The 57671-nt window shown below is 52.9% G+C and carries 56 protein-coding genes and 2 tRNA genes (2 of these 58 running past the window's edge); 28 read left to right on the top strand and 30 right to left on the bottom strand.

From position 1 onward, the window contains the following. Positions 1-1317: the final stretch of a bifunctional acetaldehyde-CoA/alcohol dehydrogenase gene (adhE, locus tag ACRDCA_RS18575; protein WP_438690847.1), read on the top strand. 1359 nt of this gene lie to the left of the window's left edge; only the last 1317 of its 2676 coding nucleotides appear in the window; the start codon falls outside the window, past its left edge; its stop codon occupies positions 1315-1317. Positions 1318-1480: 163 nt separating this feature from the next. Here adhE and ACRDCA_RS18570 read toward each other — a convergent pair whose 3' ends face one another. Next, positions 1481-2065, bottom strand: a complete 585-nt coding sequence (locus ACRDCA_RS18570) for a thymidine kinase (protein ID WP_438690846.1) — start codon at positions 2063-2065, stop codon at positions 1481-1483. Between the two features lie 873 nt (positions 2066-2938). Here ACRDCA_RS18570 and hns point away from each other — a divergent pair. Continuing rightward, on the top strand, positions 2939-3346 hold the full coding sequence (gene hns / locus ACRDCA_RS18565) for a histone-like nucleoid-structuring protein H-NS (protein WP_024486694.1): 408 nt from the start codon (positions 2939-2941) through the stop codon (positions 3344-3346). A gap of 168 nt (positions 3347-3514) precedes the next feature. On the opposite strand, the gene ACRDCA_RS18560 is transcribed toward hns, so the two are convergent. The 4 genes from ACRDCA_RS18560 to rssA form a co-directional block, all read right to left on the bottom strand. After that, positions 3515-4525, bottom strand: coding sequence for an NAD-dependent epimerase (locus tag ACRDCA_RS18560; protein WP_438690845.1), 1011 nt, complete (start codon positions 4523-4525; stop codon positions 3515-3517). A gap of 9 nt (positions 4526-4534) precedes the next feature. Continuing rightward, positions 4535-5878: a UDP-glucose dehydrogenase family protein gene (locus tag ACRDCA_RS18555; protein ID WP_438690844.1), complete on the bottom strand. Its 1344-nt coding sequence runs from the start codon at positions 5876-5878 to the stop codon at positions 4535-4537. A 378-nt stretch (positions 5879-6256) separates the two neighbouring features. Further along, a complete protein-coding gene (gene rssB, locus ACRDCA_RS18550; RefSeq protein WP_438690843.1) occupies positions 6257-7270 on the bottom strand; it encodes a two-component system response regulator RssB in 1014 nt (337 codons plus the stop codon). Positions 7271-7375: 105 nt separating this feature from the next. Further along, on the bottom strand, positions 7376-8278 hold the full coding sequence (gene rssA / locus ACRDCA_RS18545) for a patatin-like phospholipase RssA (protein ID WP_438690842.1): 903 nt from the start codon (positions 8276-8278) through the stop codon (positions 7376-7378). A 145-nt stretch (positions 8279-8423) separates the two neighbouring features. Here rssA and ACRDCA_RS18540 point away from each other — a divergent pair, with 145 nt between their 5' ends. The 7 genes from ACRDCA_RS18540 (at position 8424) to ACRDCA_RS18510 (ending at position 12692) form a co-directional block, all read left to right on the top strand. Further along, positions 8424-8882: a YchJ family protein gene (locus tag ACRDCA_RS18540; protein ID WP_438690841.1), complete on the top strand. Its 459-nt coding sequence runs from the start codon at positions 8424-8426 to the stop codon at positions 8880-8882. A gap of 37 nt (positions 8883-8919) precedes the next feature. Beyond that, complete coding sequence (gene purU / locus ACRDCA_RS18535) at positions 8920-9768, top strand: formyltetrahydrofolate deformylase (protein WP_438690840.1); 849 nt, start codon at positions 8920-8922, stop codon at positions 9766-9768. A 202-nt stretch (positions 9769-9970) separates the two neighbouring features. Further along, positions 9971-10055 (top strand) — tRNA-Tyr (locus ACRDCA_RS18530). Between the two features lie 233 nt (positions 10056-10288). Continuing rightward, positions 10289-10373: transfer RNA gene (locus ACRDCA_RS18525), tRNA-Tyr, on the top strand. Positions 10374-10738: 365 nt separating this feature from the next. After that, entirely contained in the window at positions 10739-11311 is a 573-nt protein-coding gene (locus ACRDCA_RS18520) for a TIGR00730 family Rossman fold protein (protein ID WP_438690839.1), read from the top strand. Between the two features lie 103 nt (positions 11312-11414). Beyond that, positions 11415-12218, top strand: coding sequence for an exodeoxyribonuclease III (xthA, locus tag ACRDCA_RS18515; protein ID WP_438690838.1), 804 nt, complete (start codon positions 11415-11417; stop codon positions 12216-12218). 45 nt (positions 12219-12263) lie between these two features. After that, positions 12264-12692, top strand: a complete 429-nt coding sequence (locus ACRDCA_RS18510; protein ID WP_438690837.1) for a pyrimidine (deoxy)nucleoside triphosphate diphosphatase — start codon at positions 12264-12266, stop codon at positions 12690-12692. 89 nt (positions 12693-12781) lie between these two features. Here the strand turns inward: ACRDCA_RS18510 and ACRDCA_RS18505 are convergent, their stop codons facing one another. The 5 genes from ACRDCA_RS18505 to ACRDCA_RS18485 form a co-directional block, all read right to left on the bottom strand. Next, positions 12782-13060, bottom strand: coding sequence for a DUF1496 domain-containing protein (locus ACRDCA_RS18505; protein WP_438690836.1), 279 nt, complete (start codon positions 13058-13060; stop codon positions 12782-12784). Next, entirely contained in the window at positions 13057-14982 is a 1926-nt protein-coding gene (locus ACRDCA_RS18500) for a DNA topoisomerase III (RefSeq protein ID WP_438690835.1), read from the bottom strand. The genes ACRDCA_RS18505 and ACRDCA_RS18500 overlap by 4 nt, the downstream gene beginning before the upstream one ends. After that, the gene (gene mnmH / locus ACRDCA_RS18495) at positions 14982-16100 is read right to left on the bottom strand and encodes a tRNA 2-selenouridine(34) synthase MnmH (RefSeq protein ID WP_438690834.1); all 1119 of its coding nucleotides are present in this window, start codon (positions 16098-16100) and stop codon (positions 14982-14984) included. The genes ACRDCA_RS18500 and mnmH overlap by 1 nt, the downstream gene beginning before the upstream one ends. Beyond that, positions 16100-17143: a selenide, water dikinase SelD gene (gene selD / locus ACRDCA_RS18490; protein WP_438690833.1), complete on the bottom strand. Its 1044-nt coding sequence runs from the start codon at positions 17141-17143 to the stop codon at positions 16100-16102. Before selD ends, mnmH begins: the two co-directional genes overlap by 1 nt. Before the next feature lie 172 nt (positions 17144-17315). Beyond that, positions 17316-17867 (bottom strand): NAD(P)H nitroreductase, encoded by a 552-nt coding sequence (locus tag ACRDCA_RS18485; RefSeq protein WP_438690832.1) that lies wholly within the window; start codon positions 17865-17867, stop codon positions 17316-17318. A gap of 193 nt (positions 17868-18060) precedes the next feature. Here ACRDCA_RS18485 and sppA point away from each other — a divergent pair, with 193 nt between their 5' ends. From sppA to ACRDCA_RS18465, 4 genes are all read left to right on the top strand, one after another. Beyond that, a complete protein-coding gene (sppA, locus tag ACRDCA_RS18480; RefSeq protein ID WP_438690831.1) occupies positions 18061-19914 on the top strand; it encodes a signal peptide peptidase SppA in 1854 nt (617 codons plus the stop codon). Positions 19915-20005: 91 nt separating this feature from the next. Further along, the gene (gene ansA, locus ACRDCA_RS18475) at positions 20006-21022 is read left to right on the top strand and encodes an asparaginase (protein WP_438690830.1); all 1017 of its coding nucleotides are present in this window, start codon (positions 20006-20008) and stop codon (positions 21020-21022) included. A gap of 18 nt (positions 21023-21040) precedes the next feature. Beyond that, on the top strand, positions 21041-21673 hold the full coding sequence (gene pncA, locus ACRDCA_RS18470; protein ID WP_438690829.1) for a bifunctional nicotinamidase/pyrazinamidase: 633 nt from the start codon (positions 21041-21043) through the stop codon (positions 21671-21673). A gap of 232 nt (positions 21674-21905) precedes the next feature. Then, positions 21906-23186 (top strand): glycoside hydrolase family 18 protein, encoded by a 1281-nt coding sequence (locus ACRDCA_RS18465; RefSeq protein ID WP_438690828.1) that lies wholly within the window; start codon positions 21906-21908, stop codon positions 23184-23186. A 41-nt stretch (positions 23187-23227) separates the two neighbouring features. Here ACRDCA_RS18465 and ACRDCA_RS18460 read toward each other — a convergent pair whose 3' ends face one another. Together ACRDCA_RS18460 and msrB are read right to left on the bottom strand one after the other, a co-directional pair. Beyond that, on the bottom strand, positions 23228-23500 hold the full coding sequence (locus ACRDCA_RS18460) for a YeaC family protein (RefSeq protein WP_021181206.1): 273 nt from the start codon (positions 23498-23500) through the stop codon (positions 23228-23230). A 64-nt stretch (positions 23501-23564) separates the two neighbouring features. Next, positions 23565-23978: a peptide-methionine (R)-S-oxide reductase MsrB gene (gene msrB / locus ACRDCA_RS18455; RefSeq protein ID WP_438690827.1), complete on the bottom strand. Its 414-nt coding sequence runs from the start codon at positions 23976-23978 to the stop codon at positions 23565-23567. A gap of 347 nt (positions 23979-24325) precedes the next feature. Here msrB and gapA point away from each other — a divergent pair, with 347 nt between their 5' ends. Then, positions 24326-25321 carry a glyceraldehyde-3-phosphate dehydrogenase gene (gene gapA, locus ACRDCA_RS18450; protein ID WP_029987603.1) on the top strand — a complete coding sequence of 332 codons (996 nt, stop codon included), beginning with the start codon at positions 24326-24328 and terminating at the stop codon, positions 25319-25321. A 284-nt stretch (positions 25322-25605) separates the two neighbouring features. Then, on the top strand, positions 25606-26481 hold the full coding sequence (locus tag ACRDCA_RS18445; protein WP_438690826.1) for a D-hexose-6-phosphate mutarotase: 876 nt from the start codon (positions 25606-25608) through the stop codon (positions 26479-26481). A gap of 258 nt (positions 26482-26739) precedes the next feature. Here the strand turns inward: ACRDCA_RS18445 and ACRDCA_RS18440 are convergent, their stop codons facing one another. Continuing rightward, a complete protein-coding gene (locus tag ACRDCA_RS18440; RefSeq protein ID WP_438690825.1) occupies positions 26740-27504 on the bottom strand; it encodes a MipA/OmpV family protein in 765 nt (254 codons plus the stop codon). Positions 27505-27938: 434 nt separating this feature from the next. Between ACRDCA_RS18440 and yeaG the strand changes: the two genes are divergently transcribed. Continuing rightward, positions 27939-29873, top strand: a complete 1935-nt coding sequence (gene yeaG / locus ACRDCA_RS18435) for a protein kinase YeaG (RefSeq protein ID WP_411752425.1) — start codon at positions 27939-27941, stop codon at positions 29871-29873. Between the two features lie 118 nt (positions 29874-29991). After that, complete coding sequence (locus ACRDCA_RS18430) at positions 29992-31260, top strand: YeaH/YhbH family protein (protein WP_438690824.1); 1269 nt, start codon at positions 29992-29994, stop codon at positions 31258-31260. A gap of 77 nt (positions 31261-31337) precedes the next feature. Here ACRDCA_RS18430 and lysC read toward each other — a convergent pair whose 3' ends face one another. The 7 genes from lysC to cspE all read right to left on the bottom strand — a co-directional run bounded on the left by lysC (position 31338) and on the right by cspE (position 34956). Then, positions 31338-31571 (bottom strand): Rz1-like lysis system protein LysC, encoded by a 234-nt coding sequence (lysC, locus tag ACRDCA_RS18425; protein ID WP_438691011.1) that lies wholly within the window; start codon positions 31569-31571, stop codon positions 31338-31340. Then, positions 31474-31908 (bottom strand): hypothetical protein, encoded by a 435-nt coding sequence (locus ACRDCA_RS18420; RefSeq protein WP_438691016.1) that lies wholly within the window; start codon positions 31906-31908, stop codon positions 31474-31476. The genes lysC and ACRDCA_RS18420 overlap by 98 nt, the downstream gene beginning before the upstream one ends. A gap of 247 nt (positions 31909-32155) precedes the next feature. Beyond that, on the bottom strand, positions 32156-32407 hold the full coding sequence (locus ACRDCA_RS18415) for a hypothetical protein (protein ID WP_025121024.1): 252 nt from the start codon (positions 32405-32407) through the stop codon (positions 32156-32158). Between the two features lie 88 nt (positions 32408-32495). After that, positions 32496-33158: an anti-sigma factor gene (locus tag ACRDCA_RS18410; RefSeq protein ID WP_438690823.1), complete on the bottom strand. Its 663-nt coding sequence runs from the start codon at positions 33156-33158 to the stop codon at positions 32496-32498. After that, positions 33155-33709 (bottom strand): RNA polymerase sigma factor, encoded by a 555-nt coding sequence (locus ACRDCA_RS18405; protein WP_438690822.1) that lies wholly within the window; start codon positions 33707-33709, stop codon positions 33155-33157. Before ACRDCA_RS18405 ends, ACRDCA_RS18410 begins: the two co-directional genes overlap by 4 nt. Positions 33710-33773: 64 nt before the next feature. Next, positions 33774-34334: a fasciclin domain-containing protein gene (locus ACRDCA_RS18400; RefSeq protein ID WP_025121027.1), complete on the bottom strand. Its 561-nt coding sequence runs from the start codon at positions 34332-34334 to the stop codon at positions 33774-33776. 409 nt (positions 34335-34743) lie between these two features. Beyond that, positions 34744-34956 (bottom strand): transcription antiterminator/RNA stability regulator CspE, encoded by a 213-nt coding sequence (gene cspE, locus ACRDCA_RS18395; protein WP_025121028.1) that lies wholly within the window; start codon positions 34954-34956, stop codon positions 34744-34746. A gap of 359 nt (positions 34957-35315) precedes the next feature. Here cspE and ACRDCA_RS18390 point away from each other — a divergent pair, with 359 nt between their 5' ends. After that, complete coding sequence (locus ACRDCA_RS18390; RefSeq protein ID WP_438690821.1) at positions 35316-35492, top strand: GhoT/OrtT family toxin; 177 nt, start codon at positions 35316-35318, stop codon at positions 35490-35492. A gap of 45 nt (positions 35493-35537) precedes the next feature. On the opposite strand, the gene ACRDCA_RS18385 is transcribed toward ACRDCA_RS18390, so the two are convergent. Then, complete coding sequence (locus ACRDCA_RS18385) at positions 35538-37655, bottom strand: TonB-dependent siderophore receptor (RefSeq protein ID WP_438690820.1); 2118 nt, start codon at positions 37653-37655, stop codon at positions 35538-35540. 530 nt (positions 37656-38185) lie between these two features. On the opposite strand from ACRDCA_RS18385, the gene ACRDCA_RS18380 reads away from it, so the two are divergent. Then, positions 38186-38746 (top strand): 3'-5' exonuclease, encoded by a 561-nt coding sequence (locus ACRDCA_RS18380; RefSeq protein ID WP_438690819.1) that lies wholly within the window; start codon positions 38186-38188, stop codon positions 38744-38746. A 122-nt stretch (positions 38747-38868) separates the two neighbouring features. Further along, on the top strand, positions 38869-40062 hold the full coding sequence (locus ACRDCA_RS18375) for a multidrug effflux MFS transporter (protein ID WP_438690818.1): 1194 nt from the start codon (positions 38869-38871) through the stop codon (positions 40060-40062). A gap of 2 nt (positions 40063-40064) precedes the next feature. On the opposite strand, the gene dadX is transcribed toward ACRDCA_RS18375, so the two are convergent. Beyond that, positions 40065-41141, bottom strand: coding sequence for a catabolic alanine racemase DadX (gene dadX / locus ACRDCA_RS18370; RefSeq protein WP_438690817.1), 1077 nt, complete (start codon positions 41139-41141; stop codon positions 40065-40067). 23 nt (positions 41142-41164) lie between these two features. After that, entirely contained in the window at positions 41165-42469 is a 1305-nt protein-coding gene (locus ACRDCA_RS18365) for a D-amino acid dehydrogenase (RefSeq protein ID WP_438690816.1), read from the bottom strand. Between the two features lie 526 nt (positions 42470-42995). On the opposite strand from ACRDCA_RS18365, the gene ACRDCA_RS18360 reads away from it, so the two are divergent. After that, positions 42996-44531: a SpoVR family protein gene (locus tag ACRDCA_RS18360; protein WP_025121035.1), complete on the top strand. Its 1536-nt coding sequence runs from the start codon at positions 42996-42998 to the stop codon at positions 44529-44531. A gap of 58 nt (positions 44532-44589) precedes the next feature. Here the strand turns inward: ACRDCA_RS18360 and fadR are convergent, their stop codons facing one another. Continuing rightward, positions 44590-45309: a fatty acid metabolism transcriptional regulator FadR gene (gene fadR / locus ACRDCA_RS18355; RefSeq protein WP_438690815.1), complete on the bottom strand. Its 720-nt coding sequence runs from the start codon at positions 45307-45309 to the stop codon at positions 44590-44592. 243 nt (positions 45310-45552) lie between these two features. Between fadR and nhaB the strand changes: the two genes are divergently transcribed. The 4 genes from nhaB to ACRDCA_RS18335 all read left to right on the top strand — a co-directional run bounded on the left by nhaB (position 45553) and on the right by ACRDCA_RS18335 (position 49832). Beyond that, the gene (gene nhaB / locus ACRDCA_RS18350) at positions 45553-47127 is read left to right on the top strand and encodes a sodium/proton antiporter NhaB (RefSeq protein ID WP_438690814.1); all 1575 of its coding nucleotides are present in this window, start codon (positions 45553-45555) and stop codon (positions 47125-47127) included. A gap of 122 nt (positions 47128-47249) precedes the next feature. Then, entirely contained in the window at positions 47250-47780 is a 531-nt protein-coding gene (dsbB, locus tag ACRDCA_RS18345) for a disulfide bond formation protein DsbB (protein ID WP_438690813.1), read from the top strand. A 596-nt stretch (positions 47781-48376) separates the two neighbouring features. Next, positions 48377-49276 (top strand): Kdo hydroxylase family protein, encoded by a 900-nt coding sequence (locus ACRDCA_RS18340; RefSeq protein WP_438690812.1) that lies wholly within the window; start codon positions 48377-48379, stop codon positions 49274-49276. Between the two features lie 118 nt (positions 49277-49394). After that, positions 49395-49832, top strand: coding sequence for a universal stress protein (locus tag ACRDCA_RS18335; RefSeq protein WP_438690811.1), 438 nt, complete (start codon positions 49395-49397; stop codon positions 49830-49832). 211 nt (positions 49833-50043) lie between these two features. Here ACRDCA_RS18335 and ACRDCA_RS18330 read toward each other — a convergent pair whose 3' ends face one another. The 4 genes from ACRDCA_RS18330 to ACRDCA_RS18315 form a co-directional block, all read right to left on the bottom strand. Further along, positions 50044-50490, bottom strand: coding sequence for a YcgN family cysteine cluster protein (locus tag ACRDCA_RS18330; RefSeq protein ID WP_021181179.1), 447 nt, complete (start codon positions 50488-50490; stop codon positions 50044-50046). A gap of 211 nt (positions 50491-50701) precedes the next feature. Then, complete coding sequence (locus tag ACRDCA_RS18325; RefSeq protein ID WP_438690810.1) at positions 50702-51358, bottom strand: fumarylacetoacetate hydrolase family protein; 657 nt, start codon at positions 51356-51358, stop codon at positions 50702-50704. Positions 51359-51406: 48 nt separating this feature from the next. Next, positions 51407-52477 (bottom strand): lytic murein transglycosylase, encoded by a 1071-nt coding sequence (locus ACRDCA_RS18320; RefSeq protein ID WP_438690809.1) that lies wholly within the window; start codon positions 52475-52477, stop codon positions 51407-51409. 87 nt (positions 52478-52564) lie between these two features. After that, positions 52565-52837, bottom strand: a complete 273-nt coding sequence (locus tag ACRDCA_RS18315) for a YcgL domain-containing protein (RefSeq protein ID WP_438690808.1) — start codon at positions 52835-52837, stop codon at positions 52565-52567. Between the two features lie 134 nt (positions 52838-52971). On the opposite strand from ACRDCA_RS18315, the gene minC reads away from it, so the two are divergent. Genes minC through minE form a run of 3 tightly spaced genes read left to right on the top strand, consistent with a single transcriptional unit; the run spans position 52972 to position 54775 of the window. Beyond that, a complete protein-coding gene (gene minC / locus ACRDCA_RS18310) occupies positions 52972-53664 on the top strand; it encodes a septum site-determining protein MinC (RefSeq protein ID WP_438690807.1) in 693 nt (230 codons plus the stop codon). Between the two features lie 25 nt (positions 53665-53689). Continuing rightward, positions 53690-54502 carry a septum site-determining protein MinD gene (gene minD / locus ACRDCA_RS18305; protein ID WP_438690806.1) on the top strand — a complete coding sequence of 271 codons (813 nt, stop codon included), beginning with the start codon at positions 53690-53692 and terminating at the stop codon, positions 54500-54502. Positions 54503-54505: 3 nt separating this feature from the next. Then, complete coding sequence (gene minE / locus ACRDCA_RS18300) at positions 54506-54775, top strand: cell division topological specificity factor MinE (RefSeq protein ID WP_025121046.1); 270 nt, start codon at positions 54506-54508, stop codon at positions 54773-54775. A 234-nt stretch (positions 54776-55009) separates the two neighbouring features. Here the strand turns inward: minE and rnd are convergent, their stop codons facing one another. Then, a complete protein-coding gene (rnd, locus tag ACRDCA_RS18295; protein ID WP_438691010.1) occupies positions 55010-56131 on the bottom strand; it encodes a ribonuclease D in 1122 nt (373 codons plus the stop codon). A gap of 215 nt (positions 56132-56346) precedes the next feature. Next, positions 56347-57671 carry the 3' portion of a long-chain-fatty-acid--CoA ligase FadD gene (fadD, locus tag ACRDCA_RS18290; protein WP_438690805.1) on the bottom strand. It continues 364 nt past the right edge of the window, so 1325 of the gene's 1689 nt are visible here — the last part of the coding sequence; its start codon lies off the right edge, out of view; the stop codon is at positions 56347-56349.

Genomic DNA, 57671 nt, shown 5'->3' with positions numbered 1-57671 from the left:
CACAAACTTCCAAAATCAATCTACTTCCGCCGTGGCTCACTGCCAATCGCGCTGGAAGAAGTGGCTACCGATGGGGCAAAACGCGCCTTCATCGTGACCGACCGCTACCTGTTCAATAACGGCTATGCCGATCAGATCACCAAAGTTCTGAAATCGCACGGTATTGAAACCGAAGTGTTCTTCGAGGTAGAAGCCGATCCAACGCTGAGCATCGTACGTAAAGGTGCCGAGCAGATGAACTCCTTCAAACCAGACGTGATCATCGCGCTGGGTGGTGGTTCACCAATGGATGCCGCGAAAATCATGTGGGTGCTGTACGAACATCCTGAAACCCACTTCGAAGATCTGGCGCTGCGCTTTATGGACATCCGTAAGCGTATCTACAAGTTCCCGAAAATGGGCGTGAAAGCGAAAATGATCGCCGTCACCACCACTTCAGGTACCGGTTCAGAAGTGACGCCTTTTGCGGTGGTAACTGATGATGCTACCGGCCAGAAATATCCACTGGCTGACTATGCCCTGACCCCGGATATGGCAATTGTCGATGCCAACCTGGTGATGAACATGCCTAAGTCCCTGTGCGCCTTCGGCGGCCTGGATGCGGTGACTCACGCCCTGGAGGCCTACGTTTCCGTACTGGCCAACGAATATTCAGACGGCCAGGCGCTGCAAGCTCTGAAACTGCTGAAAGAATATCTGCCAGCCAGCTATCACGAAGGGGCGAAAAACCCGGTTGCTCGTGAACGTGTGCACAACGCCGCTACCATCGCCGGTATCGCGTTTGCCAACGCCTTCCTGGGTGTTTGCCACTCAATGGCCCACAAACTGGGTTCCGAGTTCCATATCCCGCACGGTCTGGCTAACGCCATGTTGATCTCTAACGTTATCCGCTATAACGCCAACGACAACCCGACCAAGCAGACCGCCTTCAGCCAGTATGACCGTCCACAGGCACGCCGTCGCTACGCAGAGATCGCAGACCACCTCGGCCTGAGCGCTCCTGGTGACCGCACTGCTCAGAAGATCGAGAAGCTGCTGGTATGGCTGGATGAAATCAAGGCTGATTTGGGTATCCCAACCTCGATCCGCGAAGCTGGCGTGCAGGAAGCCGACTTCCTGGCCAAGGTCGACAAACTGTCTGAAGACGCGTTTGATGACCAATGTACCGGTGCTAACCCACGCTATCCGCTGATTGCTGAACTCAAGCAAATCCTGATGGATACCTTCTACGGCCGCAAATTCAGCGAAGAGACCGAAGAAGAAGCGGTAGTTGCAGCACCTGTTGCCGCCAAAGCGGAAAAAAAGTCCAAGAAATAACCGTTCCCTGAATGGTCAAAACCCGCCGAAAGGCGGGTTTTTTTATGCTAGCTAAAAGCCGTACTCAACAAGCTCCACGCTATTTAGGCAACAATACCTGCTTACCTACAGGGTGGCAGTCAAAAACGCCGTACAAGCCTTCTACGGCGCTCCTAACAGGATATCACGCCGGTTCTTTGATCGCTTCTTTGTAGTGCTTGCGGCATACCGAAACATAGCTTTCGTTACCCCCGATCACCACCTGCTCACCCATATGCATCGCCTTGCCATCTTCCCCCAGGCGCAGCACCATATTGGCTTTACGCCCGCAGTGACAAATGGTCTTCAGTTCGACCAGCTTGTCGGCCCAGGCCAGCAGATGATGGCTGCCAACAAACAGTTCCCCAAGAAAATCCGTACGCAAGCCATAGCACAGCACCGGAATATCAAGCTGATCGACCACCTCGCAGAGTTCTTCAACCTGCTCTTTGGTCAGGAATTGGCTTTCATCCACCAGCACGCAATGTACGGGCTGCTGTTGATGCTCCTGGTTGATCATGGCATACAGTTGAGTGTCGTTATTATACAGCTGTGCTTGCGACGACAGCCCAATCCTCGAACTGACTTTGCCTACGCCGAAGCGGTGGTCGATCTCAGCGGTGAACACCAGCGTGCGCATACCACGTTCTTGATAATTATATGAAGATTGTAACAGTGCCGTCGATTTCCCCGCATTCATAGCGGAATAATAAAAATAAAGCTGAGCCATGTGGCCGCGACTCCATTGGTTTAAATTATATACCCTAAGACTTTCCTGTTGCTGCCGGGTAACCCGTTGACTCATCCCTTGGTCCTGCAGGCACTTTACATGACGCCCCTGCCAATCAGGAAGATTATATTCCCTCGGCAGAAGAGTCTGTTACGGTTAACTACGCTGCAGCTTGAGAGACGATAGGTATATACTGTCGGAAGGTGCAGGTTGACATTGTAACATAGGCCACGGCCAGACTCAGCAAGCGGGCCAACATTATCCTACCCCAAAAAATAGCCGTCAGCCGAGTTTCATGTGAAGCATTTTACACTCACACCGGCCAATTTTACATCTATTTACAGATTGCCGTGGTTTATCAAGCACAATTAATTATTGTTAATGATTAACTAAATTCATTAATGCTCATACAGATATGTCCTGCTAGCGTGCAAACATCCTCACTCCCCTACTCGCCTGCAATGCAATTAAATGTGTTTTCAGCGATGACTGCCCGGTTAATTGGAACGCTTAACAACTTACTACCAGCTGACCGCCAGTATACCGCTATACCCCCATTCTTTACGGTACTAGTCCTTTTGGCGAAGTGATTATGGCCACAAATCGTTGCCGATACAGTTATAGAACCTAATTATGCCCCACTGGCAAAAATGACTTTAAGCCAGCCGATTATGCCTGCTGGCTGGAGAATTTGGCTTAAAAATCGGGGAGGATAAAAGCATGCTCCCCCTGCGTTATTAGTCGGACAGTTCTCAATATCGGTTTTTTAAAGATAAATTTAGTCACTCTTTCAATTTGGCTATTGCAGAAAAGAAAAGACCACTCTATTATTATCGTCACGCCCCCCCACTAATATAATTTGAGACTTGAACAATGAGCGAAGCATTGAAGATTTTGAACAACATCCGTACTCTGCGTGCACAGGCAAGAGAATGCAGCCTGGAAACTCTGGAAGAGATGCTGGAAAAACTGGAAGTTGTTGTTAACGAACGCCGCGAAGAAGACAGCCAGGCTCAAGCAGAAATTGAAGAGCGCACTCGTAAACTGCAACAATACCGCGAAATGCTGATTGCAGACGGTATTGATCCAAACGAACTGCTGCAAACTATGGCTGCTACCAAAGCCGCTGGTAAAGCTAAGCGTGCTGCACGCCCAGCTAAATACCACTATAAAGATGAAAACGGCGAAATGAAAACCTGGACTGGCCAGGGCCGTACTCCAGCCGTGATTAAAAAAGCTATCGAAGAGCAAGGCAAATCCCTGGACGATTTCCTGCTGTAATAGCGTTTTAGTTACCTTCGAAAGGCTCCCCTCGGGAGCCTTTTTGTTTTCAGCCCCGGCAAACACCGCAACCTTCACGCACCTTATCCGGGTTTACTAGCAAAATTCTGATGTTATGGAAAAGAAAAAGAGGCCTAAGCCCCTTTATTTTACCCGCCTTTCGTTCGGTTACTGAACGTTATAAAACGCCCTATACCATTCGACAAACCGTTTAACCCCTTCATCAACGCTGGTCTCGGGTTTAAACGCGATAGTCTGGTACAGCTCCTCGGTATCGGCGCTGGTATCCAAAACGTCACCAGGCTGCATCGGCAGCATATTTTTGTGCGCCGTAATGCCTAACGCTGCCTCCAGAGCACGAATATATTCCATTAACTTAACAGGGCTGCTGTTGCCGATATTATAGACATGGTAAGGCGCAGAGCTGCTGGCTGGCGACCCTTGCTCTACCGTCCAATTGGCATTGGGCTGAGGAATGATGTCCTGTAAACGCACCACCGCCTCGGCAATATCATCAATGTAAGTAAAATCACGATGCATCTCACCATGGTTATATACATCAATGCTCTCACCGGCCAATATCGCCTTGGTGAATTTAAACAGCGCCATGTCAGGACGCCCCCAAGGGCCATATACGGTGAAAAAGCGCAGACCGGTGGTCGGCAGACCATATAAATGCGAATAGCTGTGCGACATCAGCTCATTGGCTTTTTTAGTCGCCGCATACAGCGATATTGGATGATCGACCGAGTCATCCGTCGAAAACGGCAGCTTGCGGTTAAGGCCATAAACCGAGCTGGAAGACGCGTACAACAAATGCCCGACCTTATTATGCCGACACCCTTCAAGGATGTTCAAATGGCCAATCAGGTTGGAATCTGCATAAGCCAAGGGGTGATCGAGCGAATAACGCACTCCGGCCTGGGCGCCGAGGTGAATGACCCGCTCAAACCGATGCTCAGCAAACAGCTCGGCAATTCCATTGCGATCGGCCAAATCCAGTTTGATAAACTGGAATGCTGGCTGATTAGCCAGCATATCGAGCCGTGCCTGCTTCAGGCTGACATCGTAATAATCGTTCAGGTTGTCGATACCGACAACCTGATGCCCCATGGCTAGCAGACGCTCCGTTACGTGAAAACCAATAAACCCTGCAGCGCCTGTAACCAGGAATTTCATGCTCACCTCTTAGATGACCGGCTTAATCGATGCACCACGACCAATACCATAATAAGTAAAGCCGCGCGCTTGCAGACGTTCTGGATCAAACAGGTTACGGCCATCGAAAATAACTGGCTGTTTCAAAGCCGCTTTAATCGCATCAAAATCTGGTGCGCGGAAATTCTGCCATTCGGTACAGATCACCAACGCATCCGCATCCTGCAACGCTGCTTCTTTGGTACCCATCAGCTTCAGATCGGCACGCTGTCCATAGATACGTTGCGCTTCGGCCATGGCTTCTGGGTCATAAGCTTGCACAGAGGCCCCTAATTCCCACAGGGTTTCCATTAGTACGCGGCTGGAAGCCTCACGCATATCGTCGGTATTAGGTTTAAATGCCAGGCCCCACAGCGCGAAAGTTTTGCCTTTCACATCATTAGCGAAATGATGTTTGATGAATTGGGTCAGCTTATATTTCTGCTGGTTGTTCACCTGCTCTACCGCCTGCAGCAGTTTCGGTTGATAACCGATATGCTCTGCGGTGCGGATCAGCGCCTGAACGTCTTTCGGGAAGCAGGAGCCGCCGTAGCCACAGCCTGGATAAATGAAGTGATATCCGATGCGTGAATCCGAGCCGATCCCTTGACGCACTTTCTCAATGTCTGCCCCCAGCATCTCTGCCAGATTGGAAATTTCGTTCATAAAGCTGATTTTGGTTGCCAGCATGCAGTTGGCGGCATATTTGGTCAGCTCTGCGCTGCGGATATCCATCAGGATCATGCGGTCGTGATTACGGTTGAACGGCTCATACAGCTCACGCAACGGCTCGATGACGTCTTTGTTGTCGGTACCCAGGACGATGCGCTCAGGGCGCATACAGTCGGCAACCGCGGCACCTTCTTTAAGGAATTCGGGGTTGGAGACCACATCAAACGCCACGTCGCTACCGCGTTTACGCAGCGTTTCAGTCATCACTTCACGAACTTTATCAGCGGTACCCACCGGTACGGTTGACTTGTCGATCACCACTTTACGTTCAGTCATATGTTCAGCGATGGTACGAGCCACAGCGGTGACATATTTCAGATCGGCGGAACCATCTTCGTCCGGTGGGGTTCCCACAGCGATAAACTGGATAGCACCGTGAGCAACGCCGGCTTTGGCATCGGTAGTGAAATGCAGACGACCGGCTTCATAGTTTTGCTGTACCAGCGAGGTCAGGCCCGGCTCAAAGATCGGGATATTGCCTTTTTTAAGGTTTTCGACCTTCTGTTCATCGATGTCGATACACATGACATCATGACCTACGTCAGCCAACACGGCTGCCTGCACCAGGCCAACATAGCCAATACCGAAAACGGTTACTTTCATCGGGAAGTCCTAATTTTCAATTTAACAAAAAGTTATCAAGTTACTTCTGTTTGTCCGCTACCCCAGGTAGCAGCCAAACCAACAATTCTTGCCCTCAATTGGGGCGTCTTTTTCGTAACAGCATACTATTGGCCACTGAGTTCACCGTAACGGGCCTGTCGCCCACCCATCGTTACAGTCGCTCTGACGATCTGAACGGCCCTATTTTACGCTCAAAATATGCGCATAATCCGCCATACGAAAAACCCTCAAAGTATACCAGCTTAAATCCGCTGAGTATTACCTCAAGCTCAAATAGCAATAAATTAAGACAACTACCTATGGAAATGGCGGTGAAGGAAAATAGGTAGAAACAATTGCAGAAGTTCCCTTGACGATTTATTCAGCACTCAGCATCAAACGTAGCCGGCCACCGCTGCCCCATACCTGACACTGCCAGGCATCACAGCGTTGACTAATTTGATTCATGTAAGTGGTACCCAGCGTCCCCAACGGCACGCCATTACTTAATTGGATCAGGTTATCCCCTGTATTTACATTGGCATGCAAACCGGCAGAGGCCAGCACCAGATTCTTATATTCGGCATGATAATAACCCACCAACAGCGGAAATTGCCCTTCCAACTTGCCTTGGCGCAATAATTGGTTAACTTGTTTTAACAATGCCGACATTTGCGGCAGGCGGTGTTGTTGATTGGCTAAATGATCTTGCAGTAACCCGTTGAATAATGCGCGTAATAACAAGGCAGCCATCACGCCATTATCTCCCGCACGGGTAACATCCAGGCAATAAAACGCCAGATCTTTATCCGACAGCGCAGCGACATCAAGCACCAACCCCGGATTTTCGCCGGTGGTTAATTGACGATAATTAATACGGCAACCGGCAATAGACTGCTGTACCGGTGGTTGCAACTGTTTGAGTAATCGTACGGCTTCCGAGGGGTTTTGGCTTAGTGCTTGCCAATCCTGAAACAGCTCGGCTTCTTCGATCGCCTGCGAAGTAAACATATTGGGATAGAGGCATGCCAGCACGGCTTCACGCAGCCGGTTGAGATCGGTCAACGGTTTCAGCAGCACATCCTGCACACCAAGCCGCAAGACCTTGGCGATGTCAGCCATCTTATCGGTCGCCGAGATCACCAACACCGGGATCTTGATCCCCTGCAACCGCAGATGTTCAACAAACTCGATACCGTCCATTTCCGGCATGGCGAGATCGCACAGGATCAGGTCTGGAACGACCTCTTCTACCGCACTCAACGCCAGTAGGCCATTGGCCGCCTCGCTGGTTTGCGCCCCCAAGGATGCAAGATAACTTACAAGCACAGAACGGAAAACCTGTTCGTCCTCAACGATTAAGATGCGCTTGTTTATCAGTGGTAATGCCATCGACCCAGCCTCTTCCCTTTTGATGTTGTAATAGTGGCTCATAATGAGCACTTGTGCTTGTCGAAAATACCCCCGATAGCATCATTCCACCCTAACAAATGGTAATCATTTATTTTTTATCAGCGGAGCCAAAACATCTATCTGTTTTTCGACCGCCAGGCGGCCCGCTTCTATCGCCTCGCTGGCGCGATGGAAATCCAGGGTAGATATTTGCGGGCAATACGGCTGTATCAGCACGTCCGGCGGATCGCTGGCCATACGGGTACGCTTCACCCGATTCTCCAGCATCTGGATCGAGGTGCTCATGATTTCCATCGCCGTAGGGGTAAAGGTGGTTTTCTTCAGCATCATTTTATTCATGCGTTCCCGCAGGCGTTCGCGCCAGTTAGTCGAATCGCTAGTGCTGGGTTCACTAGGATCGCTGTGCACCGAAAACAGATCCTGCTGCATCAAGTGAGCATCATGTTGTAAATCCACGGCAATCACTATGTCTGCCCCCATAGCTCTGGCCAGTGAGATAGGAACCGGGTTGACCAAGGCACCATCCACCAACCAATATCCGTCAAACCATACCGGTGCCAGCAAACCCGGCATACTGCAGGAAGCACGGATGGCCTGGTGGATATCCCCTTTGGTCATCCACAGCTCTCGGCCTGTGCTGAGGTTGGTCGTCACCGCACCAAATTTAAGTGAGCAATCGGCGAAATCATCAATCTTCAGCAATTGGCCGACGACGTTAAACACGCGCTCACCGCGAAGTAATCCACCGCGCTGCCAAGAGAGATCCATCAGCCTGATCACGTCCCAATAGCTGAACGAGCGTACCCATTGCTCCATTAATGGCAGGCGATGGCTGGCAAACGCGGCCCCAACCAGTGCCCCGACGGAACATCCAGCAACAATATCGACTTCGATACCCCGTTTACGTAAGGCGTTGATCACGCCGATATGCGCCCATCCCTTGGCAGCACCGGCTCCTAATGCCAGTCCGATTTTAACTTTCCGCATGCTTCGCCTATCCTTTGCACGGTAAATTCACTCAGCCCAATCGCAGGGTACATTGTCATCAACGAATAATGTTAGGTAACATATGCGTTAAATTCATTTTAGCTTCGCTTTGCATCACGCGAGCTAACCATTGAGAGGCGTTATTTTGACTGAGCTATGCCCCTGCGGCAGCGGGCTGGACTACAGCGTTTGCTGTGCGCCCTATATAACAGGTACTCAATACGCCACGTCCCCGGGCATATTAATGCGTTCGAGATATTCCGCCTATGTAAAACAGGATGTGGATTATCTTATTGCGACCTGGCACCCAAACTGCAACCCTGAAGAGTGGCGCAGCGCCATCAGCAGCAGCTTTGGCAATACCACATGGCTTGGGCTGACGGTCATAGCGGAAACCGCGGGTAATAGCGCTGATGAGGGGTTTGTAGAATTTATCGCCCGGTCACGCGATGGGGAAAGCGAGAGTGCCATGCATGAGCGTTCCCGCTTCCTTCGTCTGGAACAACGCTGGTACTATATCGACGGAACCAAGCCTCAACCGGGCAGAAACGCCGTTTGCCCCTGCGGCTCAGGCAAAAAATATAAAAAGTGCTGCGGGCAATAAGCCTGCGGATTAAGAATCAGACGGGATCGACACACTCATGCCACAGCAAAACGTACAAAGAAAAATTTTACGCACCATCTGCCCTGATGCCAAAGGGCTGATCGCCAAGATCACCAATATTTGTTACAAGCACGAATTGAACATTGTGCAGAACAATGAGTTTGTCGACCACCTAACCGGTCGCTTCTTTATGCGTACCGAGCTGGAAGGGATCTTCAATGACACGACGCTGTTGGCCGATCTGGACAGCGCGTTGCCGGATGGCTCGGAGCGTGAATTGCACAGCGCAGGCCGCCGCCGCATTGTGGTATTGGTCACCAAAGAAGCCCACTGTCTGGGTGATTTGTTGATGAAAAGTGCCTATGGCGGCCTGGACGTTGAGATTGCCGCCGTCATTGGTAATCACACCACGTTACAGACGCTGGTTGAACGCTTTGACATTCCTTTCCATCTGGTCAGCCACGAAGGTCTGACGCGTGAGCAGCACGATCAGCAGATGATCGCCCAGATCGACCAATATCAGCCGGACTACGTGGTGTTGGCCAAGTATATGCGCGTGCTCACCCCGGCTTTCGTTCAGCATTACCCGAACCAGGTGATCAATATTCACCATTCGTTCCTGCCTGCCTTTATCGGTGCACGTCCTTATCATCAGGCCTATGAGCGTGGTGTGAAGATCATTGGGGCGACGGCGCACTATGTTAACGACAGCCTGGATGAAGGCCCAATCATTATGCAGGACGTGATCCATGTCGATCACACCTATTCGGCAGAAGATATGATGCGTGCCGGGCGTGACGTAGAGAAAAACGTGCTAAGCCGCGCACTGTATCGGGTGCTGGCTCAACGCGTGTTCGTCTACGGTAACCGCACGGTGATTTTGTAACTGCGTAACAAAGCGGTGTCTTTCGTTCACGGAAGCACCGCTAAGAATAAAAAAGCGACAAACAATTCATTTTCTGCATTTCAATGCTTTACACCGGCGTTTCATTTGATATGATGCGCCCCGCTTACCGAGACAGGCGTTTCGCAAAGCACCAGAGAACTTTAGCCATTTCTCTGTAAAAGTAGTAAGCCATGAACATTATGGTGGGGTTCCCGAGCGGCCAAAGGGAGCAGACTGTAAATCTGCCGTCACAGACTTCGAAGGTTCGAATCCTTCCCCCACCACCATCTCTTCCTCGGCCACAAAAATGAAATGTTGTACGGAGTTTCATTTAGCAGCGAGGGGAAGGATGAGAAGCTTCGACCAAGGTTCGAGTCCACGTAGTGGACAACGCGCTTGCGCGGTAATCCTTTCCACCACCATCGTATGGTGAAGCGGTTACGGACTAATAGAGATTAAGAAACAAAAATGGAAATCTAGCCGATTTCTTGCAATAAAATCAAAAATCCATGAATACCATGGTGGGGTTCCCGAGCGGCCAAAGGGAGCAGACTGTAAATCTGCCGTCATCGACTTCGAAGGTTCGAATCCTTCCCCCACCACCATCTCTTTATGTACCTCCCAATTTAAAAAATTCCATTTATTCCCATGCAACACCGAACAGGGAAGGATGAGAAGCTTCGACCAAAATAGCTGTTCCTTATTGCGCTACAGCTGGAACTCATGCAGAACGCCGACACGCCGTGAATCCATCCCTGGAGGCTCGCAATCGCGCATCCCGCGCTCAACGGTCGGCTAACCTGCAATGACTCCCACCTGTTTCCAGCTTGAGTGTCGCGGTTTTAAAACACTACCGGGCTTCATCTGCACGAAATCATCTTTCTCGCCACCACTACAATACCAATTCCCCTTGAACTGAAATCCACAATCATCTATACAAACCACTTCTTGAAAGCAGCAAGGGAAAATCATGCGTAACAACATTTGTATCTTTTGTGGTGCCAGCGAGGGCAATGATCCAGTCTATGTAGAGCATGCCCGCCAATTAGGGCATTTACTTGGCTCCCAAGGGCGTCGCCTGGTCTACGGCGGAGGTAAGAAAGGATTGATGGGCGTTGTTGCCGACGCGGTGCTAGAGGCCGGTGGCGAAGCGGTAGGCATTATTCCCCAACGATTGGTTGAAGCCGAAACGGCACACCGCGGCCTGACCGAATTGGAAATCGTCCCCGATATGCACACCCGTAAAGCGCGGATGGCCGAGCTGGCCGACGGTTTTATTGCCCTGCCTGGTGGCATCGGTACGCTGGAAGAACTGTTCGAAATCTGGACCTGGGGACAGATCGGTTATCACAGCAAGCCAGTCGGTCTGTTGAACGTTAACGGTTTCTATCAACCACTCAGCCAGTTTTTACAACATGTCGCCGATCAAGGCTTTATGCGGCATGATTATCTCAAGACCCTGCATATCAGCGATTCTCCGGCAGCCTTGATCCAGCTATTTGATAATTATCAGCCACAGAATTACGATCGCTGGGCAAAATAATCACTCAGCTACCAGCGGCAGTCCGCCGCTGGTCCACGTTACATTTTCGGCCAAACTCTGCTACTATCTGAACACATTTTTTCGGATAAAAACGGCAGCGCTCATGAAGTTTGTTTCTTTTAATATCAATGGACTGCGTGCACGTCCGCATCAGCTGGCAGCAATTATTGAACAGCATCAGCCGGATGTGATCGGCCTGCAGGAAACCAAAGTCCACGACGACATGTTCCCGCTGGAAGAAGTCAGCCAACATGGCTATCACGTGTTCTATCATGGGCAGAAAGGCCATTACGGCGTCGCGATGCTGACCAAAGCTGAGCCTCTTGCCGTACGCCGTGGTTTTCCTACTGATGAAGAAGATGCCCAGCGTCGTATCATCATGGCCGACCTGGCAACGCCACAAGGCACACTGACGGTGATTAATGGTTACTTCCCACAAGGAGAAAGCCGCGACCACCCGACCAAGTTCCCAGCCAAAACCCGCTTCTATCAAGACCTGCAAAATTATCTGCAACAACTGCCGGCAGAGTCACAGGTATTGATTATGGGCGATATGAACATCAGCCCGAGCGATCTGGACATTGGTATCGGCGAAGAAAGCCGCAAGCGTTGGTTGCGTACCGGTAAATGTTCCTTCCTGCCAGAAGAGCGTGAATGGATGGGCCGTCTGCTCGACTGGGGGCTGGTCGATACCTACCGTCATGCCAACCCGGAGCGTAAGGATGAATTCTCATGGTTTGACTACCGCTCACGCGGTTTCGATGAAAACCGTGGCCTGCGCATCGACTTGCTGTTGGCTAATACCTCATTGGCTGCGCACTGTACCGCTACCGGCATTGATTATCAGATCCGTGGTATGGAAAAACCTTCCGACCATGCTCCCGTCTGGGCCGAGTTCACCCTGTAATCATCTCAGCCCCGATACACATCGGGGCAACGTTGAATATTTGCTATGAAAATCATTGATGTTGTGGCCGCCATTATCGAACAAGACGGCAAGATCTTGCTCGCCCAGCGCGACAGCAGTAGCGATCAGGCGGGTCTATGGGAGTTTCCCGGTGGCAAGGTCGAAACGGCAGAGAGCCAGCCCCAAGCGCTGGCACGTGAGCTGAGGGAGGAATTAGGTATTGTCGCCCAGGTGGGAAGCTTTGTGGCCAGCAATCAGTGGCAGCAAAGTGAGAGAACGATCCGGCTACATGCCTGGCGGGTTGGCTCCTTCAGCGGGGAATTACGGTTACATTGCCATAGTGCAACTGTCTGGGTAACCCCCGAACAGGCGAGAGACTATCCGTTAGCACCCGCCGATATTCCCCTGCTGGAAAGCTATATTAGTTCAATATCCGCCTCCACCCAACCCACTCCCACAGGGCAAGGGAGCTAGTTCAGAGTCGTGTGAAGGTTCAGTGGCACTGTGTAGGGGCGCCGCAATGTTGAACTGCGCCCGTGAGTAGCACATTAGATCCAGGCAAGTCACCGCTTGAGGCGGATCCAGATTAACGGATTGGTGCCCGTGACGTTAGGATCGCGCGCGCACTGCATCAGTTCGTCACCCACTTTCAGCAACGCACCTTCAGAATAGTTTTGATTCTGATAGATGCAGCAACGGTTGCAAGGCGGCGGTGTCGTGGTACGCGCGCTCCCCCATATTTCAGGGGAAACAGGCACTACGACGTCAACGTTGCCACGGTTAGCCATTACCCCGTTGGAAACCATCATCAAACAACCAATCATCAGCGTTATGCGGCTCATTCACTTTTCTCCCGTGCCTTACCGGCAGTTTTTTTACGCTTTTTCGCCCCGGCTGACGGTGCAGGCGATAAGCCACGAAACGCTATACTGGCCCGGCTCTGCTTAGCCTGATGGATCAACTGTTGCAGCGTGCCCTCCAGCGGTTGCATAAAGTCCTGATAGCGGCAGGATTTTTCACTGATTTGTGTCAGCGTGGATTCCCACTGTGCCGTCATATCAGGGCGTGCCGCCAGGTCTGGCAATGAGTGGATCAATGCCCGCCCGGTTTCGCTGGAATGAATATAGCGCCCTTTCTTGTAAAGAAACGCCCGCTTGAACAACAGCTCGATGATGCCCGCGCGCGTTGCCTCTGTCCCTAAACCATCGGTCGCTCGCAGGATTTTCTTTAGCGCTTTATCCTGCACAAATCGTGCGATGCCGGTCATGGCAGACAGCAGACTTGCATCGGTAAAGGGCCGCGGCGGTTGCGTCTGGCGCTCAACCACTTCGCCACGCTCACACAGTAACTCATCGTCTTTGGCGACCACCGGCAGTGGTGCGCCTTCGTTTTCCTCATCACGCTCTTTGCTACCCAGCAAGGTACGCCACCCCGCTTCGGCCAGAAAACGCGCCTTGGCGATAAATTTACCACCGGCGATATCCAGCTCAATGACGCATTTGCGGAACATCGCATCCGGGCAGAACTGCATCAGATATTGCCGAGCGACCAAACCGTAAACGTTCAGTTCATCCTGGCTCAGGCTGGCCTTGCTGGCCCGCGCCGTTGGAATAATCGCGTGGTGAGCATCGACTTTTTTGTCGTCCCAGCAGCGGTTACGACGTTCACTATCGATTATCGGCTGCGGATAAAGATCCGGCTGATGCACACTGATAGCGTTCAACACCGCATGACGCCCGGCAAAATGTTCCTCTGGCAGATAACGGCAATCAGAACGCGGGTAAGTGATCAGCTTGTGGGTTTCATACAACCGTTGGCAAACGTCCAACACTTGCTGGGCACTGAGGTTAAAGCGTTTCGACGCCTCAATCTGTAACGTGGACAAGGAAAACGGCAACGGGGCAGTATCTGATTCCCGTTTATCATTATACGAGGTGACTAGCGCCGGCGCGCCTTCGATCCGTTTAACCACGTGATCGGCCAATGGCCGGTGCAGTAAACGCCCTTCTTCATCCTGATAAGGCTCACAGGATTCACTCGGCTGCCACAGGGCGACAAAACGCTCTTCCTTCGGCGTAACGATGTGGGCTTTCACCTCAAAGAAGTCTTTCGAGACGAAGTTTTCGATCTCTTCATCGCGCCGCACCACCAGCCCCAGCACCGGCGTCTGTACCCGCCCCACCGACAGCACGCCATCATAGCCCGCATTACGCCCTAACAGCGTATAAGCGCGGGTCATGTTGATGCCATAAAGCCAGTCTGCGCGCGCACGAGCCAAAGCGGAAACGCACAGCGGAATAAAGTCCCGGTTATCACGCAGGCGCTGCACTGCGCGCTCTACCGCCTGCGGGTTGAGATCGTTAATCAGGCAGCGTTGCACGTTCTGGCGCTTTTCCTGAGTCAGCGCCAGATAATCCAGCACTTCATCCACCAGCAGTTGCCCTTCCCGATCCGGGTCACCCGCGTGGATCACCTCATCGGCCTCCGCCAGCAACTTTTTGATCGCATTCAGCTGTTTGCTGACCGAAGGGCGCGGTTGCAACAACCACTTCTGCGGGATGATCGGTAAGTCGGCCAACGACCAACGCGCGTAACGGCTGTCGTAAGCGTCCGGCTGTGCCTGTTCTAACAGGTGTCCAACACACCAGGTCACCACATCGTTGCTGCCACAGGCGATAAACCCGTCACCCCGGCGATGAGGCTTGGGTAATACATCAGCAATGGCGCGGGCCAAACTCGGTTTTTCGGCTATGAACAGTCGCATTATTCACCGCTATTCTGGCTGTACGTCATCAGGAACTCTCTGACCTCCACATAGTTACCGCGAAAGATCATACGTTGGGTTTTCTTTTCTAATTGATAGCGATACATCGGATCGTAATAGTGCAGCAGCAGCGGCACCAGCCATTGCTGATGGGCATCACTTTGGCCACTGAGGCGTTGCTCTTGCAGCGCCGACTCCAGCAACAGCGTCAACTGCTGGAACAGTTCCAGCCCCAGCCGGCGTCGAATGGCAAACAGGCCATGATGCAGATACTCATCATATTGCTGCCAGCCTTCTTGCTCGCCATAGGCCTGTTCAAAGGCGATACGCATCCGATCGATGTACTCATCCTGCAACCGTGCCACACGCACATCAAACGGATCGTCGATGACGACCAGCGCAGCCTGTTGCATGCCGTTGAACAACCCCAAGGGAAGATTGTTGGAGCCGATAATACGGCTTTCATCCTCCAACACCCAATGGCGGCAGCCGCCGTGCTGTTTCTTTAACATCTGCACGGCTAGCTGGTTCTCAAAATCAATCTGGGTAGATTGCTTGACCAAGGTTCGGCCAAAGGAGGAGCCACGGTGATGGGCGATCCCTTCCAGATCGATCCCCGCCGCCAATTCATTAATCAGCAGCGTCTTGCCGCAGCCGGTATTACCGCCCACGATCAGCATAGGCAACGCGGCGGCGGCATCAAGCGCAGCAAGCAAAAAATTGCGCAGTGCCTTATAGCCACCGACCACGCGTGGATAATCAACGCCAGCCTCTCGCAGCCACTGTTGCACCAGTTGCGAACGCAATCCACCACGGAAACAGTAGATGTAGCCTTCCGGTTGCTGCGCACATTGCTCGAGCCAGGCTTGGGTGCGTTGCTCCCGCAGCTTTCCGTTGACCAAACTATGCCCCAAGGCAATAGCTGCCTGTTGGCCATGTTGTTTGTAACAGGTCCCGACCGCCTGGCGTTCACTGTCAATCATCAGCGGCAGGTTAATTGCCCCAGGAAACGCGCCCTGCTGAAACTCTATCGGCGCGCGCACGTCGATCAGCGGCACATCCTGTAGAAATAAACGCTGGTAGTCCTGCGTATCCTGCCGAATCTTTACAGTTGACACTAGACAACCTCGATCAGCGGTTTGCCTGCCTGTGCGGCCTGCAATTCGCCAATCGCATTCAGCGTGATACCGTGACGGGCCGCGATTGCCTGCACTTCGGCCTCGGCTTCTGGCAATACCGCCAGCAGCAAGCCGCCAGAGGTCTGTGGATCGCACAGCAATTGGCGTTGCAGATCGCTCATTTCGCCAACCAGATGGCCATAGCTTTCAAAATTCCGCCCGGTACCGCCCGGTACACAGCCTTCGCTGATGTAACGCTCAACATCCGGCAATTTTGGCACGCTATCAAACCACACCTTCGCCTGTAGGTCGGAACCTTGGCACATCTCGCTGAGGTGGCCGAGCAGGCCAAAGCCGGTGACATCGGTCATTGCCGTTACGCCAGCAACTTCGGCAAAATCTGCGCCTGGCTTATTCAACTGGCACATGACCTCGGTGGCCAAGCCGTGGTGTTCCGCCAGCAGCTTGCTTTTCTTCTCTGCGGTGGTCAGCACGCCAATGCCCAGCGGCTTGGTCAGGAATAGCTTGGTGCCTGCCTGCGCGGCACTGTTTTTCTTCACCAGGTCGGTTTTGACGATACCGGTCACCGCCAGGCCAAAAATCGGCTCTGGGGCATCGATCGAATGGCCACCCGCCAACGCAATCCCCGCCTGTTGACAGGCATAGCGCCCACCGTCGATCACCTGCTGGGCCACTTCTGCGGGTAATTTGGCAATCGGCCAGCCGAGGATGGCAATTGCCATGATCGGTTTACCGCCCATCGCATACACGTCACTGATGGCGTTGGCTGCCGCAATACGGCCAAAATCAAACGGGTCATCGACGATTGGCATAAAGAAGTCGGTGGTGCTGATAATGCCCACGCCGTTACCGATATCATAAACCGCGGCGTCGTCACGCGTTTCATTACCTACCAGCAGATGGGGATCGATAAACTTTTCCTGCTCGCTGTGCAGGATCGTTTCAAGCACTTTGGGTGAGATTTTACAGCCGCAGCCAGCGCCATGGCTGTACTGGGTCAATCGAATGGCCGGCGATGTCATAGTCCACTCCCTCTGGGTAACAAACGAACGTAAGGATATCACAATGGGATATAGGGTAGCGCTTGCCGAGGGGATTGATAAGAGCAGGTTGGCATTATGCGTACGACCTGCTCATAAACAGTACAAAACTGCGGGATATCGCGCATTCTATGGCAAATTCCCGCAGGGTGGATCAGAAGTAGCGAACGAAAGGCGTACTGTCCGGTGCGACCACTTTGGTCGAGCCTTTCAACTGCGGCGTCCCCAGATAGAGGAAGCCAACGATCTCGTCCTGCTCACGGCAGCCAAAGGCTTCACGCACCAACGGATGCTCTGTCCAGGCACCGCTGCGCCAGATGCCATTGAAGCCCTGCGCCAAGGCGGCCATTTGCATCGCCTGCACTGCGCAACCGGCGGAAACCACCTGCTCCCAACGCGGCACTTTCGGATTTTCGCTGCAATGGGCAACCACCGTAATAATCAGCGGCGCGCGAAAAGGTGCCTGTTTGGCTTTTTCCACCGCGCTGTCATCCAGCTCATCGTGCCTGGCGGCCGCTTGCAGCAGTTCACTGAAGCGTTGCAGACCCTGATCTTCAATCAGCACAAAACGCCACGGTTGCAACGTCCCGTGATCCGGCGCGCGCAGTCCGGCGTTGATAATATTCTGGCGCACTTCACCTGCGGGGGCCGGGGCGGTCAAGCGTGACGCAGAACGACGATTCAGTAACAGTTCCAGTGCATCCATGGTTAACTCCTGATAACAATTTTCATTTAAATCACGTTAACATAGCTCAACATAGAGTTACAGCCTCTGTAATACTGTCTGTACCCGGCGCTTTGCAAGCGGCAACGGGATAACTGGCAGGTGATTTAAAGCTGACTTTTCTTCGTCCGCTCATTAGGATAGCGGAACATTCTAGACTCTTGTTGGAGAGCACATGCGCACATTGGGGCGAATTATTGCAGGCATTTTCAGATGGACATGGCGTCTGCTGAATTTTGTCAGGGAGCTTATCCTGAACTTGTTCCTGATTTTTTTGATCCTGATCGGGGTCGGTATTTATCTTTCACTCCAAGGCAGTTCTTCGGTAGAAACACCGCGTGGCGCACTGCTGGTCGATCTCAGCGGTGTGGTGGTCGATCAACCTTCGGTGAACAACCGCGTTCGCCAGTGGGGCCGTGAACTACTGGGCGCCTCCAGCAATCGTCTGCAGGAAAATTCACTGTTTGACCTGGTGGATACCATTCGCAAGGCCAAAGATGACAAAAACATCACCGGGATGGTATTGCAGCTGAATGACTTTGCCGGAGCCGACCAGCCTTCTCTGCAATATATCGGTAAAGCGCTGCGTGAATTCCGCGACAGTGGTAAGCCGATCTACGCCATTGGCGATAGCTATAATCAGACGCAATACTATCTGGCCAGCTACGCCAACAAGATCTACCTGTCACCGCAGGGTGCCGTCGATCTGCATGGTTTCGCGACCAACAACCTTTACTACAAATCCCTGTTGGAAAAACTGAAGGTCACCACCAACATTTTCCGCGTGGGTACCTATAAATCTGCCGTAGAGCCGCTGATCCGTGACGATATGTCACCAGCAGCGCGGGAAGCCGATAGCCGCTGGGTCGGCGGATTGTGGCAAAACTATCTGGATACGGTGGCGGCTAACCGGCAACTCACTCCAGCTCAGTTGTTCCCAGGCGCGGCAGACATTCTTATTGGCTTAAAAGCGGCGGGTGGCGACACCGCGCAGTTCGCCCTGAACGGCAAACTGGTCGATGAGCTGGCGTCCCGCACCGCGATAGAAACCCAGTTGGTGAAAACCTTCGGTTGGAACAAGCAGAGCAATGACTTCAATGCGGTCAGCATCTACGATTACCAGCCGCAACCCGCGCCGGATCAGGGCAGCGAGATCGCCGTTGTCCTGATCAACGGAGCCATCATGGATGGACAACAGACGCCAGGTTCGGTCGGCGGCGATACCACGGCGGCACAATTGCGCCAGGCTCGTCTCGATCCGAAAATCAAAGCCGTCATCCTGCGCGTCAATAGCCCAGGCGGCAGCGTCAGCGCCTCTGAAGTGATCCGCTCCGAGTTGGCAGCGGTTCGTGCCGCAGGTAAACCGGTGGTCGTTTCCATGGGCGGGATGGCCGCGTCTGGCGGTTATTGGGTTTCGACCCCGGCAGATTACATTATTGCCAGCCCGAGCACCCTCACCGGCTCCATCGGTATCTTTGGCGTCATCAACACCTATGAAAACACGCTAGACAGCATTGGGGTCCATACCGACGGCGTGGCAACGTCGCCGCTGGCCGATTTGTCAGTGACCAAAGCCCTGCCGCCAGAGTTCTCGCAGATGATGCAGTTGAACATCGAGAACGGTTACAAGAACTTCATTAACCTGGTGGCAACCGCCCGGAAAATGACGCCGGAGCAGGTCGACCAAATTGCTCAGGGCCATGTCTGGATCGGTAGCGATGCCAGGAAAAATGGTCTGGTAGACCAACTGGGTGACTTTGACGACGCGGTGAAGAAAGCCGCCGAACTGGCCAAGCTGCCACAGTGGCAGCTCAACTGGTTTATTGATGCTCCAAGCATGACGGATATGATCCTCAGCCAGTTTGGCGTTTCTATCCACGCCATGTTGCCTGCGGCGATCCAGTCGATGCTGCCAGCCCCTCTGGCATCGGTGGCCCTGGCGGTGAAAGAACAGCCGGGCCTGTTTAATAACCTGAACGATCCGCAGCACCGTTATGCCATATGCCTGACTTGCGGAGAGGTCCGTTAACAAATAAATCTCTAGCCCGGCGTCTGCCGGGCTTTTTTTCTGCTGCCATCCCCCTATAATTCAGCCTATCTGACAGCCATAAGATCAAACCATGCAAAAGAAATCCATTTACGTCGCCTATACCGGTGGCACTATCGGTATGCAGCGTTCCGAACAGGGATACATCCCGGTTTCCGGCCATTTACAGCGCCAACTGGCGTTAATGCCCGAGTTCCATCGGCCTGAAATGCCGGATTTCACCATTCATGAATATGCCCCATTGATCGACTCCTCCGATATGACGCCCGAAGACTGGCAACATATTGCCGATGACATCAAACAGAATTATGCCCTGTATGACGGCTTTGTTATTCTGCACGGCACCGACACCATGGCGTTTACCGCCTCGGCGCTGTCATTCATGCTGGAGAATCTGGATAAGCCGGTTATCGTGACCGGATCGCAAATTCCACTGGCGGAATTGCGCTCCGACGGTCAGACCAATCTGTTGAATGCACTCTATCTGGCCGCCAACCATCCGGTGAATGAGGTCAGCCTGTTTTTCAACAACAAGCTGTTCCGTGGCAACCGCACCACCAAGGCACATGCCGACGGTTTTGATGCCTTTGCCTCCCCCAACCTGCCACCGCTGTTGGAAGCCGGGATCCATATCCGCCGCCAGACCGGCATTGCCTCTCCGGTATGCAACGGGGAACTGATCGTGCATAACATCACACCGCAGCCGATCGGCGTGGTGACGATTTATCCGGGGATTTCCGGTGCCGTGGTGCGCAACTTTCTGCTGCAACCGGTCAAAGCCCTGATCCTGCGCTCTTACGGTGTCGGCAACGCGCCGCAAAAGGCCGAACTGGTGGATGAATTGCGCGATGCCTCCGAGCGTGGCATCGTAGTGGTCAACCTGACCCAATGTATCTCCGGCCGGGTCAATATGGAGGGCTATGCGACCGGTAATGCCCTGGCCCATGCAGGCGTGATCAGCGGTTTTGATATGACGGTGGAAGCCGCGCTGACCAAATTACATTACCTGTTGAGCCAACCCTTGACCCCAGAAGAGATCCGCGGCCTGATGCAACAAGACCTGCGGGGCGAACTAAGCGCTGCGGGCTAACCCGACAAGGGAACTCAAATGAAAACAGCCCTGTTGTTGATTGATTTGCAAAACGACTTTTGCCCCGGCGGCGCGTTAGGTGTGGCTGAAGGGGATACGACTATCGCCGTCGCCAATCAGGCCATCGCAGCTAGCCTGGCCCGTGACGAAACGGTGGTCGCCAGCCAGGATTGGCATCCGGCGGAGCATCGCAGCTTTGCGATCAACTCCAACACACAGGTTGGCACACTTGGGGAACTTGACGGTCTGCCCCAGATTTGGTGGCCGGTGCATTGCGTTCAGGGCAGCCCAGGCGCAGAGCTTCACGCTCAGCTTGACCAGCAATCTATCGCGGCGGTATTCCGTAAGGGTGAGAACCCGGATATCGACAGCTATAGCGCTTTCTTTGATAACGGCCACCGGTCGCAAACGGCGCTCGATGGCTGGCTCAAGGAACAAGGCATCACGCATCTAACCGTGATGGGACTCGCCACCGATTATTGCGTCAAGTTCAGCGTGTTGGACGCCTTGCGCTTGGGGTATCAGACTGAGGTCATTATTGATGGCTGTCGCGGCGTCAATTTGCAACCGGACGACAGCGAGCAGGCCTTGGCAACTATGCAGTCGGCTGGCGCGCAGTTAGTGACACTGTCACAGTTTATGCACCGCTAACGATTTTCAGGGCAGCTTGGCCTTAGTGCCCCGTCACCCGCAATATTTCGACGCTGCTCACATTCTCACCATTCTTCTGCATTACGGTCTTGTCCCCTCCTGCCTCTTTTGCTGTTATGGCTGTTGATGCATTGGCATCAACTAGTTATACGCATCCGGGGCTTAGTGAGCCCGGCTTTATTGATACCGCCTCAGGCGGTTCAGGTCGGCCTTGCTGACCAAAGGAGATGACATGGCTTTACCCCGTAAACTGCTGCCCATGCTGGTAGCGGTGCAACTCAGTATGGCTGGCGCTGGTTTCGCACATGCCGCCTCTTATCTTTCTGTCGGCTACTTCAATGGCGGTGGCGACGTCACTGCCGGGCCAGGTGGTGACATCAACCTGTTGGATGTCAGCCAGATCACCCACCTCAACTACTCTTTCGGCCTGATTTATAACGCGGAGAAAGACGAGTCCAATCCAGCACTGAAAGACCCTTCTCGCCTGCATCAAATCTATCTCTCCCCTAAAGTGGAAGCGGATTTAAAGCGGCTGCCGGTATTACGCCAACAAAACCCTGCACTGAAGGTACTACTTTCCGTGGGTGGCTGGGGAGCTCGCGGCTTCTCTGGCGCGGCGGCAACGCCGGAAAACCGAGCGGTGTTTATCCGTTCGGTGCAGGACGCGATCGCCAAGTATCAGCTCGATGGCATCGATCTGGATTGGGAATACCCGGTGAATGGGGCTTGGGGATTGGTGGAAAGCCAACCTGCTGACCGCGCCAACTTCACCGCCCTGCTGAGCGAACTGCATCAGGCATTGGGTAAAGAAAAACTGCTGACCATCGCCGTAGGGGCCAACGTCAAAAGTCCGCAGGAATGGGTGGACGTCAAGGCTATTGCGCCCTATTTGGACTACATCAATCTGATGACCTACGACATGGCGTACGGCACCCAATATTTCAATTCCAACCTCTATGATTCCAAACAATGGCCAACCGTTGCTGCTGCCGACAGGTACAGCGCCGACTTCGTGGTCAACAACTATCTGGCCGCCGGGCTGAAGCCTGCTCAGCTTAATCTGGGGATTGGATTCTATGGCCGGGTCCCTAAACGCGCCACCGAAGCAGGTATTGATTGGGATGTGGCTGATGCAGCCAAACATCCCGTCACCCAGCCCTATTTCACCGCGCGTGAAAAAGATACCTTCAGGTCGCTGGGGGTGGATTTGGATAAAGACACCTACATCAAGTACAACGACATCGTGAACAAAATGTTGAATGATCCACAACGGCGTTTTAGTGCACATTGGGATAACGACGCCAAAGTGCCCTATCTGATGATGAAATCGGCAGAAGGCAAGCCGCTGTTCGCGATTGGCTATGAAAACCCGCGCTCGGTCGCCATCAAGGCCGAGTACATCAAGAGCAAAGGATTGGGAGGGGCGATGTTCTGGGAATATGGCGCAGACGATAACAATCGCCTGGCCCATCAACTGGCCGAGACCTTGGGCATCAGCCCGCTGAAGAAATAAAGTTTGCAGGGCGATGGCAACATCGCCCTGTTAGCAGCGGGTTATTGTGGCTTCAGCTTGGCCAATGGCTCGGCCATAAACTGCTGTTTCAGCTCCTGCTTGCTTTTCATCACAATTTGCCCGTCGGTGCCGATGCTCATATGTTGCGGGTCCGCATTGTTCATCGACTGCCACAACATCACCGCCTGCAGGCTGTGTTCTTTCTGCTCTGGCGTCAATGCCACACCATCCGGCCACTTGCCCAGCTCCACGGCCAGCACCAGCCGCTGGTAGATTTCCGGCGTCATGGCCGCAATCAGATCTTTTACTTCCATCAGAGCATTTCCTCACCCAAGGATGAATAATTAGCTGAATCGATTTTGTTGGTTTAGTTACAGCCTAGCCTGCCGTCTGCTCGCCATTCTCATCGTCAGTGAAATTCAGTGACGCGGAGTTAACACAATAACGTTCGCCAGTCGGCTGTGGGCCATCGGGGAACACGTGCCCCAAATGCGCGTCACAGCGACCACAACGGATCTCGACGCGGTGCATATTATGCGAGTTATCATCAAGATAACGAATGGCATCGTCCGAAACCGGCTGATAGAAGCTGGGCCAGCCGCAGCCAGAATCAAACTTGCTGGCGGAGAAGAACAGCGGCGAGTTACAGCATAGGCAATGGTACACACCTTCACGCTGGTTGTGCAGTAATTTACCGGTATAGGGGGCTTCAGTGCCACGCTCTTGCGTCACATACCGTTGGATTTCATTCAGTTCGGTGCGTGGAGAATTGGGGGTTATCTCTTTAGCCATTTGTGCTATTCCCGCAGTGTGGATAATGTCAACGAAAACAATGAGTAATAATAACAAAAAATTAACAACGCTGCAGGCCTTTTTAGCCTAAAATGTACGGCATAAAGGTTACGCTGCCGCCATATGTGACTTTGATCACATATCCTGCACGTACTGACTTTATACTTGGCAGTTTGCCCCCATATGTATCGGAGGCCAAACGTAAATGGAATGTGCGATTTGTGGGCAAATCTGGGCTTCAGGTTTGACTTGCAGCAAGAATTGACACGATTCCGCTTGACGCTGGGTAAGGTTTTTGTAATTTTACAACCAACCTTTTATTCACTAACAAATAGCTGGTGGAATATATGACTATCAAAGTAGGTATCAACGGTTTTGGCCGTATCGGTCGCATTGTTTTCCGTGCTGCTCAGGAACGTTCTGACATCGAAATCGTTGCAATCAACGATCTGTTAGATGCAGAGTACATGGCTTACATGCTGAAGTATGACTCTACTCATGGCCGTTTCGACGGTACTGTAGAAGTTAAAGACGGCCACCTGGTTGTTAACGGCAAAACCATCCGTTGTACCTCAGAAAGAGATCCGGCTAACCTGAAGTGGAACGAAGTCAACGTTGACATCGTTGCTGAAGCAACTGGCCTGTTCCTGACTGACGAAACTGCACGTAAACACATCGCTGCAGGTGCTAAGAAAGTTGTTCTGACTGGCCCATCTAAAGATGACACCCCAATGTTCGTTATGGGCGTGAACCACAAGTCTTACGCTGGCCAGGAAATCGTTTCCAACGCTTCTTGTACCACCAACTGCCTGGCTCCACTGGCTAAAGTCATCAACGACAAGTTCGGTATCGTTGAAGCTCTGATGACCACTGTGCATGCAACTACCGCAACTCAGAAAACCGTTGATGGCCCGTCTCACAAAGACTGGCGCGGCGGCCGCGGCGCATCCCAGAACATCATCCCTTCTTCTACCGGTGCTGCTAAAGCAGTAGGTAAAGTCATCCCAGAACTGAACGGCAAACTGACCGGTATGGCGTTCCGCGTTCCTACTCCGAACGTGTCTGTGGTTGACCTGACTGCCCGTCTGGCAAAACCTGCTTCTTACAAAGAAATCTGTGCTGCTATCAAAGCGGCTTCAGAAGGCGAGCTGAAAGGCGTGCTGGGCTACACCGAAGACGAAGTGGTTTCTACCGATTTCAACGGCGAGAAACTGACTTCTGTATTCGATGCCAAAGCCGGTATCGCGCTGAGCGACACCTTTGTGAAACTGGTTTCCTGGTACGACAACGAAACCGGCTACTCAAACAAAGTACTGGACCTGATCGCTCACATCTCCAAGTAATGGCATGATGCGAAGCTGATTATCAAGGGCGACTCTAAGTCGCCCTTTTTATACCCGTCGTCTTTCAAGCCACAGCGTTGTTACCTGCGCAGCTATTCGCCCCATCCCTGGGCCTCACCCCTGCGGGGCCGCTGTGTACAGCGTTCAAATCTGTTCCAAACAGATTTGTCACACCCCAGTCACTTACAATAGTAAGCTCCTGAGGATGAGTAATCTTGTCGCCTAGCTGTGACTTGAAATCCATAGGGTAACTTTGTTTTTTGCGGCGAAAAGAAGGCAACAACATGAACGAAAAAATCTTCACCCTACCCGTTACCGAACAAATCTCCCCTTTTATCAGCCAACGTCAGTTGGACGAGCTGCCCGTGGTGGTGGTTTCCCACCCGAAAGTCCGCGCAGCCATTACCCTGCAAGGGGCACACCTATTGGCCTGGCAGCCGAGCGGTGACAAACCGGTTCTCTGGCTGAGCAACAACACCCCATTCAAAAACGGCGTGGCAATCCGCGGCGGCGTACCGATCTGCTGGCCTTGGTTTGGTCCGGCAGGCAGCCCATCCCACGGTTTTGCTCGTAACCAGCCGTGGCAGTTGACCGCGCATGATGAAGACGAAAACGGCGTGATCCTGACCTTTACGCTGCAAGACAATGAACAGACCCGCAAATTGTGGCCACACGCTTTCACACTGATAGCTCGCTTCAAGCTGGGTGAAGAGTGCGAGATGGAACTGGAGTCACACGGCGACTATCAGGCCACCGCTGCGCTGCATACCTATTTCCAGATCGGTGACATCGACAAGGTGAAAATTGCCGGTCTTGGCGAGCATTATATTGATAAGGTCGCCAAGGGGATTGAGGCACGCCAGATTGGCGAGTTGGAATTTACCGGTCAAACCGACCGTATCTACACTCAAGCCACGCCTTGCAGCCTGATCAAAGACCCGGTATTGCAACGCACCATCGAGGTCAATCATCACCACATGAGTGATGTGATCGCCTGGAACCCGGGCGTTGAGCTTTCATGCAGCATGGCGGATATGCCAAACGATGGTTACAAAACCATGGTCTGCGTTGAGACCGGGCGTGTAAGCAAGCCGCTGGTAGCCTCCGGCGAACAGCCTGCCCGACTGGCGATGAAAATCCGCAGCATTAAAAATAGTTAACTCCACAGGAGTACGTTCCCCTCACCCTACCCCTGTACACCCCAAAGGGAGAGGGGACAGAACGTGCCACAATTTTATTGCATCGCCCGCCCTTGAGTTACTGATTAACGTCTACGTCGGGCCACAACGCAGGACCGCTCCCTCTCCTTTTTGAGAAAGGATTGGGGTGAGGGGAAGACCTGCACCTCAGATGTGCAAAAGGAGCGTCTCCGCCCCTTTTCGATGCATTCACTGCACCAAGATAATGCACTGCCCGGCTTAGAAGGTGTAAGTCACACCCGTCCACAGCATGCCGGTATAAGATTCATCCACCATTGGACTGTCTTTAACTTCGCTGTCCAGGCTAGAAAGGCGGCCAGTGAAGAAAGCATTCCAGTTGGCGTTGATATTATAGTTGGTGGATAGTTCCAGATATGGCGACCAGCTATCGCTTGGCTTATAGCTGTCGAAGGTGCTACGACGGGATTCTTCACCGTTGATGCCATAGTAGTATTGGTTCTGGTTGGAACTGTTCCAGTTGACCCCGATGCCAGGGGCAAAGCTCCAGGAACCCACTTGGAACTTGTACAGATAGGCAATATCACCCACCAGACCGTTGCTGTTATCCAGAACATCACCGGAGAAGGCGGTACGGATCGTCCCCCACTCGGCATTATGTGTAAACGCCACTCCGGCCATAACGGTGCTGTGACGCTTGTCCAACTGCTTCATGCGGTCGTCGTCACTGTCGCCTGGCTTATAGTGCAGCGGTGAGTAATAGGTAATCAGGCTCAGGTGGTTTTGCTTATCTTTCCATAGGTTGTAACCGGCCAACAGCGTATGGAAGTAAAAATCATCACCATCGTAATTGATAATCGGAACGGGATAGACACGATCCTGGTAACCACGGTAAGGGTCAGGGCTAACCAGCGCTGAAGCACCGAGTGACCAGTTACCTGCCTGAGCACTGTGCGCACAAACCATTGCGGAAGCGAAAATTGCTAGCGTTTTGAGTTTAGATATCTTCACAGGTTCTTTTTCCATACATAACAAAGGACAATAATGGCGATAGTTTATGTGAAAATGTGAATTATTGCCGGATCTTTACAATATAAAACGATGAAGATCGAATAACTTAGAACGGAAACATGAATTATTGATGGCAAAATGATGACGATTTTTGCCGCAAGCCGCGCCAGACAAGGCATTTGCCGCCCCTCGCCCGAACTGAGTCATTGAAATGACTTAAAAAAGACCATTTCTCTTGCAGGAAATTTTCCAGTATGCAACTAAGCTTAAAAGCAGAAGGTGAAATTAGCCTGAGCCCAGTGGCAATACAGCGCAACTCGCGATAATAAGCGCACCAAGTTGGCATACGAGTTGCTGTACTCAGAGATAACTTCACGCTTTCGGGAGCCAGAATACCAACACCAGCTCCTTTATTAACCTGTGCTAATAACGAAAGGACGGGCATCGCCATGAACATATTTGACCACTATCGCCAGCGCTACGAAGCTGCCAAGGACGAAGAGTTCACACTGCAGGAATTTCTTACCATCTGCCGGCAAGATCGCAGTGCCTATGCCAATGCGGCAGAACGTCTACTCATGGCAATCGGTGAACCAGTTATGGTCGATACCGCGCTTGAGTCGCGTATGTCTCGCCTGTTCTCCAACCGCGTGATCGCACGCTATCCGGCATTCGAGGAATTCTACGGCATGGAAGAAGCTATCGAACAGATAGTTTCTTACCTGAGACACGCCGCCCAGGGCCTCGAAGAGAAGAAACAAATCCTTTATCTGTTGGGCCCGGTGGGTGGCGGTAAATCCTCGCTGGCAGAACGGCTGAAAGCCTTGATGCAGCGCGTACCGATTTACACCCTGAGCGCCAATGGCGAGCGCAGCCCGGTCAATGACCATCCGCTGTGCCTGTTCAACCCGCAGGAGGATGCCAATATTCTGGAAAAAGAATACAACATCCCGACGCGTTACCTTGGCACCATTATGTCGCCGTGGGCCGCCAAACGCCTGCATGAGTTCGGCGGTGACATCACCAAATTCAAAGTAGTGAAGGTTCGCCCTTCAATACTTGAACAAATCGCCATCGCCAAAACCGAACCGGGCGATGAGAACAACCAGGATATTTCTGCGTTGGTCGGTAAAGTGGACATCCGTAAGTTGGAAAACCATGCGCAGAACGATCCGGATGCCTATGGCTATTCCGGTGCACTGTGCCGCGCCAACCAGGGGATCATGGAATTCGTGGAGATGTTCAAAGCGCCGATCAAGGTGCTGCATCCTCTGCTGACTGCCACCCAGGAAGGTAACTACAACGGTACCGAGGGGATCTCTGCCCTGCCGTTCAGCGGCATTATTCTGGCGCACTCCAACGAATCGGAATGGGTGACCTTCCGCAACAACAAGAATAACGAGGCCTTCCTCGACCGTGTTTACATCGTCAAGGTGCCTTACTGCCTGCGGGTGTCGGAAGAGATTAAGATCTACGACAAACTGCTGGATAACAGCGAACTGACTCATGCGCCTTGTGCCCCTGGTACGTTGGAAACGTTGGCTCGTTTTACCGTGCTGTCACGGATGAAAGAGCCAGACAACTCCAGCATCTATTCGAAGATGCGTGTCTATGATGGTGAAAGCCTGAAAGACACCGATCCGAAGGCCAAGTCGTATCAGGAATATCGCGACTATGCCGGGGTGGACGAAGGGATGAACGGTCTTTCGACCCGTTTCGCCTTCAAGATCCTGTCCCGGGTGTTCAACTTCGACCATGCCGAAGTAGCGGCTAACCCGGTACACCTGTTCTACATCCTGGAACAGCAAATCGAACGTGAGCAGTTCCCGCAGGATCTGGCGGAAAAATATCTGGAACACCTGAAAGGCTACCTGATCCCAAAATACGCCGAGTTTATCGGCAAAGAGATCCAGACCGCCTATCTGGAATCCTACTCAGAATACGGTCAGAATATTTTTGACCGCTACGTGACCTATGCAGACTTCTGGATCCAGGATCAGGAGTACCGTGATCCCGATACCGGACAGCTGTTTGATCGTGAATCGCTGAACGCTGAACTGGAGAAAATCGAGAAGCCCGCGGGTATCAGCAACCCGAAAGATTTCCGCAACGAAATCGTCAACTTTGTCCTGCGTGCCCGTGCCAATAACAGCGGCCGGAACCCGAACTGGACCAGTTACGAGAAGCTGCGTACGGTCATCGAGAAGAAAATGTTCTCGAATACCGAAGAGCTGCTGCCAGTCATTTCCTTTAATGCTAAAACCTCAACGGATGAGCAGAAAAAACACGATGACTTCGTCGACCGGATGATGGAGAAAGGCTACACCCGCAAGCAGGTTCGTCTGCTGTGCGAATGGTATCTGCGGGTGAGAAAATCTTCATAAACCTGCGCTATGACGTCATAGATAGCCTGTATACCTCATGGCTTTCGGGTTGCAGCCAACGCGCTGCAACCTGAAAGACCCAGGGTAGAGAAAGTTGGCAACGTTGTTTGGGGGATGTATGGCGTATTTCATTGACCGACGGCTAAACGGCAAAAACAAGAGCATGGTGAACCGCCAACGCTTCTTGCGCCGCTATAAGTCGCAAATCAAACAGTCGATTGCCGAAGCCATCAACAAGCGTTCGGTCACCGACGTGGACAGCGGGGAATCGGTGTCGATCCCCGGTGGCGATATCAACGAGCCAATGTTTCATCAAGGGCGCGGCGGTAAACGCCATCGCGTTCATCCCGGTAACGATCACTTCGTACAAAATGACCGCGTTGAACGCCCACAGGGCGGCGGTGGAGGTGGCGGCGGCCAGGGTAATGCCAGTCAGGATGGGGACGGCCAGGACGAGTTTGTCTTCCAGATATCCAAAGATGAGTATCTCGACCTGTTGTTCGAGGATTTGGCGCTGCCTAACCTGAAGAAAAATCAGTATAAGCAGCTGACAGAATACAAAACCCACCGTGCTGGTTACACCGCCAATGGCGTGCCGGCCAATATCAGCGTGGTCCGCTCACTGCAAAACTCGCTGGCGCGGCGAACCGCCATGACTGCGGGTAAGCGACGTACCTTGCATGAGCTTGAAGACAGCCTTGCCCTGTTGGAAAACACCGAACCGGTGCAATTGCTGGAAGAAGAGCGCATGCGCAAGGAGATCGCCGAACTGCGCAAGAAAATCGACAGTGTGCCGTTTATCGACACCTTCGACCTGCGCTACAAAAACTACGAACGCCGTCCCGAACCTTCCAGCCAGGCGGTGATGTTCTGCCTGATGGACGTTTCCGGCTCGATGGATCAGGCGACCAAAGACATGGCCAAGCGCTTTTATATTCTGCTGTATCTGTTCCTCAGCCGAACCTATAAAAACGTCGAGGTGGTTTATATTCGTCATCACACTCAGGCCAAAGAAGTAGATGAGCAGGAGTTCTTCTACTCACAGGAAACCGGCGGCACCATCGTTTCCAGCGCCTTGAAGCTGATGAATGAAGTAGTCGAAGAGCGTTATGATCCAGCGCAATGGAACATTTATGCGGCTCAGGCTTCGGATGGCGATAACTGGGCGGATGATTCACCGCTGTGCCATGAGCTGCTGTCAAAAAATATCCTGCCGATGGTGCGTTATTACAGCTATATCGAAATAACCCGCCGTGCCCACCAAACGCTGTGGCGTGAATATGAGCATTTGCAAGCGACGTTTGAAAACTTCGCCATGCAGCATATCCGCGAGCCGGATGATATCTATCCGGTGTTCAGGGAGTTGTTCCACAAGCAGACGGCGTGAGTCGTGTTCATCAGCGAAAATGGCCAGCAACGAGCGTTAGCTGGCCGTTTTTTTATGCTGTTGAGTCACCTTCGGCTTCAATGAATGCTTCTTAAGCCTCGTTGCCACTCAATCAATGCGTCGATCCTTGATGAGCAGATATCAAGCTCACCCTGGCTCACCTGCAAAGCCATAACGGCATCGCCGAAAGTCTCGCCGGTAAACGGTGTCTTCTCACAGTGCTGTAGCAATACCGCTGGCGGGTATACGTAGATCAGTTGCGGAGCCGGTGAGACTGGCTCTGGTTTCTCCGCGCAGGATATCGAGAGCATCAGCAGGCAGCCGCTGATTGCTACAGTCGTTATCCTCCAACGCTTTACGTAACGATCTGTTTTCAGCATCGGCCTTTTCCCTCACTTGCCTCTCAATCTTCAACTGTTGTTCGGTAGCCCGGCGATCGGCATCCACGACCCCTTTTAGCGCCTGGATGGTTTCATCCCTGCCGGTTAATGCGTTGGTCAACGCCCCGTTATCTTTCTGATACTGGCCTATGTCCGCCTTCAAAGCATCGATACGTTGACGCATGCCAACCAACAGCGCTGCAAGCATGCAGACCAGCAATAACTGCCAATGACCTTTGGCAAACTGACTTAACCCCACCAGGCTCATGACAGCAACACTTCACGATCGGCAACACCCTGTCTATTTATCTGCATTTGAATTCCTCCGTCAAAACCTGCCCCCTGCTCAGATAAACAGTGTCTCAAAACCATAAGGTTAGGGATATTCGCGAGGGTTGTACTAGCGACACAACAACGGATTGTCAGAACTTGAGAGGCAAAAAATCCCACCGAAGTGAGATTTTTGGTTGTTTACAGAATGGCTTAGATTTGCATTAACCAAGGAGGCATTGCCGTCATAACAAATATCTAAAGTCGCGGATATCGGGGAACAAGCCCACCGTTCTGAGATGCCGGTTACAGATAAACCAGATTTCATCCCGGTCATTCGAAAGGATAAAATAAGCGTCTGCGGTTTCCGAAGGGTTATACATACCCAGTGCGCGATAGGCCGTATTCGGGGTGAAGCCGCTCTCCAGCGGATAAGGCTTGGGTGCATTGTCCATCTGCACAACGCTAAGGTACAGTCCCTGCTCAATCCATATCATGACAACCCCTTTATCGGCTATTGATAAGTTAATTATGGTCGTAAAAACCAGTATTGGGGCCTTTAGCAGGAAAAAAACCGCTATAAAATCACAGAGAAGTTAGCTGGCCACTGTACAACACCGGGCCAGTAGGAAGACCGGTAGGCGAACCACCCGCAGGTTCCAGGCTGATGGCGATGGTCATGCCCTGCGCCAGCGTAAGTTGATTCAATGCCACTTCGGTCGGTTTCTCTGCGGCAATCAGCCCTAAGGAGCGAGGCTTTTCACCCGGCGAGATCGCCCAGAGTTGCAGGCTATTGGCTACGGCCAGCGATTGTGGATCCAGCGGGGTCAGTTTCAGGTGACGTTTGGCGCTGTCCATACTGACAATCCATTGGCCACCGCCCTGCTGGCCAGCATTGAGCACCACTGCCGGTGCAAAATCCTGTGGTTGAGTGATAAAGCGCGGCACCAGCAGCAACGCCGCCAGCCCAGCAGCCAGCGCCCACCCCACATAACCCCAGACTTTACGCCGTGGCGTTGCTTGCATGGGTAAGCTGAGACAGATCTTTTTCCACACCTGCTCGGGCGGCGTTACTGGTGCCAACGCATTGTCCAGTGGAGACAGCAGCGTTTGCCAGCGAGCAACCAAGGCAGCCAAAGCAGGCTCACGCTGGATACGCTGTTCAAAGTTCAGCCGTGCAGGGCCACGCAATGTGCCCAAGGCGTATTCAGCGGCTAAAGCAGAGTCGTACTCCCCGGTGCTTTTCATAGGCCCACACAGTTTTTCAGATGATCCAGCGCCCGGCGGATCCAGCTTTTGATCGTGCCTAGCGGTTGTTGCAGATGCGCCGAAACTTCGCCATGAGACATGCCTTGGTAGTAAGCCAGCACGATGCTTTGACGCTGCTCAACGTTAAGATGATTCAGGCACTCGGCCAATTTCCCCGCCTCTTCCCCCAGCAGCAGCTGGTTGATGGGTTCTTCCGTGCCTGCCCCGGGGTCATCCTGCCACTCCTCTTCCGTTTGTCCCGCGCGGCCACCGGCACCGCGTAGCCAATCAATAGCCCGGTTGCGAACAATGTGCGTTAACCAGGTCAACGGCGCACTGAGGTCAGGGTCATAGCTGGCAGCCCTATTCCATACGCTGATAAAGCTTTCGTGCAATACCTCTTCGGCCCAGGACTGACGACGCAACAAACGTAAAGCAACGGCGAACAAACGCGGAGAGGTCTGCCGATAGAGTTGTTCAAACGCGTTGCGGTCGCCAAGCGCAACGGCCTGCATCAATTCGACATGTTGGTCGGGGAGTGCTTTGCTCATGTCTTATCCTGTCGAGGTGCGGGCAGCCCTGTGGCAGCCTGCCTGCACCTAGTATAGACGGGATTTATTTTGGCAACAGCACGCTATCAATGACGTTGATCACGCCATTTTTCTGATATACATCATAGGTGCTGATATTGGCAATATGGCCTTGACCATCTTTGAGCTGAATATTGTGGGGGCCGTTGTTCATGATCCACAGCGGTTGGCCATTCACCGTTTTCAGTTCGGCCGTACCATGACCTTCCTTGATTTTTTTCTCCAGCTGTTTCATATCATAACGGCCTGCCACTACGTGGTAAGTCAGTACCCCGGTCAGCGCCGCTTTATTCTCCGGCTTGAGCAAGGTGTCTACCGTCCCGGCAGGCAGTTTGGCAAAGGCCTCATTGGTCGGAGCAAATACCGTAAATGGCCCGGTACCTTGCAGCGTGTCGACCAGACCGGCAGCCTTCACCGCAGCCACCAGCGTAGTGTGATCTTTGGAATTGAGGGCATTTTCGACAATGTTTTTGCTGGGATACATGGCGGCACCGCCGACCATTACCGTGTCGGACATCATGGCGGCCATTGAAACGCTACTGAACAACAGTGATGAACACAGGGCAGTACAGAGAAGCTTTTTCATGATCATATCCTCGAAGGGTGATGTGGGAAGATGTCCTCACATAGCCATATACGTAATGAACGAGAATATTGGATGCAGCGATCGGAAAATATTTTTCGGGAGAGGGAAAAGATGTAAAAAACCCCGGCGTAAACGCCAGGGTTAGCAAGTAGTGCCGGTCGCTTTCCCGGCTGTCATGCTGCGGCGCAAGCGTCCATCGAACACTCCAGCATTGCACGGCCTAAGCACGGCCTGGTCACAACAGAAAAACAGACTTTTGAGAAATCGGCTTTTCTGTCTACCCTATGGCGTAGGATAGTATCAACCCCGGCACCAGGCCGGGATTGATGTGGTAACGTCGTTATCGCTTGTCTGCTCCGGCTTAAGCCATCATCGCTATTGCAAGTGTCAACCACGCTACCCAGTTACATTACAGTGCTGTAACGTTAACTGCTGATGGGCCTTTGGCGCCATTTTCGATGCTGAATTCAACCTGCTGGCCTTCATCAAGCGTCTTGTAATCATTACCCTGGATTGCAGAGAAGTGTACGAACACGTCTTTGCTGCCATCAGCAGGAGAAATGAAACCAAAACCTTTACCAGCGTCAAACCATTTTACTAAACCAGTCATTTTATTAGACATAGATACTTCCTTCATTATTTTTTAGGCCGCCATAATGGCGAATGAGGTCTGTAATTCAGTGGAAACTTATGGGGGCACTAGAAAAAAATTCGCGGAAGAAGAGGTATCTGTCGGATATCGCTAATACTGAGAACTGCTTTACTAAAACTGCTTTCATAAGGTCTGTACTTCAAACCGATGACGCTATTTACTCATAACCGAGAGTTATTAGCAAGGAGTATTTATAATTATTTTCAATAAGGCGGCATGCCATCCTGGCGATCAACAGCCCTGCCCTCATTTTACCCGCTGCGTTAACGCATTGATTAGCATCGATGACCCGCCTAGAATGGGCGCCAAAAATAACCGGGATTGTTTTCATGTCATCGCTGTGGGTTGTCACGCAATACGTTTATGTTATTGGTCTGGTCATTTCGATGATTTTCACTTTTCTGGTCAGCCGCGACACCCCTGCCATCCGCCTGCTCAGCGCGCTGATTATCGGCCTGACCTGGCCTCTCAGCCTGCCCGTGGTGCTGTTATTCTCGCTGTTCTAACCACTCACCCCGCCAACCTTCAGCGGGATGAGTGCGGTTTAGCCGTTAAAAATCATAGCCTACGGTAGCGACAACGGAGCGCCCTGCTCCCCAGTAGCAGTAACCGGTACCGTAACAGCCAGCCACATATTCCCGATCCGTCAGGTTGTTGGCGTTCAACTGCACATAGGCTCCTTTAAGCGACGGTTTTACGCTGTCCAGATCCATGCGCACCGAGGCATCCAGCAGCGTTACCGATGGTATACGCAGGGTGTTCTCATTATCCGCCCACTGTTTGCCAATATACCGCACGCCAGCCCCCAGGTTGACGCCCAGCCCAGCACGATACTGCCCCCACAAAGAAGCCATCTGATTAGGGGCCAGGTAGGGAGTATTACCATCGTTTCCGTCAACGGCGTCTTTGAACTTCACCTTGTTGTAGCTATAACCGGCAATCACGTTCAGGCGTTCAGTCACCTGGCTGCGGGCCTCCAACTCAATCCCTTGTGAATGCACCTTACCGGCAGGCACATAGTAGCTGTCTTTCACCACGCGGTTGGCGACGTCATTCTGCGTCAGATCGTATAAGGCAATGCTGTAGATCGAGCTGCTGCCTGGAGCCTGATATTTTAGCCCAGCCTCATATTGCTCACTGGTGGTTGGCTTGAGCAGATGGCCCTCTTTATCGGCCAACACCGCTGGCGTTACCGCAGAGCTGTAACTCATGTACGGCGAGAAACCGCTATCAAAGTGGTACAACAGAGAGGCCCGCCCCGTGAAGTGGTCATCGGTACGGGCATCGGTGGAATCGGTATTCAGCACGGTATTCCTGGTTTCCAAACGGTCTACGCGTCCTGAAAGGTTGAGATACCAGTTATAGAGGCTGATTTCGTCTTGCAGGTAGACGCCGGTCTGCTCATAACGCCGTTTGGAGTCGGTATGGCTGAGAATAGTGATATCTGGCCCGCCAGAAACGCCGGTGAACGGGTTCAACGGCGTGGCCGAGCCAGACTCCTCCCACAGGTTATTGGTAAAGCGCTGGTAGTCCAGCCCCAACATCACCTTATGTTCCAACGCGCCAGTGGCAAACTCCGCCGCCAGTTGGTTATCCACCGCATAAGCATCCAATGAGGTGTTGGAGCCGCTGTACCAGCGGTTCAGCTCGCTACGGTCAGCGTTCCAGCCGATCTGGTAAACCTGCTCCAACTCGACGTTGGAATGGGTGTAGCTGGCGTTCTGTCGGAACGACCACACGTCGTTAAAACTGTGCGAGAAGTCATAGCTGTAGATTTGCTGCCAGCGTTTGAACACATTGCGGCTGCTTTCACCGTCAAAGAAGCCACGGCCCAGCTTGTCTCCACTGGTAGTGTAAATGCTGCCGTCTGATGGCACCGCGCTGTGGTAACCACCGGAAGGATCTTTTTGCAGATTGGCCTGTAACAGCAAAGAGGTATTTTCATCCGGCTGCCACAACAACGAAGGCGAAATCGCATAGCGCTCTTCACGCTGATGATCGTACATGGTGTCGCTGGTGCGGGTAATGCCGGTCAATCGGTAGGCCCACTGCTCGTTCAGTGCCCCGGTCGAATCAAACGCGCCGCCTTTGGTATTGTTGTTACCGGCCATTACATTCACATGGTTTTCACTGGCAAACTGCGGGCGTTTGCTGGTCATCGCCACCAAACCGCCAGGAATGCTTTGCCCGTACATCACTGACGACGGGCCTTTAATCACGTCAATGCGTTCCAGGAACCAGGGGTCGATCTGCAAAGCGTTATAACTGCCGCCGTCGCTAAGCAGGCGTAGACCATTCAGGAAGGTGTTATTGACATCACCACCGTGGAACCCGCGCAGAGCGATGGTATCGTAACGCGTCGCACCACCAGAAAAGTTGGTGAACACACCTGGGGTGTATTTAAGCGCATCATTGACCGTGAGCGCCCCTTGGTCACTCATCTGCTGGCGTGTCACCACGGAGACGGATTGTGCGGTAAGCACCAGTGGCCGATCCGTTTTGGTGGCCCCCTGGCTGGTGCTAGCCTGATAGCCATGCGTCGCCGTTTCCGCCCTATCGACGGGCTTGGCCGTGACCACGAGGGTATCTTCAGCAAACGAAGTCAGCGGCAGAAAAATGGCGAACGAGCAGTAAAGAGAACAACGACTGGCAGGAAAAAACGCAGGCATACCTGTATTCCCCATGGGATCCATTGAAATTGCACCGAAAACTTACCACTCTGGCAACGCTGGCCGGTTTGGCGTACTGAGGTTACGGTGCTCTGATGTTGTTAGATAATAAATACTAATAACAATGATAATTATTATCTTTATCGTCAATGGATTCAAGTGGCAAAAAGCCGCTGTCTGGCGGGTTTATACGCCCTGATTCCCGGTAAACATTGCAGGTATTACACGCTTTGCGATGGGGTGCTTACTTCTGGATGTGAGGCTCAGAGATATCCACCATGCGGCAGATTTTACTTAAGTTGTAGGCGTTCTCGCAGATTTTATCGGTAACGTAAACGCCAAAGTAGCCTAATATCAGCAAGTAGCCGATCATACATAGAATAAAAATAAGTGTTCTCAACGCAAGCTACCAACTCAGGCAATATGACCAGCAACATCATACCGCGAACAAACCATTTTCGCCTATTTCAAACTGGCCGGATATTCTGCCAGACTGTATTGACTGCCCGCTTTTCACCCCGGAGAAACCCATGAACCATTTGATGTTAGATATTGAAACGTTGGATATTGCCCCCAGCGCGGTGATCCTGGTTGTGGCTGGCGTATTCTTTAACCCCAAAACCGGTGAGTTGGGAGCTGAGTTTGAAGCCGCGGTAAACAGCCAACAGGAACAACCTGGCCGCACCATCAGCCTGGATACCGTTGCCTGGTGGACAAAACAGTCCGACGAGGCCCGCAAACTGGCCTTTGGGGGCAGCGAGAGCCTCAAGCGGGTGCTGAGCAACCTGAGCCGTTTTATTCATATGCACAGTACCGATACGGTGAAAGTCTGGGGCAACGGTAAAGAGTTTGACTGCTCGATCCTGGAGCATGCCTACCGCCAGTTGGCCATGCCTTGCCCCTGGAAGTTCTGGGATACCCAGGACGCCCGCACGATCATTACGCTAGCGGAACTGAACGGCTTCAATCCCAAGAAACTGCGTCCATTTGAAGGTACGCCACACCGGGCGCTGGATGATGCCAAACATCAGGCTCGCTACGTTGCCGATACCATTTCGGCACTTTATTACCGTCAGCCCTCGACAAAATAAGCGCGTCAGGCAAAAAGCGGCGCAAACGGTTTCTTGCCTGTCATCAAGATGTTATCTCTTCCCATTTGCGGCCAGGATCTCTACTCTAGCTCTCTTTGTCATTCGGATGTGCCATTTTTGTTATGCAAAAATTTCTATTTCTCCTGCTTAGCCTGGTGCTGCTCGGCCCGCTAGGTATCGATCTCTATCTGCCCACCATTCCTGCGATTGCCCTGGGCCTCAACAGCAGTGAAGCCTTGATCCAATCCACCATTTCGCTGTTTATTCTGGTGTTGGGGCTTGGCCAGGTGATCGCTGGCCCGCTGGTGGACAACTATGGCCGTAAGCCGGTGGCCATCGCCGGGATCCTGATTTATATGGTCGGTGCTGCCATGGCTGCGCTGGCGACCACGGCAGATATCTTTGTCGCTTCACGCCTGATGCAAGGCGTTGCCGTTTGTTGTACCGCCGTCGTCGCCTTCAGCGGCGTGCGCGATCGCATGAATGGCGACGATGCTGCTCGTGCTTTTGGTTTCCTCAACGGCACGCTGAATATCATTCCTGCTCTGGCTCCGCTGCTTGGCGGCCTGCTGGCAGAAGCCTTCGGCTGGCGCGCGCCATTCTGGTTCCTGGTCGGTTACGCCGTCGTGGTGTTATTGCTGGTCATTTTCTACCTGCCAGAAACCCGCCCCGCCAGCACCGTGGCCGTCAAAGGGCTACCGGTACGGCAATATCTGCGTATTCTTGGCAACCGCCGCTTTATGTCCTTTGCGGTGGTTAATGCGGGGGCGATGGGGATGGCGCTGACCTACGTCTCATTGGCACCTAACGTGCTGATGGGCACCGCCGGGCTATCACCGCTACAGTTCTCTTTGGTCTTCGGAGCCAATGGCTTCTGGATCATGTTGGTCAGCTTTGTGGCCAACCGCATTATTCACAAGATTGGCCGCCCCTTCTGTCTGGCGACTGGCGGCATACTGATGGGATTAGGCTGCCTCGCTTTAGCGTTGGGTGTAGCGCTGTTGAGTGAGTCGGCACAGAGCCATTGGCTGGCGTATATCCTGCCCGTGGCCTGCGCCTGCGCCGGATTGGCTTTTGTCATGGGGCCGTCAACCAGCTATGCGTTGGAGCCTTATTCTAACGAAGCGGGTGTGGCTTCGGCACTGGTAGGTTTTATTCAGATGGCCGGGGGTGCCGCACTGGGCTTGATCGCCATGGCGTTACCGTTACAGCCGAAACTGTCACTGGCGTTGGTGATGCTGACAGGTTGCCTGCTGGCGCTACACGCACGGCAGCGCAGCAAGCAAATCAAAGGGCAGTTGAAAAAGATCGGCTGAGGCTACTGCTCAATACTCATCGGCACCCGTGCCGCCAAGGCCGTCAGCAGTTCGTAACCCAAGGTTCCGGCTGCGGCGGCCACATCGTCAACCGGCAGTTCCCTTCCCCACAGTTCTACGTCCGTGCCAATTGTTGCCTGCGGGCATGGCGTCAGATCCACCGTCATCATATCCATGGAAACCGAACCCACCGTATGCGTCAGAACGCCGTCCACCCAAACCGGGGTGCCAGTAGGCGCATGGCGGGGATAACCATCTGCATAGCCGCAGGCCACGACGCCGATACGCTGTGCCCCGTTGGCGGTATAGCGCCAGCCATATCCCACACGATCGCCAGATTGTAACTGTTGGAGGCCAATGATCTTGCTGCTCAGCGTCATGACCGGTTGCAGCCCCGTGTCGGCTATATCCTGCCAGTTGCCACTTGGCGAGGCGCCATAGAGGATAATCCCCGGTCTTACCCAATCCCCCTGAGTCTGCGGGTGCCACAAGGTGGCCGCCGAGTTGGCCAGGCTACGCGGCAAATCAATCGCGGCCGTAGCGCGTTCAATCACGGCCATCTGTTCCGTTACGCCTTCAGCACCGTCGGCGGTGGCGAAGTGGCTCATCAAGGTTATCGAGCCAATATTACGCAGCTCCTTGGCGGTTAACCACGCACTGTGCAACCGCTCTGGTGCAAATCCCAGGCGATTCATCCCGCTGTTCAATTTAAGATAGATATCCAGCGGTGCCTGTAAACGGGCATCAGCAATGGCTTGTAATTGCCAGTCACTGTTCACCGCGGTGGTTAAACGATAGCGATCGATCAACATCAGGTCTGCGGGTTGGAAAAACCCCTCCAGCAGCAGGATCGGCCCCTGCCAACCAGACTCACGCAGTAACACCGCCTCGCCCAGATCGAGCAAGGCAAAACCATCGCTATTCTCGGCCATACGGCGCCAGACATGCTGTAAACCGTGGCCATAAGCGTTGGCCTTGACCACGGCCCAGACTTTAGACGCAGGGGCAAAACGACGTACTACCTGCAAGTTATTGGTTAATGCCGCCAAGTGCAGCTTGGCGGTAATCGGGCGAGGCATGGGCTCTCCTGTCACATTGGGTTTCAGCGTGCCGGGTGCACGTCGTTCAAGGGAACCGCAGGCATCTGCCGAAAGTCGGCACGGTAACGCGCCACTGCCAGATCGTCTGAAGCAATAGCCGGGGTGACCCCAGAAATCAAGTCGGCAAGCAACTGGCCGGAGCCGCAGGCCATCGTCCAACCCAAGGTGCCATGGCCGGTATTTAAATAGAGATTTTTTAACGATGTCCGTCCCACGATCGGCGTGCCATCCGGCGTCATTGGGCGTAGGCCTGTCCAGAAGGTGGCTTCTTCAACTCGCCCACCGTTCGGATACAGATCGCGCACCACCATTTCCAACGTTGCACGGCGCTTCTGCTCCAACTGGGTATTGAAGCCGACAATCTCCGCCATGCCACCCACGCGAATACGCTTATCGAAACGAGTAATGGCAATCTTGTACGTTTCGTCCAGCACGGTGGAGAACGGTGCGGCCGCCTCATCGGCGATCGGGATGGTTAACGAATAGCCTTTCAACGGATAAACCGGAATGGTAACCAGATCGCGCAGTAGCGCGGTCGAATAGGCGCCAAACGCCACCACATAGCTGTCGGCAGTGATGATTTCGCCATCACACTGCACGCCGGTAATGTTATCCCCGGCCACCAGCAAGCGCTCAACGTTGCGGTTAAACAGGAATTTGACTCCGGCCTGTTCCGCCAGCTTGGCCAACTGCTGGGTGAACAGTTGGCAGTCACCGGTTTCATCATTCGGCAGCTGTAAACCACCGGTAAGCTTGTGGGCCACCTGCGCCAACGCGGGCTCAACCGTCGCTAATTGGCTGGCTTCCAGCAGTTTGTAAGGCACCCCGGCATCTTCCAGTACGGCAATATCCTTGGCTGCACTGTCAAACTGTTGCTGAGTGCGAAACAGTTGTAATGTGCCACCCTGGCGGCCTTCGTACTGAATACCGGTTTCCTGGCGCAGCGCCTTGATGCAGTCACGGCTGTATTCCGCCAGACGCACCATGCGGCCTTTATTGGTCATATAGTGGGCGGTGTCGCAGTTTTTCAGCATCTGCCACATCCAGCGCAGCTGGAAACTGCTGCCATCGAGGCGAACTGCCAACGGTGCATGACGCTGGAACATCCATTTAATCGCCTTCAACGGTACCCCAGGTGCTGCCCAAGGCGCCGCATAACCCGGGGAGATCTGCCCCGCATTGGCCGCGCTGGTTTCCAAGGCCGGCCCGGGTTGACGGTCGATCACCGTGACCTCATGGCCCGCTTTTGCCAAATACCAGGCACTGGCAACCCCTACCACTCCGCTACCTAAAATAACCACTCTCATCGCTGACTCCAGCCCAAGGATCGATAAAGCACAATCTACCAATAACAGGAAATTAACTCAGTGGAAAAAACTACTCAACAACTCAATCATTAATCGTGACAATATTCACAATTATTTTATCGTTGATGCACTCGGCATTGGCAATAGCAGTCAAAAAATGACGATAAGATACTGTTAAAGGGCATTTTGACGAAAAAACAGCCTGCCATGGAGCCAATAACATCAGCAAAAATCTCCAGCATCAGACGCGATAACAACCCATCACCAATGGAACATTAATCTGTTTAATTAAAAATTTTAGGCTAATAATTCCATCAACCTCGATTGTGCATCAGTTTCCTCTACCGAACGGGGAAAATGCCTGATTGAATGCCACCGCCGGCCTGAAAACCGGTTAGAGCAAGGCCAAAGCGCGTAGCGTTCAATGCACGGCCCGGATGATTTCAAACGATTTATTACGACTTGGACTATCATTGTTACAGGGTCTGCCAAAAGAGCCGACGCCGTTCATAATGAGGGTGCGCTGATGACTACTTCGACACATAAAAAGGTTAAGGAAGATAAACGTCTGAGCGATGGACCGGACTGGACATTCGACCTGTTGCAGGTGTATCTGGAGCAGATCGACCGGGTGGCCAAGCATTACCGGCTCGACACCTACCCGCATCAGATCGAGGTCATTACCTCCGAGCAGATGATGGATGCCTATTCCAGCGTCGGGATGCCGATTAACTATACCCACTGGTCATTTGGCAAGAAGTTCATCGAAACCGAGCAGCGCTACAAGCATGGCCAACAGGGTTTGGCCTATGAGATCGTGATTAACTCCAACCCGTGCATTGCCTATCTGATGGAAGAAAATACCATCACCATGCAGGCGCTGGTGATGGCTCATGCCTGCTATGGGCATAACTCGTTTTTCAAGAATAACTATCTGTTCCGCAGTTGGACCGATGCCAGTTCAATCGTCGATTATCTGCTGTTTGCCCGCCATTACATTAGCGAGTGCGAAGAGCGCTATGGCGTGGAAGAAGTCGAAAAGCTGCTGGACTCCTGCCATGCGCTGATGAATTACGGGGTCGATCGCTACAAACGGCCGCAAAAAATCTCGCTGGTGGAAGAGAAAGCGCGTCAGAAGAGCCGTGAGGAGTATCTGCAAAGCCAGGTCAACTCGCTGTGGAAAACCCTGCCGCGAGTCGATCGCGAAGCCCTGCCAGAACAGGCCGTGCGATTCCCACGGGAGCCGCAGGAAAACATTCTCTACTTTATGGAGAAAAACGCCCCACTGCTGGAATCCTGGCAGCGTGAAGTGCTGCGCATTGTGCGTAAAGTAAGCCAGTATTTCTACCCGCAAAAGCAGACCCAGGTAATGAACGAAGGCTGGGCCACCTTCTGGCACTACAGCATCCTTAACCACCTGTATGACGAAGGGCGCGTGACGGATCGCTTTATGCTTGAGTTCCTGCACAGCCACACCAACGTGGTCTACCAACCCCCGTATAACAGCCAATATTACAACGGTATCAACCCCTACGCGCTTGGCTTTGCCATGTTCCAGGACATCAAGCGGATCTGCCAGTCACCGACCGAAGAAGATCGCTACTGGTTCCCGGATATCGCAGGTAAAGACTGGCTGGATACGCTGCACTTTGCCATGCGTGACTTCAAGGATGAGAGCTTTATCAGCCAGTTCCTGTCACCGAAGGTGATGCGTGACTTCCGGCTGTTTACCGTGCTGGATGACGATCGCAACAATTACCTGGAGATTTCGGCGATCCACAACGAAGCGGGCTATCGGGCGATACGTCAGGAGCTGTCGGCTCAGTACAACCTGAGCAACCACGAGCCTAATATTCAGATCTGGAATGTGGATCTGCGTGGTGACCGCTCATTGACGCTGCGCTACATTCCACAAGACCGGGCACCGCTGGATAAAAGCCGTAGAGAGGTAATGAAGCACCTGCATCGTCTGTGGGGGTTCGACATTATTCTGGAGCAGCAAAACGAGGATGGCAGCGTAGAGTTGCTGGACCGCTGCCCACCAAGACCCAACGCGTTATAAAGCGACAATGTGACAAAGGGGCGCATAGAGCGCCCCTTCAACTAGCTGAGTTCACGGATTAACGGCGCGCTTCGGTCAGATCGCTTGGCATTGTGCCCTGCATGCTCTGCCAAATGGCCCCGCTTTCTTTACCGTAGTTACGAACGCAATCCATCACCTGATCGTACATCTTTTCATGGCACAGGCTTGACAGTTTGCTGTAGAAATTCAGTGCCAGTTTGCGCGCTTCCGGGTTGGAGAAGTAGTAGCGGCCAACGCGGGTATACAGCCCTTTCAGGCCATTGAAGATCAGGCCATAAATCGGGTTGCCCGAGGCAAAGGCCAGGCCACGGAAAATTTCATAGTCGAGGTGGTTGAAGGCATCGGCCTGATCGTCAACCAGCGCCGCTTTCGCCAACACTTCCTGTGCCTGTTCCGGGTGGTTACGAACCGCCGCACGAATGAAGATCGAGGCAATATTGGTACGCACCGACAATAGATTATCAATCAGTTGTGGCACGCTGTTGTGATCGAGCCGGGCCAGCGTTTCCAGGATATTAAGACCGGAGGTTTCCCAAAAATTATTTACCTTGGTCGGTTTGCCGTGCTGAATGGTCAGCCAGCCATCACGAGCCAATCGTTGTAGAACCTCACGTAAGGTGGTGCGCGTAACGCCAATCAGTTCTGAAAGCTCACGTTCCGCGGGCAAAATAGAGCCGGGAGGGAAGCGGTTATTCCAAATACTTTCAATGATATACTCTTCCGCGAAACCGGCAGGACTCTGCGCCTTTATAACCATGTTTTTGATGTTCCGTTACGACGATAATCAGTAATTGTAATCAGCTGATCATACCAGATCGCCGGAGCATCACATAGCATGAGCAAAAAACAATAAACGAAAGTGTGCATAAACCGGCAAAAAGGGGAAAAAATCTGCTTCGCCGAAATTTCAGTCTATTAGGACGCCGTTATTTGCATCAAGCCCACTGCCGTTGTTAGGGTAAGGCGCGTCAACTCACTTTAAGGTTTCGCCAAAACAGGCATGGATATGACAATACGCTCGGCATTGATAAAGAACTTTCTCGGGACGTCTCCCGACTGGTACAAACTGGCCATCATCAGTTTTCTGGTGATCAACCCCTTGGTATTTTTCCTGGTCAGCCCTTTTGTGGCGGGCTGGTTACTGGTTATCGAGTTTATCTTTACGCTGGCAATGGCACTGAAGTGCTACCCGTTACAACCTGGCGGGCTACTGGCGATTGAGGCAGTGCTGATCGGCATGACCAGTCCCGCACACGTCAGTGCCGAAATTGCCAGCAATCTCGAGGTGCTGCTGCTGTTGGTGTTTATGGTGGCAGGTATCTACTTTATGAAACAGCTGCTGCTGTTTGTGTTTACCAAACTGCTGCTGAACATCCGTTCAAAGATGCTGTTGTCGCTATCCTTCTGCGTTGCTGCGGCACTGCTTTCTGCCTTCCTGGATGCCCTGACGGTGGTGGCGGTGGTGATCAGCGTCGGCACTGGTTTCTACTCGATCTACCACAACGTCGCCTCAAATCAGACAGGCGATATCAATGATGACAGCCACCTGGAAAGTAGCGACCATAAACAGACGCTGGAACAGTTTCGCGGCTTTCTGCGCAGCCTGTTGATGCATGCTGGCATCGGTACGGCTCTCGGTGGCGTAATGACCATGGTAGGCGAACCGCAGAATCTGATCATCGCCAAAAGCGCCGGATGGGGCTTTAGCGAGTTTTTCCTGCGCATGACGCCCGTCACGCTGCCGGTATTCGTTTGCGGTTTGCTGGTTTGCCTGCTGGTAGAGCGTTTTGCGCTATTTGGCTACGGTACCAAACTGCCGGAACAGGTCCGTAGCGTGCTGAAAGAGTTCGATCGCCAGGCCACGGCCAAACGCAGCCAGCAGGAAAAGATGAAACTGGTGGTGCAGGCGTTAATCGGCCTCTGGTTGGTGATCGCACTGGCCTTTCACCTGGCGGAAGTGGGCTTGATTGGCCTATCAGTGATCATTTTGGCAACTTCGCTATGTGGCGTAACCGATGAGCACGCCATTGGCAAAGCCTTCCAGGAAGCCCTGCCCTTTACCGCACTGCTGACCGTGTTCTTTACCGTTGTGGCGGTGATTATTGAGCAGCAGCTGTTTTCTCCGGTGATCCACTACGTGTTACAAGCACCACCGGCCTCCCAGCTTTCCCTGTTTTACCTGTTCAACGGCCTGCTTTCTTCTGTTTCTGACAACGTCTTTGTCGGGACGGTTTACATCAACGAAGCGCGTGCGGCACTGGCTGACGGGGCTATTTCACTGCAACAGTTCGAACTGTTGGCGGTCGCGATTAACACCGGCACCAATCTGCCTTCGGTAGCCACCCCCAACGGGCAGGCCGCCTTCCTGTTCCTGTTGACCTCTGCCCTGGCGCCGTTGGTACGCCTGTCTTATGGCCGCATGGTCTGGATGGCGTTGCCATATACGCTGGTGTTGACCCTGGTTGGCCTGCTGTGCGTGCAGCATACCCTGGCACCGGTAACGGACCTGTTGACCCAATGGCAGTGGTTAACACCGCTACCACTTGACGCGGTGGCCCCAATCGCTGCACATTAAGCCCCAAGATCGTCCCCGTAAGCGATGATATTTTTCACGGAATCGTCTTTAGGTAGCTGGCAGCGGGGATGAATTGGTTTACACTGCCGGTTCAATTGCTTACTGCATGGAAGAATATAGATATGTTGCAATTCTTTAACCGCTGCTCGCAGGGGCGCGGTGCTTGGCTGTTGATGGCTCTGACTGCATTGGTACTGGAGTTGGCGGCCCTCTATTTTCAGCACGTGATGCTGCTGCAGCCGTGCGTAATGTGTATCTACGAACGCGTCGCGCTGTTCGGGATTTTGGGAGCGTCGCTGCTCGGGGCGTTGGCACCGAAGTCGCCGTTGCGCTATGTAGCGATCCTGTTGTGGATCTACAGCGCCTGGGAAGGCCTGCAGTTAGCCTGGAAACACACGATGATCCAGCTGCATCCATCGCCGTTTAATACCTGTGATTTCTTTGTCAGCTTCCCTTCCTGGTTACCGCTCGACAAATGGATGCCTGCGGTATTCCACGCTTCGGGTGATTGTTCGGTACGTCAGTGGCAGTTTCTGTCATTGGAAATGCCGCAGTGGCTGGTAGGGATCTTCGCTGCCTATCTGCTGATCGGGATTGTGGTTCTGCTGAGCCAATTTGTCCGCCAGCGTAAACGCGATCTGTTTGGCCGCTAACGGTAAACATCGCAAAAACGGCGCCTGAGGGCGCCGTTTTTTATTGCATGGAGTAGGTTATCGCTATCACATATGGGTAAAATAATACACCAACACGATCAGTACTCCGGCCACGGCAAACAGGCGCACCATCTTCATCAGCTAATTCTCATCACAGGGCGGAGGTGCCGACAAACTACCTAACATTTTGTTTAAAAAGAAGCGGTCACCCTGCGTTTATGGCGTAATTTACATAACATTAAGCTTCGTTGCGTCCCTCATCGTTTTATCGCCTCATCTTTGCCACCCCCTATCTCTCCCAAGCAGAGAGATATTGGCTACACTTGAATCGCAGATGGGTCGTTATTCATTCACCACATTAATTGCTAGAGGGGGATCCGAATACAATGATGACGCTTATAAGCCACTCCCCGCACCCGCCCTGATTTAATTACCCGCTCGTTTAGCTTTGGTTTAACCTGACCACTCGGTTAGCGCGTGAATTCGGCTATGCTCTGCTGGATAAAACGCCGTACCTGTATCAGGCTCGCCGGCGTTAACCTACCGAGCAGTAGCAACCAATAAGATCGACAGGGTATTTTGAGCAGGGGATCACTATGTCAGCAAATAAAAGCAATCTGCAATCGGCTATCATGACGCTACCCTATTTGGACTGGAATGCTACTCCATCTGCCACTTTAGATGCCGTGACCGAGTTGGAAAGTGGCAAGGTACTCTATTTCCCTCATCTGGCCTTTCATCTGACCGATGAGGAAAGAGCCTTACTCACTCCAGAGTTGGTCGACCCCAAACGCAAAAATATCAGCTACCAGCCGGAACAGCAGAAGCTGACGGGGGTTGCCATCGAGGCCAAACGTGAAGCGGTGCATAAATTACTGGCTCGGCACCATCAAGCCTGCCGGCATTTAATCAATACCGTCCTGCCCGAATACCGACACGCGGTCCAAATGCCCACCAACAGCCTGCGACTGCACCCGATCGCTGCATGGACAGCCGCAACCTCATGGCGCAAGGATGACAGTCGCCTGCATGTCGATGCATTCCCTTCGCGGCCCAACTATGGCCAACGCATTTTACGTATTTTCACCAATATCAACCCTCATGGTGAAAGCCGCCTGTGGCGCGTTGGCGAGCCGTTCCCCGAATTGGCGCAACGTTTTCTGCCTCGTCTGAAGCGTTACTCACCCTTTGCCAGTTGGCTGCAAGATAAAATTGGCATCACCAAAACGCGCCGTAGCCACTACGACCATTTGATGCTGCAAATGCACGATGCGATGAAAGCAGATAAAACCTACCAGGAAAACGGGCCGCAGCAGGCCGTCGAATTCCCTCCTGGAAGTAGTTGGATCTGTTTCTCCGATCAAACGCCGCATGCCGCCATGGCCGGGCAATTCATGTTGGAGCAGACTTTTATTTTGCCGGTGAGCGCCATGAAAACACCGCAGACTGCGCCACTGAAAGTGCTGGAAGGATTATTACATCAACCATTGATCTAGATGCCGATATCCCTATGGGGTTGCCACAACTTCGATCTGTGTCACCCCAAAATGCTGGAGGATGTAGTATATTGATCGCGCAGTAGTTATGCACATCACCGACTGCTTAGGAGGCTGTATGTACAAGACTATATTAGCGCCCATTGATTTGGCTGAAATCGAGTTAACACAAAAAGTCATTCCCCCGATTAATTCACTGGCAAAAATCGACTACCCACAGATCCATTTTCTCGCCGTACTCTCTCCCATGCTGTCTTATTATGAATATGGGCTGTCACACCCTGAGCGGCTACTACCCAGCGATGACGAACGGATACAGATCGCGCTGGCGGAGTTAAAGAAAGTCGTAATGGCGTTTGATATCCCAGAAGGTCGGGTGCACTGTTCGGTAGAAATTGGCGCACCGAGAGATCGGATATTGAATTTTGCCGAAGAGATCAACGCCGATCTGATCGTTGTCGGCTCCCGCAGGCCAAATATCACCACCTTCTTACTTGGCACAACGGCATCATCGGTTGTCAGGTATGCCAAAACGTCGGTCTTGGTGGTGCGGTAATGGGTAAATAGCGGCTAGTAATACTTAGCTGTAGGTAATCGTGCTACAGGAGGGAGTCACGCAGAACGCCGACACGCCGTAAACCCGCCCCTGGGGGCTCGCAATCGCGCATCCCTGCGCTCAACGGTCGGCTAACCTGCATGACTCCCTCCTGCCTCAGCCGAAGGTGTTGCGGTATTAAGCGAAGTATTTGGCTACAGTTGCCAGTTAATTACCTGGCCCAGCTCGGTTTGTTAAGTATGTGGTCTTGCCAATCCACGACTTCGCTTTCACGCACCGCGATATGGCGCACGGTGATACGCTCGCCGTGCATAGCTGCTTTTGATCCGCTGACTAGCGGGTGCCAGTCGAACAATGGTTTACCTTCACCGATCAACCGATAGGCGCAGGTTGGCGGCAGCCAGTCGAACGTGGTGAGGTTTTCGCGCGTCAGCTTGATGCAGTCTTCTTCCAGCTCGAAGCGGCGCTCATAGTTGCGGCACTGACAGGATTTGATATTGAGCTGATCGCAGGCCACGTTGGTGAAGTAAATCTCATCGGTATCTTCATCGATCAGCTTGTTCAGACAGCATTGCCCACATCCGTCGCACAGCGATTCCCACTCTGCCTCAGACATTTCGTCCAGCGTTTTCTGTTGCCAAAAAGGGAGTTGTGACATATCGACTTCCGAAAATAGGTAAATGAACAAACCACCTGCAAGCAGGTTCAAGGGGGCACACTATATAGACACTCGGCGCAAAAGGAAATGTTTGCCCGGCGGCTCAGCCTGCCGCAACGACATCCAAGATGATAGGATCAGTGTAAGCCAGTGAAGCGGTTTCTGCCTGCAACCCCCTTGAGGGCCTGTCAGGCAGAAAGATAGCGCGGCGTTAAATCACGCGGGTACTGAGGGATTTACCGTTAAGCGAGATTTTCAGCATATCGCCGGAAACCATTGGCCCAACCCCTTGAGGGGTACCGGTAAGAATGATGTCGCCAGCACGCAGCGTGAAGAAACGGCTCATATAGGCGATCAGCGGCAAAATGGGGTTAATCATATCGCGGGTATTGCCCTGCTGACGCAGTTCGTCATTGATTGACAACGACAGCTCGGTATTTTGCGGATCGCCAAATTCAGCCACCGGGATAAAACCGGAGATCGGACAAGAACCATCAAACCCCTTGGCTTTCTCCCAAGGTTGACCCGCCTTCTTGAACCCGGCCTGCAGATCGCGCAAGGTCAGATCCAACGCCACGCCGTACCCGGCAATGGCACGGGCCACGCGGTCTTCATTGGCCTGTTTTAATGGGGTACCAATCAGCACCGCCAGCTCGACTTCATGATGAATCGACCCCAGCCCCTTGGGGATCGCTACCGGTTGCCGAATATCACACAACGCCGTCTCAGGTTTGATAAACAACACCGGTTCAGAAGGGGTTGAACTCCCCATTTCCTTGATGTGATCGCTGTAGTTGCTGCCTACACAAACCACTTTGCTTACCGGGAAATCAAGCAACGCACCTTGCCAGTCTCTATGTTGATACATACCGCCTCTCCCAACTACAGTTTAAGGGCCAGTCAACCTTAGCCCATTCTATGTACGGGGTGCCGTTCCAGGCACCTTACCGGTACTGATCTCTTGGCCAATACCGTCGGCCATCATTCCCACACTGATCGCGAAATAGTACGAACGATTCCAGTGCATGAGAGTACGGAAGTTATCATAAACCAGGAACGCGCGTCCTTGCATATCATCTGGAGCGATCACCCAACTGCGTAAGCCAGAAGCCGGTAACGGTGAGCCATCGGCTAACACCACTCCTTTGGCCGCCCACTGTTCCTCGCGGTGCCCCTGGGCATCTTTCAGTCCCAGTTGGTCAGCATTGAATTTCGCGGGCAGTTTGACCTCTCGGCCCCAACCCACTCCGGCTTGCCAGCCCTCGGTAGCCAGATAGTTGGCCGTGGAGGCAAACACATCGTCGAGGTTATTCCAGATATCGATTTTACCGTCGCCATCCCCATCTGCGGCATAGGTCAAAAACGAGGTTGGCATAAACTGACTTTGCCCCATCGCCCCCGCCCAGGATCCTTTCAGATTGCCCGCATCGACGTGGCCCTGCTCAATGATCTGTAAGGCCGCCATCAGCTGCTTGGTAAAGAACGCTTCGCGGCGGCCTTCAAACGCCAGCGTCGCCAGGGCAGAAACGACATCCTCCTTACCCTGGATCTTGCCAAAGGCACTTTCCATGCCCCACAGCGCGACAATATAGCGTTCAGGAACACCATAGCGCGCCGTCACGCGCGCCAATCGTGACTGGTATTGCTGACGCATCTCGCGGCCCCGCTGGATCTTCCACGCGGGCAGCACGCGGCCGAGGTAATCGTCCAGCGTGATTTTCTTTTCCAACTGATTGCGGTCGGCATTGATGACCCGATCGACAAAATGCGCGTTGGCGAAGGCGGTCTCAACGATAGTCTCTGGGATCCCCTGCTTGATGGCCTTCAGCTTCAGTTGTGCCACATAAGCCGGGAACTCTGCCGGATCACGTCCGGTCTGCGCCAGCGTACTCGCGCCTGGCTGTACGGCAGGAACAGGAGCGGCCCCTGCCTGGTTAACACCGCCCGCCAAAAGGAGCAGCGTCAGCATCATCGGCATTTTCTTCATGATTTTCCCTACCTGTGACGACCTGCCGCCGGTTGCAGACAATGCTGACAAGCTGGCGTTAACACAGGGCTGAAAATCGACGCCTGGTTATTTCTTGGCATCAGATAAATGAAGGTTTAATAGGTTTTCCACCGGGGGTGGGAACTGCAGATAAAACCCCTGCTGCTGCAGGGCTTCTTTCACCTTTTCGATATCCGCCGAAGCCAATTTCTTGCGACCGTCGAGCGACAGCATCATGGCATACTGCGGAGTACCGAAACTTTTCATCAAATCTTCCGGCACCCGAGAGAAATCGTCCTTTTTTTCGACATAAAGATAAGTCTGATCGCGCTTGGCGCTTCTATAGATGACACAAAACATTTTTAAACTCTATTTAATTGAGGCAGCGACTTGCCTGGATATAACTCTGACTATAACATGCTTATAGTACTTCGGAATATCGCACCCCGAGTGGTATTCCGGGGATTTAAGTTGCTGAGACTGAGTCAGGATAGATGTCACAATCGCCAATTGAGCTAAAAGGCAGCAGTTTTACCCTATCAGTGGTTCATTTACATAATTGCGAACCCGAGGTAATACGCCAGGCACTACAGGAAAAGGTGGATCAAGCGCCCGCTTTTCTCAAGAATGCCCCTGTCGTTATCAATGTTGCTACGCTAAACGGCGACGCAGACTGGAAAGAAATTCAACGGGCTGTCACTGCGGCTGGGCTGCGCGTGGTCGGCATCAGTGGTTGCAAAGATGAACGGCAGAAGCGCTCCATCGCCCGTGCCGGTTTGCCGCTGCTCAATGAAGGCAGAGGCCAGAAGGCGGCCCCACCGGCACCGGTGATTGCGCCAGTCCCGGATAATGCTCCGGCCAAAACGCGCATCATCAGTACCCCGGTCCGTTCAGGCCAACAGATTTACGCCCGTAACAGCGATTTGATCGTCACCAGCAGCGTCAGCGCCGGTGCCGAACTGATTGCCGACGGCAATATTCATATCTACGGTAGCATGCGTGGCCGCGCACTGGCTGGCGCTTCTGGCGATACCCAGTGTCAGATTTTTTGCACGCATCTGGGTGCTGAGCTAGTCTCTATCGCAGGGCAGTACTGGTTGAGCGATCAGATCCCGTCCGAGTATCTCGGGCAGGCAGCAAGGCTCAGCCTGTTGGATAATGCTTTAACCATACAACCTTTAAATTAAGCCCTTTTGACAAGGAATCCATTTCATGGCACGCATTATTGTTGTTACATCGGGTAAAGGGGGCGTTGGCAAGACCACATCAAGTGCGGCCATTGCTACCGGCTTGGCCCAGAAAGGCAAGAAAACCGTGGTGATCGACTTTGATATCGGTCTGCGTAATCTTGACCTGATTATGGGGTGTGAACGCCGGGTAGTTTATGATTTTGTTAACGTTATCCAAGGTGATGCCACGCTGAACCAGGCGTTAATCAAAGACAAGCGCACTGATAACCTCTACATTCTGCCCGCTTCACAGACCCGTGACAAAGACGCCCTGACCCGCGAAGGCGTGGAAAAAATCCTCGGCGATCTCGACGAAATGGGCTTTGAATTCGTGGTGTGTGACTCACCGGCGGGGATCGAAACCGGTGCCTTGATGGCGCTGTATTTTGCCGATGAAGCCATCATCACCACCAACCCGGAAGTGTCTTCGGTACGTGACTCTGACCGTATCCTGGGCATTCTGGCGTCCAAATCACGCCGTGCCGAGAGAGGGGAATCCCCGATCAAGGAACATCTGCTGTTGACCCGTTACAACCCGGGCCGCGTCAGCCGTGGCGATATGCTGAGCATGGAAGACGTGCTGGAAATCCTGCGTATTCCACTGGTTGGCGTCATCCCGGAAGATCAGTCGGTTTTACGTGCATCGAACCAGGGTGAACCTGTTATTCTTGATAGTGAGTCTGATGCCGGTAAGGCCTATGACGATACCGTTCACCGCCTGTTAGGAGAAGAACGCCCGTTCCGCTTCATTGAAGAAGAGAAAAAGGGCTTCCTGAAACGCCTTTTTGGGGGATAAACCATGGCTCTGTTAGACTTCTTTCTGTCCCGCAAAAAATCGACAGCCAGTGTAGCCAAGGAACGGCTGCAAATTATCGTCGCAGAACGTCGTCGTGGGGACAGCGAGCCCCACTACCTGCCTGATTTAAAGCGCGATATTCTAGCGGTAATTTGCAAATACATTCAGATCGACCCCGAAATGCTGCACGTGCAATTCGAGCAGAAAGGGGACGATATTTCGGTACTTGAACTTAACGTAACGCTGCCGGAATCGGAAGAACCTGCTAAATGATTGCGATGCAATGAGTGCCCCCTGTATATTTTTATACAGGGGGTAACTGTATATTCGTCCAGTTATTAACGCACCCACAAAAATAAAAAACCCGCCCTATTGAGACAACTCTCAGTTCTTTTTGCCGCAAATGTCTTTATGGTAAAGGCTGGCAGTAAAGATTTTCCTAATCTTATTTTTGACGTGATAAAACGGAACAGTTTGATTAGAACTGCCCCGCCTGACCTTTAACGATTAATATTCCTGTAGGATCGCCTGCAATGGGGCAGCCAATAGTTCACCACGCCACCCACTGATTAACTCAGGCAGGGACTCGCTCTCTTTCAATTTCCAGTGCCAATTCAGCAGCTGATTAATTTGCCGACGCGAAGCCAGCAGTTCGGCGCTCAGGCCACTCTGCTCGCTCACCAAGGTAATGGCCGCCTTGATATCCTTGAACACTTTTTTGTAGCCAGGATGGTCGACCAGGTTGCTCAGCGGAGCCGGTAACGCTGATTCATCCAGGGCATTAGCTTCCGCTACCAGCGCCACCAGGGTTTTACCATGATAGCGGATCTCTGGACCACTCAGCCCCAGCGCCTCCAGTTCCCCCAGCGAGCCCGGCATATAGCGCGCCACGGCCCACAGGTTTTCCTCTCGCACGACAAAGTTTACTGCCAGATCGCGTTCACGCGCCTGGCGCAAACGCCATTCGGCCAGTTTTTGCAGACATGCCAACTGACGCGGGCGCAACTGCCAGGCATTGGTGATTTCACGATAGGCCAATTCAGGCGCCAGCGACTCACTGCGCCGCTGGCACAATAAACGACACTCGTTATCGGCTGCGGCAGTCCAACCCGCTTCCTCGGTTTCCTGCACCAGCTGTTTGGCCATTGGCAACAGATAGAACACGTCGGCCGCGGCATATACGCATTGGCGTTCGGTCAACGGTCGCGCCAACCAGTCGGTACGTGACTCACTCTTATCGAGATCGACCTGCATATACTCGGTGACCAGCTTGGCAAAGCCGCAGGACAGCGTATGACCGCTGAAAGCCGCCAGGATCTGGGTGTCGACCATCGGAGTCGGCAGCGTCTTGAAGGCATTCAGAAACACCTCCAGATCTTCGCTACCGGCATGCAAGAACTTCACCACGGCAGTATCGGCCAGCAGATCGATAAAGGGTTGCCATTGCTTGATGGGAAGCGGATCGATCAGGGAAAGTTGTTCACCATCGTATAACTGGATCAGGCCTAGCTGCGGATAATAGGTCCGCGTGCGGACGAACTCGGTATCCAACGCCACCTGGGCGTAGTTTCTTGCCTGCTCGCAGACCTGCTGCAATCCGGCGTCGGTAGTGATCAACTGATAATTCAAAACGTCATTCTCTTCATCGTTTTTAAGGTTCAAACACAACAACGCCGGTTAATTCACCGGCGTTGTTGAAAAGGGGAGCAACGATATACCCGTCGCCTTTCAAGTTGCAGCGTTGTTACCTGCACTCACTCACCCCAGTCACTTACTAAAAGTAAGCTCCTGGGGATGAATGAGCTTGTCGCCTAGCTGCAACTTGAAATTCATAGGGTATAAATTTAGGCAGCATCGGCCGCCTTGGACTTTTTCTGTTCGTCACGCAGTTCCCGTCGTAAGATCTTGCCGACGTTCGACTTCGGCAACTCGTCACGGAACTCAACAATTTTTGGCACTTTATACCCTGTCAGGTGCCGACGGCAATGGGTTAACAGTTCTTCTTTGGTGAGTGATCCATCTTTCTTCACTACGCAAATTTTCACTGCTTCACCCGAGGCTTCGCTAGGTACCCCGATTGCCGCACATTCCAGCACTTTCGGGTGCTGGCTGACGACCTCTTCGATCTCGTTCGGGTAGACGTTAAAGCCAGAAACCAGGATCATGTCTTTTTTACGGTCAACGATGCGGATAAAGCCATCCTCATCCACGGTAACCACATCCCCGGTTGCCAGCCAGCCATCGCGCAACACTTCGTCCGTCGCGTCCGGCCGTTGCCAATAGCCTAACATAACTTGCGGCCCTTTGACCCAAAGTTCACCTGGCTGACCGATCGGCACATCTTTGCCGTCATCATCCACCAGACGGATATCGGTGGAAGGTACCGGCAGGCCAATGCTGCCACTGTAATGCTTCAAATCATGCGGGTTGCCAGCGACCAGCGGAGAGCATTCCGTCAGCCCGTAGCCTTCCAACAAATGCTGACCGGTCAGCTTTTCCCACTTTTCCGCCACCGATTTTTGCACCGACATGCCACCGCCGACGGAAAGCCGCAGCGTAGAGAAGTCCAGTTGCTGGAAATCTTCATTGTTCAGCAACGCGTTAAACAGGGTATTTACCCCGGTCATGGCGCTGAACGGGTATTTTGCCAACTCCTTCACCGTACCTGGAATATCACGCGGGTTGGTGATCAGCAGGCTGCGACCGCCTAACTCGATAAACAACAGGCAGTTCACCGTCAGCGCAAAGATGTGATACAGCGGCAAGGCGGTAACTACCAGCTCTTGCCCCTCACGCAGCAACGGAGCGTAGGCCGCCTTGGCCTGAACCAGGTTGGCCTGCATGTTACGGTGAGTCAGCATCGCCCCTTTGGCCACGCCGGTAGTGCCGCCGGTATACTGCAGGAACGCCAGGTCGGTATTGATAATATCCGGCTTCACATATTGCAGGCGACGGCCACGCTGTAATGCGCTGCGAAACGAGATGGCATCCGGCAGGTTGTATTTCGGTACCAGCCGTTTGATGTACTTCACCACGAAGTTGACCAACGTGCCCTTGGCCGCCGAGAGCTGATCGCCCATACGGGTGAGAATGACGTGTTTGACCTGGGTTTTGAATACCACCTTTTCCAAGGTGTGAGCAAAGTTGGAGACGATAACAATTGCGCTGG

The organism is Serratia sp. (in: enterobacteria) (assembly GCF_051654945.1).
In the GTDB taxonomy this organism is placed as follows: Bacteria; Pseudomonadota; Gammaproteobacteria; order Enterobacterales; family Enterobacteriaceae; genus Chania.
This window is presented reverse-complemented; position numbering and strand designations above follow the sequence as displayed.

Coding starts and splice junctions, on each gene's coding strand:
- ACRDCA_RS18570 (WP_438690846.1), bottom strand. CDS start 2,065: ATGGCTCAGCTTTATTTTTATTATTCCGCTATGAATGCGGGGAAATCG.
- hns (WP_024486694.1), top strand. CDS start 2,939: ATGAGCGAAGCATTGAAGATTTTGAACAACATCCGTACTCTGCGTGCA.
- ACRDCA_RS18560 (WP_438690845.1), bottom strand. CDS start 4,525: ATGAAATTCCTGGTTACAGGCGCTGCAGGGTTTATTGGTTTTCACGTA.
- ACRDCA_RS18555 (WP_438690844.1), bottom strand. CDS start 5,878: ATGAAAGTAACCGTTTTCGGTATTGGCTATGTTGGCCTGGTGCAGGCA.
- rssB (WP_438690843.1), bottom strand. CDS start 7,270: ATGGCATTACCACTGATAAACAAGCGCATCTTAATCGTTGAGGACGAA.
- rssA (WP_438690842.1), bottom strand. CDS start 8,278: ATGCGGAAAGTTAAAATCGGACTGGCATTAGGAGCCGGTGCTGCCAAG.
- purU (WP_438690840.1), top strand. CDS start 8,920: ATGCCACAGCAAAACGTACAAAGAAAAATTTTACGCACCATCTGCCCT.
- ACRDCA_RS18520 (WP_438690839.1), top strand. CDS start 10,739: ATGCGTAACAACATTTGTATCTTTTGTGGTGCCAGCGAGGGCAATGAT.
- xthA (WP_438690838.1), top strand. CDS start 11,415: ATGAAGTTTGTTTCTTTTAATATCAATGGACTGCGTGCACGTCCGCAT.
- ACRDCA_RS18510 (WP_438690837.1), top strand. CDS start 12,264: ATGAAAATCATTGATGTTGTGGCCGCCATTATCGAACAAGACGGCAAG.
- ACRDCA_RS18505 (WP_438690836.1), bottom strand. CDS start 13,060: ATGAGCCGCATAACGCTGATGATTGGTTGTTTGATGATGGTTTCCAAC.
- ACRDCA_RS18500 (WP_438690835.1), bottom strand. CDS start 14,982: ATGCGACTGTTCATAGCCGAAAAACCGAGTTTGGCCCGCGCCATTGCT.
- selD (WP_438690833.1), bottom strand. CDS start 17,143: ATGACATCGCCGGCCATTCGATTGACCCAGTACAGCCATGGCGCTGGC.
- ACRDCA_RS18485 (WP_438690832.1), bottom strand. CDS start 17,867: ATGGATGCACTGGAACTGTTACTGAATCGTCGTTCTGCGTCACGCTTG.
- sppA (WP_438690831.1), top strand. CDS start 18,061: ATGCGCACATTGGGGCGAATTATTGCAGGCATTTTCAGATGGACATGG.
- ansA (WP_438690830.1), top strand. CDS start 20,006: ATGCAAAAGAAATCCATTTACGTCGCCTATACCGGTGGCACTATCGGT.
- pncA (WP_438690829.1), top strand. CDS start 21,041: ATGAAAACAGCCCTGTTGTTGATTGATTTGCAAAACGACTTTTGCCCC.
- ACRDCA_RS18465 (WP_438690828.1), top strand. CDS start 21,906: ATGGCTTTACCCCGTAAACTGCTGCCCATGCTGGTAGCGGTGCAACTC.
- ACRDCA_RS18460 (WP_021181206.1), bottom strand. CDS start 23,500: ATGGAAGTAAAAGATCTGATTGCGGCCATGACGCCGGAAATCTACCAG.
- msrB (WP_438690827.1), bottom strand. CDS start 23,978: ATGGCTAAAGAGATAACCCCCAATTCTCCACGCACCGAACTGAATGAA.
- gapA (WP_029987603.1), top strand. CDS start 24,326: ATGACTATCAAAGTAGGTATCAACGGTTTTGGCCGTATCGGTCGCATT.
- ACRDCA_RS18445 (WP_438690826.1), top strand. CDS start 25,606: ATGAACGAAAAAATCTTCACCCTACCCGTTACCGAACAAATCTCCCCT.
- ACRDCA_RS18440 (WP_438690825.1), bottom strand. CDS start 27,504: ATGGAAAAAGAACCTGTGAAGATATCTAAACTCAAAACGCTAGCAATT.
- yeaG (WP_411752425.1), top strand. CDS start 27,939: ATGAACATATTTGACCACTATCGCCAGCGCTACGAAGCTGCCAAGGAC.
- ACRDCA_RS18430 (WP_438690824.1), top strand. CDS start 29,992: ATGGCGTATTTCATTGACCGACGGCTAAACGGCAAAAACAAGAGCATG.
- lysC (WP_438691011.1), bottom strand. CDS start 31,571: ATGCTCTCGATATCCTGCGCGGAGAAACCAGAGCCAGTCTCACCGGCT.
- ACRDCA_RS18420 (WP_438691016.1), bottom strand. CDS start 31,908: ATGAGCCTGGTGGGGTTAAGTCAGTTTGCCAAAGGTCATTGGCAGTTA.
- ACRDCA_RS18415 (WP_025121024.1), bottom strand. CDS start 32,407: ATGATATGGATTGAGCAGGGACTGTACCTTAGCGTTGTGCAGATGGAC.
- ACRDCA_RS18410 (WP_438690823.1), bottom strand. CDS start 33,158: ATGAAAAGCACCGGGGAGTACGACTCTGCTTTAGCCGCTGAATACGCC.
- ACRDCA_RS18405 (WP_438690822.1), bottom strand. CDS start 33,709: ATGAGCAAAGCACTCCCCGACCAACATGTCGAATTGATGCAGGCCGTT.
- ACRDCA_RS18400 (WP_025121027.1), bottom strand. CDS start 34,334: ATGAAAAAGCTTCTCTGTACTGCCCTGTGTTCATCACTGTTGTTCAGT.
- cspE (WP_025121028.1), bottom strand. CDS start 34,956: ATGTCTAATAAAATGACTGGTTTAGTAAAATGGTTTGACGCTGGTAAA.
- ACRDCA_RS18390 (WP_438690821.1), top strand. CDS start 35,316: ATGTCATCGCTGTGGGTTGTCACGCAATACGTTTATGTTATTGGTCTG.
- ACRDCA_RS18385 (WP_438690820.1), bottom strand. CDS start 37,655: ATGCCTGCGTTTTTTCCTGCCAGTCGTTGTTCTCTTTACTGCTCGTTC.
- ACRDCA_RS18380 (WP_438690819.1), top strand. CDS start 38,186: ATGAACCATTTGATGTTAGATATTGAAACGTTGGATATTGCCCCCAGC.
- ACRDCA_RS18375 (WP_438690818.1), top strand. CDS start 38,869: ATGCAAAAATTTCTATTTCTCCTGCTTAGCCTGGTGCTGCTCGGCCCG.
- dadX (WP_438690817.1), bottom strand. CDS start 41,141: ATGCCTCGCCCGATTACCGCCAAGCTGCACTTGGCGGCATTAACCAAT.
- ACRDCA_RS18365 (WP_438690816.1), bottom strand. CDS start 42,469: ATGAGAGTGGTTATTTTAGGTAGCGGAGTGGTAGGGGTTGCCAGTGCC.
- ACRDCA_RS18360 (WP_025121035.1), top strand. CDS start 42,996: ATGACTACTTCGACACATAAAAAGGTTAAGGAAGATAAACGTCTGAGC.
- fadR (WP_438690815.1), bottom strand. CDS start 45,309: ATGGTTATAAAGGCGCAGAGTCCTGCCGGTTTCGCGGAAGAGTATATC.
- nhaB (WP_438690814.1), top strand. CDS start 45,553: ATGGATATGACAATACGCTCGGCATTGATAAAGAACTTTCTCGGGACG.
- dsbB (WP_438690813.1), top strand. CDS start 47,250: ATGTTGCAATTCTTTAACCGCTGCTCGCAGGGGCGCGGTGCTTGGCTG.
- ACRDCA_RS18340 (WP_438690812.1), top strand. CDS start 48,377: ATGTCAGCAAATAAAAGCAATCTGCAATCGGCTATCATGACGCTACCC.
- ACRDCA_RS18335 (WP_438690811.1), top strand. CDS start 49,395: ATGTACAAGACTATATTAGCGCCCATTGATTTGGCTGAAATCGAGTTA.
- ACRDCA_RS18330 (WP_021181179.1), bottom strand. CDS start 50,490: ATGTCACAACTCCCTTTTTGGCAACAGAAAACGCTGGACGAAATGTCT.
- ACRDCA_RS18325 (WP_438690810.1), bottom strand. CDS start 51,358: ATGTATCAACATAGAGACTGGCAAGGTGCGTTGCTTGATTTCCCGGTA.
- ACRDCA_RS18320 (WP_438690809.1), bottom strand. CDS start 52,477: ATGAAGAAAATGCCGATGATGCTGACGCTGCTCCTTTTGGCGGGCGGT.
- ACRDCA_RS18315 (WP_438690808.1), bottom strand. CDS start 52,837: ATGTTTTGTGTCATCTATAGAAGCGCCAAGCGCGATCAGACTTATCTT.
- minC (WP_438690807.1), top strand. CDS start 52,972: ATGTCACAATCGCCAATTGAGCTAAAAGGCAGCAGTTTTACCCTATCA.
- minD (WP_438690806.1), top strand. CDS start 53,690: ATGGCACGCATTATTGTTGTTACATCGGGTAAAGGGGGCGTTGGCAAG.
- minE (WP_025121046.1), top strand. CDS start 54,506: ATGGCTCTGTTAGACTTCTTTCTGTCCCGCAAAAAATCGACAGCCAGT.